The organism is Bradyrhizobium sp. I71, assembly GCF_022354745.1.
Lineage (GTDB): Bacteria > Pseudomonadota > Alphaproteobacteria > Rhizobiales > Xanthobacteraceae > Bradyrhizobium > Bradyrhizobium liaoningense.
Genome location: NZ_CP059398.1, coordinates 113978 through 169052, shown reverse-complemented (window position 1 = coordinate 169052; position 55075 = coordinate 113978). Strand labels below are relative to the sequence as shown.

Below are 55075 nucleotides of genomic sequence, written 5' to 3'. Positions count from 1 at the left end.
GCAGCCGTTGGGTGGGCAAAGGCGCATGAGCGCCGTGCCCATCATCATTCCGCGATTGCTAGCCGTGAGGATGGGCGCGCTTCGCTCTGCCTACGCTGCGATGCCTTAAGCTTGGCTTCGCAGCTTCTCCGCTGCCTTCGGCGCGAAATAGCTCAGCACGCCGTCCGCGCCGGCGCGCTTGAAGGCGAGCAGGCTCTCCATCATGGCACGTTCGCCGTCGAGCCAGCCGTTGTTCGCGGCGGCCGCGATCATCGCGTATTCACCGGAGACTTGGTAGGCGAAGGTCGGCATCGCGAATGTATCCTTCACGCGGCGGATCACGTCGAGATAGGGCATGCCGGGCTTCACCATCACCATGTCGGCGCCCTCGGCGATATCGAGCTCGACCTCGCGCAGCGCCTCGTCGGTGTTGGCGCTGTCCATCTGATAGGTGCGCTTGTCGCCGGTCAGCGTCTTGGCCGAGCCGATGGCGTCGCGGAACGGGCCGTAGAAGGCGGAGGCATATTTGGCCGCATAGGCCATGATCTGCACGTCGAGCAGGTCGTTGCGGTCCAGCCCCTCGCGGATCGCGGCGACGCGGCCGTCCATCATGTCGGAGGGCGCAATGATGTCGCAGCCGGCCTCGGCCTGCACCAGCGCCTGGCGCACCAGCACCGCCACCGTCTCGTCGTTCAGGATCTTGCCGTCGGAAATCAGGCCGTCATGGCCGTGGCTGGTGAATGGATCGAGCGCGACGTCGCAGAGGATGCCGATCTCCGGAAACTCCTTCTTGATCGCGCGCACCGCCTGGCAGACCAGGTTGTCGGGGTTGGTGGCTTCCGAACCTTCCTCGTCGCGCAGGGAGGGGTCGGTGTAGGGAAACAGCGCGATGCAGGGGATGGTCAGCTTCATCGCGCGCTCGGCCTCGCGCACGGCCTGGTCGACGCTGAGGCGGTCGACACCCGGCATCGAGGCGACCTGCTCGCGCTTGTTGTGGCCGTCGATCAGGAACAGCGGCCAGATCAGATCGTCGGTGGTGAGGATGTTCTCGCGCACCATGCGCCGGGCCCACTCGGCCTTGCGGTTACGGCGCGGACGGACGGTCAGATCGAGGGCATGGGGCACTGCCGTGCTATCCCGGCGCGAAACCTCGCGCAATTCGATCGGACGCCCGTATTTGATCGCCATCACTCTTCCTCCGGCTGGAATTATTCTTATACCAGCTCGCACGGTTCCCGTCACCGCGGCTTGACCTGCCGCAAGGGATGGCAGCCGATTGATTTTGCGGGGCGAAGCAGCCAGAAGGGGCCATGTCCGAGATCTCCACCCGCGATGCGGCCCGCGACGGCGCCCAGGCCAGGGACGCCGCCCGAGACAATGCCAGAGAGAGCGCGTTGTCGGTGGCGGCGATCTCGTCGGAGCGCACCCAGTCCGATGACAATGTCTGGACGCGCAGGCTGGTGCTGTTCCTGCGGGTGATGGCGCTGCTCTCGATCCTGAAGGGTCTCTATCACTGGGCCCAAGTGACGGGGTTCGTCGGCGGCGAGGACGAGGCATTCGAGAACCAGTCGATGGCCTGGCAGGCCGCGACCGTCTACTTCGCCGTGATCGAGCTCGTGGCCGCGGTCGGCCTCTGGCTCGCCACGCCCTGGGGCGCGGTGGTGTGGCTCACGACCGTGGTGTCGATGGCCGTGATCGAGCTGATGTTCCCCGGAATCTACGGCGGCAGCCTCGTCGTGGTCGGCGTCGAGGTCTTCATGCTCGCCGCCTATCTCGCGCTCGCCTGGATGGCCGCGCGCGAACGGCCGCCGTAGCAGCGTTTCTCGACGCGCGAACACTCGTGCCTCGGACGCAGCGCAGCACGTGGTGACGCGCTGCCGAGCCGGGGCCCATTTCTCCGTGATCTCGCCTGCGACATCCGGATCCCGGTTCTGCGCTCCGCTTCGCGGCGCTTGTCCGGGACATGAGAGTGTTGCTCTTGGTTGACCGTTGGTTGCGTAAAATTCGACGTAAGTTTTCGCTAACCAGCCGCTTTCGCCACAGCTCTTACGCGCGCGTTTCGAAACGGGGCGGGGCTGTTCTGGAATGCGACAACAGGGGCGGACGGAGGGTGAACAGGACCTTGCGAAGGTCAACAGAGGGTTGCGAAAAGTGCTTGTGGCACAGGCTTAATCCGCAATTCACTGTCTTAAATTCATGATCTCTTTATTCTCTTATTTAAGCCGATCTTCAAACGCGCCCCTTAAGTTGCACCTATCAGGCGGGACACAAGTTTCGTCGAATAAGTGTCGATAAAAACGACAACAGGGGAAGTGTCATGATGAAAGCCGTCGCAACTGCGGCAGATACCGCAGAGCGCGTCTCCGGCCAGCAGGGTTCGGTGCAGTCGCTCTATCTGGAAGCTTTGACTCTGGTGGAGCGGCTGCATCGCCGGCTCCTCGACGTGATCAAGGATGAATTCGATCGCCGCGGCCGTGCGGACATCAACTCGGTCCAGGCGCTCCTGCTCTACAACATCGGCGACAAGGAGCTGACCGCGGGCGAGCTGCGCACGCGCGGTTACTATCTCGGCTCCAACGTCTCCTACAATCTGAAGAAGCTCGTCGAGCTCGGCTTCCTCGATCATCAGCGCTCGCGCGTTGACCGCCGCTCGGTGCGCATCCGCCTGACCCCGCAGGGCCAGGAAGTCCGCCGCATCGTCGATGCGCTCTACCAGAAGCACGTCAAGACGGTGGAGCAGGTCGGCGGCATCTCCGGCGACGAGTTTGCGACCCTCAACAAGTCGCTGCACCGCCTCGAGCGGTTCTGGACCGACCAGATCCTCTATCGCCTCTGAGCTTTCTGAAGGGATCAAGGCCAAGCCGGCCCGCAACAAGACCGGCAGCCTTCCCGAACGTGCCTGACCTCCCCAAGCGCGCCGGCCCGGATCGTCCGGACCGGTGCGTTTTGTGTTCTCGCACCTGCGAAAAAATGTGCCGGCCGTGAGGAACCAGTTCCGGGCTGGGCGCTTATCTCCTTCGGATCGGAGAGATGTCGATGCTGGTCGAGCGCGGGCTTCGGGCGATGAACGTGGAACTCGTCAGCGAGGCCTATGGCATCGCCGCGAATTACCTTCGCCGTTCCGGCGCCATCCCCGACACGCTCGTCACTGACGAACGCCTGCTCGGCCTCATCGTCAAGCTGCTCCAGCAAGGCGAATTCAACAAGATCAGGCTGGCCAACAAGGCGATTGCCCGGTTCCAGGCGCAGATCGAGGCCAAGGCGGTTGCCTGATCGAAACTCCCAAAATCGCGACCAACCAGAGGATGCCATGGAAGTTGCCATCGACCGCATCATGCAGACTTATGACCTGCTCGCCAACCGCACCGCCGCGGCGAGCGCGGAGGCCCGGGCCAAGGTCACGAACTATCTCAATACGTTGATGGAAGCCGGCGAGAAGGACCCTCACAGGTTGACGGTTTGCGGCCTGACCTATCTGCGCCAACTCGACGGCAGCGTGGATCCGGTGAAGGCGGGGTATACCGGGCTGTGAAACGCCGCCGGCTCGAGCCGGTGGCTGTTGGCGGAGATGAGGCCCGCAGCGGCCCGTCGAGACAGTGCAGAGGAGTGGTTCCATAGAACCGCTCCCGCGCTCAAAACATCCAATCCGCCACCACATCTTGCATAAATATCAGGCTCGACCCGCAAATGCTTGGCCTGTTGCGGGCGATGTGGTAGATCGCGCTCGCCGCTTCCGATCGCCACACCAGACCCGTCCGTAGCCCGCCACAAGGCTGCGGCGGTGGAGATATTCGCAAGATGACCGCACCCAAAACCGCTTCCGCGCCCGATTCGTTTTTCACCGCCTCGCTCGAGCAGGCCGATCCGGAAATCGCCGCCGCCATCAAGGGCGAGCTCGGCCGGCAGCGCCATGAGGTCGAGCTGATCGCCTCCGAGAACATCGTCAGCCGGGCCGTGCTGGAAGCGCAGGGTTCGGTGATGACCAACAAGTACGCGGAAGGCTATCCGGGGGCGCGCTATTACGGCGGTTGTGAGTGGGTCGACGTCGCCGAGAACCTTGCGATCGATCGCGCCAAGAAGCTGTTCGGCGCCAATTTCGCCAATGTGCAGCCGAACTCCGGCAGCCAGATGAACCAGGCGGTGTTCCTCGCGCTGCTCCAGCCCGGCGACACCTTCATGGGGCTCGATCTCGCGGCCGGCGGCCATCTCACCCACGGCTCGCCCGTCAACATGAGCGGCAAGTGGTTCAAGGCCGCGCACTACACCGTGCGCCGCGAGGACCAGATCATCGACATGGACGCGGTGGCCAAGCAGGCCGAGCAGGTCAAGCCGAAGCTGATCATCGCCGGCGGCTCGGCCTATTCGCGCGCCTGGGACTTCAAGCGTTTCCGCGAGATTGCGGACAGCGTCGGGGCGTACCTCCTGGTCGACATGGCGCATTTCGCCGGGCTCGTCGCCGGCGGTGTGCATGCCTCGCCGGTGCCGTATGCGCACGTCACCACGACGACGACGCACAAGTCGCTGCGCGGTCCGCGCGGCGGCCTCATGCTGTGGAATGACGAGACGCTGACCAAGAAGCTCAACTCGGCGATCTTCCCGGGCCTGCAGGGCGGTCCCCTGATGCACGTGATCGCGGCGAAGGCGGTCGCCTTCGGCGAGGCGCTGCGTCCGGACTTCAAGGTCTACGCCAAGAACGTCGTCGAGAACGCCAAGGCCCTGGCAGAGACCCTGAAGGGCCATGGTCTCGATATCGTCTCCGGCGGCACCGACAATCATCTGATGCTGGTCGATCTCCGGCCGAAGGGCCTCAAGGGCAACGTCTCTGAGAAGGCGCTGGTCCGCGCGGCCATCACCTGCAACAAGAACGGCATTCCGTTCGACCCCGAGTCGCCCTTCGTCACGTCGGGCATTCGGCTCGGCACGCCGGCGGCGACCAGCCGTGGCTTCGGCGTGGCCGAATTCCAGCAGGTCGGCGGCATGATCGCCGAGGTCCTCAATGCGATCGCGCAGTCCTCCGACGGCAAGGCGCCGCTGGTGGAAGCTGCGATCAAGGAACGGGTCAAGGCGCTCACCGACCGGTTCCCGATCTACCAGTAAGGCTAGGCCAGGCGGATGCGCTGCCCGAACTGCAACAGTCTGGATACGCAGGTAAAGGACTCGCGTCCGACCGAGGACTCGTCCGTGATCCGCAGGCGGCGCGTGTGCGTCGCCTGCAATTTCCGCTTCACCACCTTCGAGCGCGTGCAGCTGCGCGAGCTCACGGTGATCAAGCGCAACGGCCGCCGCGTGCCGTTCGATCGCGACAAGCTGATGCGATCGGTGCAGATCTCCCTGCGCAAGCGGCAGGTCGAGCCGGAGCGGGTGGAGAAGATGGTCTCCACCATCGTGCGCGAGCTCGAGACCGGGGGCGAAGCCGAGATCTCCTCCGAGGTGATCGGCGAGACCGTGATGGAGCATCTGCGCACGCTCGACGACGTCGCCTATGTGCGCTTCGCTTCGGTCTACCGCAATTTCCGCGAGGCCAAGGATTTCGCCGACGTGCTCGGCGAACTCTCCGGCGAGGAGGAAGCGCGGCTCGCCGCGATCCGCAAATGATCTTCCGCATCCTGGAGGATCAGTTCGCGCAGAAGGCCCGCGAGGCCAAGGACGCTGATCGCCGATTCATGGAGCTGGCGCTCTCGCTGGGCAAGCGCGGGCAGGGGCGGACCTGGCCCAATCCGGCCGTGGGCGCCGTCATCGTCAAGGACGGCGTCATCGTCGGCCGCGGCTGGACGCAGCCCGGAGGACGGCCGCATGGTGAGCCTGAGGCGCTGCGGCGCGCGGGCGAGGCGGCGCGCGGTGCCACGCTCTATGTCACCCTGGAGCCATGCTCGCATTTCGGCAAGTCGCCGCCCTGCGCCGATGCGGTGATCGCAGCGGGCATCAAGCGGGTCGTGGCGGCCATCGAGGATCCCAATCCCGAGGTCGCAGGCCAGGGACATGCGCGTCTGCGCGCCGCCGGCATCAATGTGGATGTGGGTCTTTGCGCGGCGGAGGCTGCCTTCGACCATGCCGGCCATTTCCGCCGCATCCGCGATCACCGCCCGCATGTGATCCTCAAGCTCGCGGTTTCGCCCGACGGCAAGATCGGCGCGGCCGGCGGAAAGCCGCTCGCGATCACGGGTGAAGCCGCGCGCGACCGCGTGCATCTTCTCCGCGCGCGCAGCGATGCGATCCTGGTCGGCATCGGGACGGTGCTGGCGGACGATCCGCTCCTCACCTGCCGCCTGCCGGGCATGGCGGCGCGCTCGCCGGTGCGCGTGGTGCTCGACCAGAGCCTGCGCATTCCCGCATCGAGCCAGCTCGTGCGATCCGCGCGCGAGACGCCGCTCTGGGTGGTGGGGTCCGAGCTCGCCGAGGCTGCCGCCGCCATGCGGCTTGGCGCGGCCGGTGCGCAGCTCATTCGCGTGTCGCCGGGGGGCGCGTCCGGGCTCGATCTTGCGGCCGTGCTGCGCGCGCTCGCCGAGAAAGGGATCACGCGGCTGATGGTCGAGGGCGGCAGCCGTGTCGCCGCGTCCTTCGTTGCGGCCGATCTCGTGGACGAGATCTGGCTGTTCCGCGGGGCGGAAACGGTGGGCAGCGGCGGCGTCGATGCGCTCGATGCATTGCCCCTGTCGAAAATCACGCAGTCGCCGGCCTACAAGGTTCATGCTAGCGAAACCTTCGGCAAGGATACTCTCACCATCTACGAGCGCGCGTAATGTTCACCGGCATTGTCACCGATATCGGCGAGATCGTCAGCTTCACGCCCACGGCGCAGGGGCAGCTGCACCGCCTGCGCATCGCCTGCCGCTACGATCAGAGCACGATTGCCGACGGCGCCTCGATCGCCTGCAACGGCGTCTGCCTGACGGTGGTTGCCTCGGGCGTGGAAGGCGGCAAGGGCTCTGCTCAAAGGACCTGGTTCGACGTCGATACCGCCGCCGAGACGCTGGCGTTGACGACCGCCAAGCACTGGAAGGTGGGGACGAGGCTCAATCTCGAGCGCGCACTGAAGATCGGCGACGAGCTTGGCGGGCACATCGTCGCCGGCCATGCCGATGGCGTCGCGACGCTTCGCAGCCGCGAGGATCTGCCCGACATGGCGCGGTTCGAGCTCTCCACCACGCGGGAGCTGGCGCGGTTCATCGCCACCAAGGGCTCGATCACGCTCGACGGCGTGTCGTTGACGGTCAATACGGTCAAGGACGTGAGCTTTTCGGTGCTGATCATCCCGCACACGCTGACGGTCACGACGATCGGCGACTGGAAGGCGGGGGACGAGGTCAACATCGAGGTCGACCTGATGGCCCGCTACGCGGCGCGGCTGACGGAAATGAAGTGACCGGCAAAGCCGGTCATTCCAGTATGGTCCGAAGGACCAGACCACAGGTGCGCAATTGCGCACCGGGGAATCTCGAGATTCCGGGTTCGCTTCGCGCCCCGGAATGACAGTGTCTTTCAACTTGGCTAACCCGCCGGCGGCGACTACATAACGCGCCGACGACTGTAGAACGGATTGAACGATGGCAGACGCGCGGCGCGCACCCCTGAAGGACCAGACCGACATTTCCGGCGCGCGCGCGCTGATTGTCGAGGCGCGGTTCTATGACGATCTCCAGGACGCGCTTCTGGATGGCGCGGTGGCCGAGTTGAAGGCGGCCGGCCTGACGCATGACGTGATCACGGTTCCCGGCGCGCTGGAAATCCCGGCCGCGGTCGCCATCGCGGTCGATGCCGCGGCGGCGAACGGCAAGCCCTATGATGCGGTGATCGCGCTCGGCTGCGTGATCCGCGGCGACACCATTCATTTCGAGATCGTGTCGCAGGAATCCTCGCGCGCGCTGATGGACCTCGCAGTGGCGCGCAAGCTGCCGCTCGGCAACGGCATCCTCACCGTCAACACGGAGGCGCAGGCCTGGGCGCGGGCGCGCGCCAGCGAGCTCGACAAGGGCGGCGATGCCGCGCGCGCCGCGTTGGCGATGCTGCGCATCAAGCGCCGCCTGGCGCAGGCCTGAAGCCATGGCCGACAACACCAGAAAGCCGCCGCTCGGAACCGAGAAGAAAGCGAACCGGCGCGGCGCGGCGCGGCTCGCAGCCGTACAGGCGCTGTATCAGATGGATATCGCCGGCGCCGGTATCAACGACATTTTCGCCGAGTTCGAGAGCCATTGGCTCGGCAACGAGGTCGAGGGCGACACTTACCTGCCGGCCGAGGCCGCGTTCTTCCGCGACGTGGTCTCGGGCGTCGTGCGCGACCAGAAGAAGCTCGATCCGCTGATCGACGAGGCGCTGTCGAAGGGCTGGCCCCTGAAGCGGATCGAAGCCATCCTGCGGGCGGTGCTGCGCGCCGGAGCCTATGAGCTCCAGCATCGCAAGGACGTGCCGGGTCGCGTCGTGGTCTCCGAATATGTCGATGTCGCAAACGCCTTCGTCGACCGCGAGGAGACCGGCATGGTGAACGCGGTGCTCGACCAGATCGGCCGGCAGTTTCGCGCCGACGAGTTCGGGCGGGGGTAATTGAGACGACGACTTCCGCCGTAGCCGTCACCCTGAGGTGCCGGAGCGAAGCGGAGGCCTCGAAGGGCGGCGGCGTGCCGCTGAGGTCGCACCTCGGCCGTCCATCCTTCGAGGCTCGCAAGGGCTCGCACCTCAGGATGACGGGTCGGCTATCGTGACACAGGACAGAACACAGCCCTCCGCCGAAGACGCCCTCATCGCGCGGTATTTCAAGCCGCTGGCGACTGACCCCGGCGCGTTCGGGCTGGTCGATGATGCCGCGGTCCTGTCCTCATCCGGCGACGACATCGTCGTTACCACCGATGCCGTCGTCGAGGGCGTGCATTATCTTGCGGACGATCCGCCCGGGACCATCGCGCGCAAGGCGCTGCGGGTGAACCTGTCCGATCTCGCCGCCAAGGGCGCGCTGCCGGCCGGCTTCGTGCTGACGCTGGCGCTACGCAGCCAGGAGGATGCCTGGCTGCGTCCCTTTGCGGATGCGCTGGGCGAGGACGCAAAGAATTTCGCTTGTCCTCTGCTTGGTGGCGACACGGTGTCGACGCCGGGCCCGCAGATGATCTCGATCACGGCCTTCGGCCGTGTGCCTCGGGGACGGATGATCGGCCGTACCGGCGCAAGGCCGGGCGACCGCATCCTGGTGACGGGCACGATCGGCGATGCCGCGCTCGGCCTCGACGTGCTCAAAGGGGGGGCCGTTGCTGGCGCGCTGATATCCGATCCTGCTGCACGGGATTTTCTGGTTGCACGCTATCGGGTGCCGCAGCCGCGCAACGTGCTGGCGCGAGCGGTGCGCGATCATGCGACCGCAGCAATGGACGTCTCCGACGGCCTCGCTGGCGATCTGGCCAAGCTCTGTGCAGCGTCCGGGGTCTCGGCTTCCGTCGATGCGGCAAGCGTGCCGCTCTCGGCCGCGGCGGCCGGCCTGCTCGCCGGCAAAGTCGTTTGCGTCGAGACGCTGCTTGCGGGGGGCGATGACTACGAGGTGCTGTGCACCGTTCCGCCGGCGCAAAGCGAGGCGCTGATGGCCGCTGGGCGGGCCGAGGGCGTTGCGGTGACCATGATCGGCACGATCGTGGAGGGGCAGGAGCGGCCGCGCTTCTTGGACGGGCAGGGCCAGGAACTGCTCTTGAGGCGGCTGTCCTACAGCCACTTCTAAGGCGCGATGCGATCAGGATGAATCGTCATCGCGCTTTAGATCACTGTTTGAGCATGATCTTTTCGGAGAACCGCTGCACGCTTTTCCGGATCATGCTGTAAGAATCGCTCCAAACCGGCATCTTAGTTCTCAGCACTTGGTCCTAAATACCTGCCGAGATCGGCGGTTTCGGCCTTATCCGGCGTTGCACCCTCAATTTGATTTTGGCAAGCTTGCGACCGACTGAGGCCGCCCCTTTTTGGGCAAGGGGGCGGCCTTGTTCGAAATCAAGGCGCCGCACCGCACGACGGACAACAAAAGGCGCCGGGGGTACATCAAGGATCTGAGGCAGAAATCAAATGACAGCATTATGGTTGATAGTGCTCTGCGGAGTGCTTTCCGTCGTCTACGCGATTTGGGCGACGTCTTCGGTGTTGAGCGCGGATGCGGGGTCGCCGCGCATGCAGGAGATCGCAGGAGCCGTGCGCGAAGGCGCACAGGCGTACCTGCGGCGCCAATACACCACGATCGGTCTCGTCGGCATCGTCATCTTCGTGCTGCTTGCCTATTTCCTCGGGCTGTATGTCGCGATCGGTTTTGCCATCGGCGCGATCCTGTCCGGCGCTGCCGGCTTCATCGGCATGAACGTCTCGGTCCGCGCCAATGTGCGCACGGCCCAGGCCGCAACGAAATCGCTTGCCGGCGGCCTCGAGCTCGCCTTCAAAGCGGGCGCCATCACCGGACTTCTGGTGGCCGGTCTCGCGCTGCTCGGTGTGACCCTCTATTTCGGCTTCCTGGTCCACTCGCTGAAGCTCGCGCCAGATAGTCGCGTCGTGGTCGATGCCCTGGTGGCGCTCGGCTTCGGCGCCTCGCTGATCTCGATCTTCGCCCGTCTCGGCGGCGGCATCTTCACCAAGGGTGCGGACGTCGGCGGCGACCTCGTCGGCAAGGTCGAGGCCGGCATTCCCGAGGACGATCCGCGCAACCCGGCGACCATCGCCGACAATGTCGGCGACAATGTCGGCGACTGCGCCGGCATGGCCGCCGACCTGTTCGAGACTTATGCGGTGACCGCGGTCGCCACCATGGTCCTGGCGGCGATCTTCTTCGCCAAGACGGCGATCCTCTCCAACATGATGACGCTGCCGCTCGCGATCGGCGGCATCTGCATCATCACCTCGATCATCGGTACCTTCTTCGTCAAGCTCGGGCCGAGCCAGTCGATCATGGGCGCGCTCTACAAGGGCCTGATCGCGACCGGCATCCTGTCCCTGATCGGCATCGCGCTGGTGATCTACTACCTGATCGGCTTCGGCAAGCTCGAGGGCGTCGACTACACCGGCATGGCGCTGTTCGAATGCGGCGTGGTCGGCCTCGTCGTCACCGCGCTGATCATCTGGATCACCGAATACTACACGGGCACCGACTACCGTCCGGTGAAGTCGATCGCCCAGGCCTCGGTGACCGGTCACGGCACCAACGTGATCCAGGGCCTTGCGATCTCGATGGAAGCGACCGCGCTGCCCGCGATCGTGATCATCGCCGGCATCCTGGTCACCCACAGCCTCGCCGGCCTGTTCGGCATCGCGATCGCGACCGCCACCATGCTGGCGCTGGCCGGCATGATCGTCGCGCTCGATGCCTTCGGCCCCGTCACCGACAACGCCGGCGGCATCGCCGAGATGGCGGGCCTGCCGAAGGAGGTACGCAAATCGACCGACGCGCTCGACGCGGTCGGCAACACCACCAAGGCGGTGACCAAGGGCTACGCGATCGGCTCCGCCGGTCTTGGCGCCCTGGTGCTGTTCGCGGCCTACAACGAGGACCTCAAGTTCTTTGTTGCCGGCTCCGCGCAGCATCCCTACTTCGCCGGCGTCAAGCCGGACTTCTCGCTCAACAACCCCTATGTGGTGGTAGGCCTCTTGTTCGGCGGCCTGTTGCCGTATCTGTTCGGCGCGATGGGCATGACCGCCGTCGGCCGCGCCGCCGGCGCTATCGTCGAGGAGGTGCGGCGTCAGTTCCGCGAGAAGCCGGGCATCATGCAGGGCACCGACAAGCCTGACTACGGCAAGGCGGTCGACCTGCTGACGAAGGCGGCGATCAAGGAGATGATCATCCCTTCGCTGCTGCCGGTGCTGTCGCCGATCGTCGTCTACTTCTTGATCTACGTGATCGCGGGCGGCGGCGCGGCCGGCAAGTCGGCGGCGTTCTCGGCCGTGGGCGCAATGCTGCTCGGCGTGATCGTGACGGGCCTGTTCGTCGCGATCTCGATGACCTCGGGCGGCGGCGCCTGGGACAACGCCAAGAAGTACATCGAGGACGGTCATTTCGGCGGCAAGGGGTCCGACGCCCACAAGTCGGCCGTCACCGGTGACACCGTTGGCGATCCCTACAAGGACACGGCGGGCCCTGCGGTGAACCCGATGATCAAGATCACCAACATCGTGGCCTTGCTGCTGCTGGCGATTTTGGCGCACTGAGCGGCGTCACGAATTTGCAAGACGAGCCCCGCGGCGTGAGCCGCGGGGTTTTTGTTTTCACGATATCGTGCCTTCGCGGCGGCTTTGTCGCAGGGGAACTGTGACGTCAATTACAAAGTGTCTTCCCTCCGGGGACTACCGTGCGGCTGCTGTCTCACCCACTGGAGGGAAGAATGACGCAAGCTGCAAACCTGAATCCAAGACACGGGAAAGCCGGACGCCAGCCGACCAGGGCCGGTTTGAAACCGCCCAGCGCCAATGCAGATCCCGGCTTGTTCGGCCGGATGTTTGACCTGCCGGCATTCACGGCGCCGGAGGCTGCGCTGCAGGCGCTTGCCACAGCAATGAAGGACGCGAGTCCGGACGATGTGACCGGTGACAACTCCAACATTCCGTCGGGCTTTACCTATCTCGGCCAATTCGTCGATCACGACATCACGCTTGATCTTACGTCGCTTGCCGAGAAGCAGGAGGATCCCAAAGCCACCACAAACTTCCGCACGCCGAGGCTCGATCTCGACAGCATTTACGGTCTGGGACCGGATGGCAGCCCCCAACTCTACGCTCGCGACACCAACAACGTCTCACAGCCCGGGCCGAAGTTCTTGCTCGGCAAGACAGAGCCCACGCCGCGCGCGGCCGGCGTCTTTCCGAATGATCTGACGCGGAATTCGGAAGGGCGGGCCCTGATCGGCGACCACCGCAATGACGAGAATCTGCTGGTCGCACAGACGCACCTTGCGTTCCTGAAATTCCACAACAAGGTCGTCGACATGCTCGCGGCCGGGCCCAACGCGCCGGCGCCCGACCAGCTCTTCTCTGAAGCACGAAAGCTGGTGACTTGGCACTATCAATGGATGGTGCTGCACGATTTCGTCGAGCGCTTGACGGAGAAGGGCATCGTCGCCAGGATTCTGCACGAGGGCCGGAAGTTCTATCGATTCCAGAAGGTGCCCTACATGCCGGTCGAGTTCTCGGCGGCAGCCTACCGGCTCGGACACAGCATGGTTCGCGAGACATACAGCCACAACCATGTGTTCACGAAGCCCGGCGGCTTTGCTGCGGCGACCCTCAACCTCGAGTTCTTCTTCTCCGGGCTCTCCGGCCGCATCCTGGGCGAAATTGCCGGTACCACTCCCAACGCGCCCAATTCCCCACCCAACGTCAGCACCTTGCCCACGGATTGGATCATCGACTGGAGCCGCTTCTACGAATTCGATCCGGCGATCGCGCCGACGCCGAACTTCCTGTTCAACCATTCGCGCCAGATCGATCCATTCCTCATTCCGAAATTGCACGATCTTCCAGGTGGCGGCGGCAGCCTGCCGCTCCGCAACTTGCAGCGCGGAGTCAATCTCGGATTGCCGTCGGGTCAAGATGTGGCTCGTGCGATGGGGATCCCAGTGCTCAAGCCAGCGGAGATCGCAACCGGTACCGACGGCGCCGTTGCGGCCGCGCATGGCTTCGATCGAAAGACGCCGCTCTGGTACTACATCCTCAAAGAGGCCCAGGTGAAGACCGGCGGTCTTCGGCTCGGTCCGGCCGGCGCGCGTATCGTGGCCGAGGTGTTCATTGGCATCGTCGCTGGCGATAACCAATCCTATCTCAGCCAGCGGAACTGGAAACCGACGCTGCCGGCGAAGACTCCGGGCACTTTCCTGATGAGCGATCTCTTGCGCTTCGTCGGAGATATCAGTCCGATCGACGGGGTCACGACCGGATAGCAGTCGCTCAAGTCCCGGATGCCGCAGGCGGCATCCGGGACACGAGAAACTACTGGACGTCCATTTGCAGCCCTTCCTTCTGGATGATGCCGGCGAACTTCTTCGTCTCGGCCTCCACGAAGGCGGCAAATTGCTGCGGGGTGCCGTAGTCGGCGCGGGCGCCCATGGCGGCGATCTGCTTCTTGATGTCCTCGCGCTCCAGCATCGCCTTGATCTGGAGATTGAGCGCGTTGAGCACCTCGGGTGAAACCCCCTTCGGCAGGAATACCGAGAACCAGGACGAGATGTCGAAACTCGCCAGCTCCGGCGCGCTCTCTCGCATCGTCGGCAGGTTCGGCGCGAGGTCGCTGCGCTCGGTCGTGGTGACGCAGAGACCGTTGAGCGTGCCGTTCTGCACCTGAGGCAGGCTCGGATAGAGATTGTCGAACAGGATCTGGATGTCGCCGGCGAGGGCCGCTTGCAGCGCGGGTCCGGCGCCGCGGAACGGGATGTGCGTCATCTTCAGGCCGGTGAGCTGGAGGAACCAGGCGCCGGTGAGGTGAGGGCTCTGGCCGACGCCCGAAGAGGCGTAGCTGAGCTTGTCCGGATTGGCCTTGAGGTAGGCGATCAGCTCGGGGATCGACTTGATGCCCGTCTTCGGATGCGCCGAGACGATGTTCGGGATCCGGATCATGTTCGAGACCGGCTGCAGCTGGTCGGGCTTGTAGGTGAGGTTCTTGAAGATGCTGTAGGCGATCGCGTTCGGACCGGGATTGCCGACCAGGATGGTGTGACCATCAGGCTTGGCGCGGACCACCTCGGCAGTCCCGATGGTGCCGCCGCCGCCCGAGCGGTTTTCCACGACCGCCGACTGGCCCCAGGCGGTTTGCAGATGCGCGGCCAAGAGTCGGCCCATCACGTCGGTCGATCCGCCGGCCGCAGCCGGTACGACGAGGCGAACGTTTTCGGTGGGCTTCCAGTCGGCGAGGCTCGATCGCGGCAGTATGGCTGCGGCTGAAAGGCCGGCAGCGCCGGTGAGCACGCGACGGCGGGACAACAAAGGCTTAGGCACGAATCCACTCCCTGCTTCTTTCTTTGCAGGGACCGTACGGAACCGCTCGTGCGACCGCAAGTCGCGTGCGAGGGCAAGTGGCGTGCGCAGAGCGGCACGACGCCGCAGCTCAGAGCGATTTACCTTCCGACGGAATTGGAAGGGCTCTGGCAGCGTGTTGGCCGCGTTTTTTCCGCGCGAGCCGTTATCGACTCCGCGCGAAAGCGCTCTGCAGACTCAGTTGAAGCTGAGCAGCTTGAACAGCGGCGTGAGGTAGCTCATCTCCTGGCCCGACGTCGGCGTCGTACGGCTGATGAAGTCGAAGATCTTGCCGTCCTGCAGACCGTAATTCGCAAGCCGGCGCACGCGCCGGTTCTTGTCGAAATAGATGGCGATCACGCGCTGGTCGACCACCTTCTGGTTCATGAAGGCGACCGGGCGCTCCGAGCGTTGCGAGATGTAGTAGAACACCTCACCGTCGAGGGTCGCGACCGTGGAGGGGGTGCCCATCACGATCAGCACCTGGTCCTGGCTTGCGCCGATCGGAATCTGCTCGAGCGCGCCGGGCGGCAGGATGTAACCCTTCTGAAACTGCTCGCCCGTACAGCCCGCAAGAGCCGCGCCGACCACGGCGGCAGCTGCGAGCATGCGCAAGCCGCGCCAGCATGCGTGGAGGCCGCGCCGCTGATCTGCGCGCAGGCTGGTCTGGTTCGTTGTCGTCATAGCGGAACTGATTCCGTCCCCTTGCGTCGCGCGAGGCGCTGAAGTACCGGGCGGAGGCTCTGAATGCAACACGCGCGCGCCCGCTTGCGGAAACCACAATGCTTTGGCCGTTCAATCACTTCAGGAAACCCCGACTAACCCCGCCGGGCACCATTGAAGCCATCTATGGCATGATCGTGACGCAGGCGCGAGAACCCATATTTTACCGTGACTTGGGCGTGCCCGATACGGTTAACGGGCGTTTCGACCTGTTGCTGCTGCATCTCTGGCTGTTGCTGCGCCGCCTGCGCACGGTCCAGAGTGCCACCGGAGGCGCCACGGAGCTGTCCCAGGCGCTATTCGATCGCTTCTGCGAAGACATGGACGACAATCTGCGCGAGATGGGAGTGGGCGACCAGACCGTGCCGAAGCGGATGCGGGCCTTCGGCGAGGCGTTCTACGGTCGCGTCCAGGCTTATGACCAGGCCATGGAAGGCGGCGGCGAGGCGCTGGCATCGGCGATCTGCAAGAATATCTTGAATGGGACCGGCTTCGGCCAGGCGCAGCAGCTCGCGGCCTATGCCCGGGCCAGTGAGGCCGATCTTGGCCGGACCGACGAGGCCGCGCTGCTGCGCGCCTCCTTCAAGTTTCCTCCAGCACTCCCCGAGGATGTCACGCCATGAGTCGACCGAATGCCGGATCCGAGCCCGATCCCTGGCGGGCGCCCGTCATCGTTGCGCAGATCCCCGAAGCAGGCCTGCATCGCGAGCTCGAGGCCTCAGCGGCCGAGCGGCAAACCATGGCGGCGCTCGCGGGCGTGCGGGAGATCCTGTCCGCGCATGCCAGCTTCGATGTCGTGCCGAAGAGCGGTGGGCGGGTCCAGGTCACGGGGCTTGTTCGCGGCCGGATCGGCCAGACCTGCGTCGTCACGCTGGATCCGATCGAGAGCGAGATCGAGGAGGAGGTCGACCTGATGTTCGCCCCCGAGGCCGAGGCGCGGCGCCTGGCCGATCTGATCGAGGAGGGGCAGGACGACGAGGGACCGTCCGAGGTCGCCGATCCTCCCGAGCCGATCGCTGGTGGCATCATTGACCTCGGCCGGCTCGCCACCGACGCCCTGTTCCTGGCCATCGATCCCTATCCGCGCAAGGAGGGGGCCGTGTTCGAGGCGGAGGTCACCGCCCCAGATCCCGACGACAATCCCTTCGCGGTGCTGAAGGCGCTTCAAGACAAGAAGAAGGGCCAATAGGGCATTTCCCCTTGTGCCCGCCTTGCGAGGAGACGCGAGGCATTTCCCCTGATGGTTTGAAAGAAGCATTTATCCTCCTGATTTCGATGTCTTTCCTGCTCAATCCGGGGTTCGTGGCCGCATCGCCCCAAATGCAAAAGGCTGGGGGCAAGAGGTTGTTTCGGGGTAACAAAACGCTATTGTCGCGCCCCGGTCCGGGTGCGGCGTGGCGCCTGGCCGATCGCCATGTCCGTGGCGAACCCATTTCGCGGCCCCGCTAGCTCAAGACCGCACCAGACCAGGTTTCCAGGACTTTCATGCCAAGCAAGGTTCGCATCGCGCTGGACGCCATGGGGGGCGATGTCGGCCCCGCCGTGGTCATTCCGGGCGCCGCCATCTCGCTGGGCAGGCATCGCGATACCGAGTTCCTGCTGGTCGGCGACCGCGCCAGGATCGAGCCGGAGCTCGACAAGCACCCGAAGCTGAAAGCCGCCTCCAGGATCGTCCATACCGACGTCGCCGTCAGCATGGAGGACAAGCCGAGCCAGGCGCTGCGGCGCGGCCGCAAGACCTCCTCGATGTGGCTGGCGATCGATGCGGTCAAGAAGGGCGAGGCGGATGTCGCGATCTCCGCCGGCAATACCGGCGCGCTGATGGCGATGGCGCGCTTCCACCTACGGACGCTGCCGGGCATCGACCGTCCGGCCATCTCCGCGATATGGCCGACCATGCGCGGCGAATCCGTCGTGCTCGACCTCGGCGCCACCCTCGGCGGCGATGCCCACCATCTGGTGTCGATGGCGGTCATGGGCGCGGCCAAGGCGAGCGTGCTGTTCAACAAGAAGCGGCCGACGGTCGGCCTGCTCAACATCGGCGCCGAAGAGATCAAGGGCCACGAGGAGATCCGCGAGGCCAGCGAGATCCTGCGGGCAAGGAACCTGCCCGAGCTCGACTATATCGGCTTCGTCGAGGGCGACGGTATCGGAAAGGGTCTGGCCGACGTCATCGTGACCGAGGGCTTCAGCGGCAACATCGCGCTCAAGGCTGCCGAGGGAACCGCGCGCCAGATGGCGGAATTGCTCCGTAACGAGATGCAGCGGAGCTGGCTCTCCAAGCTCGGCTATGTCTTCGCCCGCAGCGCCTTCCAGGCCCTGCGCGACAAGATGGACCCCAACAAGTCCAATGGCGGTGTGCTGCTGGGACTGAGGGGGGTGGTGGTCAAGAGCCACGGCGGAACCAACGCCGAAGGCTTTGCCTATGCGATCGATGTTGGCTATGAGATGGCTCACTACGATCTCCTGAACAAGATCAATCAGATGCTCAACCGCGAGGGTGGTGCACTCAGTTCCGTGCAGCCCGCGCCGGAGGATGTTTCGTGACTCAAATTCGTTCGGTCGTGCTTGGCTGCGGCTCTTATCTGCCGGAGCAGGTGGTGACCAACGCCCAATTGGCGGCCCGCATCGACACCTCCGACGAGTGGATCGTTCAGCGCACGGGCATTCGCGAGCGGCACATCGCGGCCGAGGGCGAGTTCACCTCGCACCTGGCGATCAAGGCCGCGCAGGCCGCGCTCAGCGATGCCGGCATGGACGCGCAGTCGATCGACCTCATCGTGCTGGCGACCTCGACCCCGGACAACACCTTCCCCGCGACGGCTGTCGCCGTGCAGCACGGGCTCGGCATCAATCATGGCGCGGCCTTCGACCTCCAGGCGGTGTGCTCGGGCTTCGTGTTCGCGCTTGCCACCGCCGACAATTTCCTGCGCACCGGTGCCTTCAAGCGCGCGCTGGTGATCGGCGCCGAAACCTTCTCGCGCATCCTCGACTGGAACGACCGCGGCACCTGCGTGCTGTTCGGCGACGGCGCCGGGGCGGTGGTGCTGGAGGCGCAGGAGCAGCCCGGCAATGCCGCGACCGACCGCGGTATTGTGACCACGCATCTGCGCTCCGACGGCCGCCACAAGGCAAAGCTGTTCGTCGATGGCGGTCCGTCCTCGACCCAGACCGTCGGCCATCTGCGCATGGAAGGCCGCGAGGTCTTCAAGCATGCGGTCGGCATGATCACCGACGTCATCGTCGATGCCTTCCAGGCGACCGGGCTCAATGCCGAAAGCATCGACTGGTTCGTGCCGCACCAGGCCAACAAGCGAATCATCGACGCCTCCGCACACAAGCTTCACATCGCGCCGGAAAAGGTGGTGCTGACGGTGGACCGTCACGGCAACACCTCCGCCGCCTCGATCCCGCTGGCGCTGTCGGAGGCGCGCAAGGACGGCCGCATCAAGAAGGGTGACCTGATTCTCCTGGAGGCGATGGGCGGCGGCTTCACCTGGGGCTCCGCGCTGCTGCGCTGGTAAGCCACAGTCGATAAAATTTTGCCGGAATTCGCGTCGATAATCGATGCGTCTGCATTGATGAGCGCTGTTGACCGCCGTATCGTAACCTCATAATTTCAGACAACAATTGTTCGCCGTGATGTGGGGCAGGGCGATGACCGAGACCAGCAAAACCGTAACGCGAGTTGATCTGTGCGAAGCCGTCTACCAGAAGGTGGGGCTGTCGCGCACGGAATCGTCCGCCTTTGTGGAACTCGTGCTGAAGGAGATTACCGACTGCCTCGAAAAGGGCGAGACGGTGAAATTGTCCTCGTTCGGGTCCTTCATGGTGCGCAAGAAGGGTCAGCGCATCGGCCGTAACCCGAAGACCGGTACCGAGGTGCCGATCTCGCCGCGCCGCGTCATGGTGTTCAAGCCGTCGGCGATCCTGAAGCAGCGGATCAACGGCCAGCACCGCGCCAATGGCGACGCCACCAGCAAGGCTCAGCAAGAGGCATAACCCTTTCGCAAAGGATTTGGCATTTGGACAAGGCGCCGGATGCGTTCCGAACCATCAGCGAAGTAGCGCAGGAACTCGACATTCCGCAGCACGTGCTGCGGTTCTGGGAGACCCGGTTCTCCCAGATCAAGCCGATGAAGCGCAGCGGCGGCCGCCGCTATTACCGCCCCGACGACGTCGACCTGCTCAAGGGCATCCGCCGGCTGCTCTACGGGGAGGGCTACACCATCCGCGGGGTGCAGCGGATCCTGAAGGAGCACGGCGTCAAATCGGTGCAGGGCTTGGCCGACAGCGCCGCCGCGGTCTCGTTCGGGGCCATCGAGGACGCCATCGGCGCGAGCCTGATCGAGCCCGAGGACGAGGCGCCCATCAAGGGCGTCACCGACACCGACGATGACGACTACCAGGGCGACGAAGAGGAAGGCATCGACTTCCGCTTCAGCGAGATCGACGACGAGGAGATCCTCACCACCTTCCGCAAGGGCGGCGCCACTGCTGCGCCCGCCGGCCCCAGCGCGCTGGACCGGGAGCGCCTAGGCCGGGCGCTCGCCGACCTCGTCGCCTGCCGGGAGATGCTGGATCAGGCGCTGAAGGACGGGTGAGGAGCCGCATCCGGCCGGCTTTGCGGGCAGTTCCGGGCCGGGTGTCGGCAACGGCAAAATGCTGCGGCCTCGCCTTGCACATCGCGCCGATCCTAGCTAATGGAACGACGTTCGGAGCGTGGCGCAGCCCGGTTAGCGCACTAGTCTGGGAGACTAGGGGTCGGAGGTTCAAATCCTCTCGCTCCGACCATTTTGTCCAAATCATTTGTCGGGCGGATCGACCGGGCGCAGGGCTCGCGCCGGCGGGGTCGCGTGCGCGACGGCGGCGGGCGGCTGCTTCGGTGGTCGGCAAACCAAAATGCCCGAAAACAACCCCATGCACAGTAGCGGTCGGAGCTTCGATGGAGCTTGCGGCGCGGCAGGCCGGCGCTGATTGTTTCTACCAAAGATATAGCGACCGCTTATGGTCTCACGCTACGTTGTGCCACTTGATGCAGGAATTGAATCGATGGCGAAGCTTGTGAAGGCCATGGTGCGGCGAAAAATTTGCGCGCTCGCTCTGTTATTGGCTTTTCAGTCAGGTTCAGCCGATGCGCAATCGAACATGACCGTAAAGGGACTTCCGCCGGAGTTACCCATTGAGATAGCGGGCAATCAGTGGTTCGTCTTTTTGGACGGAGACATCGATCCCGACGCACCCCAGCGGTTTGAGCGGTATGTCACGCAAAATCGTATTCCCGACCGGTCTGTTGTCTACCTGAATTCACCCGGTGGAAGTCTGGTTGCGGGAATAGAACTCGGTCGCCTCATCCGAAAGCATGGATTTTCTACCGATATCGGTCGGAAATCACCATCCTCTCCAAAGCGCTTCGATATCGATGAGGGCGGCTGTTACAGCGCGTGCGCATACGCCTATTTGGGCGGTCAATTCAGGTATTTGAAGCAGGGGTCCCGATACGGCGTTCACCAATTCAAGTCGCTGCGAGCCGATGAGCGCATTGAAGGAGCTGCTCAAGTCGTTTCCGCCCTGGCAGTAGAATACATACGCTCAATGGATGTCGATCCAGATCTATTCACGTTGGGCACCGCGGCGAGCCCTGACGGCATGCATGAAATCGACAAGGCGACTTTGGAACGGCTGAACGTCGTCAATAACGGGCGGACTCGACCTGTCTGGACAATTGAAAGTACGGACCGCCAACTTTATCTGAAAGGAGAGCGAACAACCGAGGAGTCTGGAATAAATAAGTTCATCCTGTACTGCGAAAAACGCCGAACAGTCTTGCTCGCTATCTTCGATGCTCTTCGCAGGGATACTGAACTAAAGAATATGGCCGCCCATTCTCTTTTGATCGATGGGCAGGTGTATCCATTAAGGCCCGATACCAAGCGGATTCAAAACGGATTGTTCAATGTCGTATACAGTCTATCACAAAGGGAAATAGGGGTCCTTCGAAAGGGGGAGACTGTTGGTGTGGCGATTCAGGCCTCGCATGAGGCACCTGTATTCTTCGGATTCGAGGGAATGAGCATCGGAAGCGGCAAGCCGAAGCTTATCGGTATACTCAATCAGTGCGCCCGCTAAGATCTTCCCATTTTGTGGACGTGCCTGTTCTCCCATAAGGCAGTCGACTTGGCTGCCGAGCAATCGACGCCCCCTCCCGTTCTGCTAAAGGTTGAGCCTCTGTACGAGCATGCCTGCGCGGGCGTCGCGCGCGTTAGGTCACCTTTCGATAAGTGACATGCGCGGTTGCGAACGGGATACCCGCTCGGCCGGCGCTTCCGCGAACGATGCACGCGCTTTCATCGATCGCATAAAACCAATCATCGAAGTTCAGCTTGAAAGACTTGCCATCGCCTTGCGGGGTGTCGCGGGTGTACTTCCAGTGAAACGCGCATCCGGCTTGCTCGCCCACGGCTTCGCCCTCCAGGCGATTTTCGTGACCGATGTATCGACCTGCAGCTATTTTGTGAATCGTCCAGCGTAGTGTGTCGCTGTGGCCATCATCGAAAGTGTAGGTCTCAGTCAAGAGCACCGTATCGGTGCTCGCGTCGAGTTCACCGTGAGCCGATATCGTCGCGCGCTTGAGAAGCCCGCCGACGAGGCTTTCAAGAACAGCCCAACCTTCCAGGCGCCCGACAAAGAAGATTTCGGGGAGAAACACGGGCGAAGTGCCTGCGAATGCATCGATGGCCATGGTTTGTACCTCGCCCCTTTAAGTCGTCTTCAGCGCCCAAGTTCCTATTTTCGGAGAGCCGCGCCCGGTTGGGTGCGTTCAACCATCGCGCGCTGATCCCGCCACTGGAGGGATGGCTGCGCCTGCGATGTTGCGGGATGGAAGAGATCTGTGACCGTTGGCGCGCGCCGTCTCATCTGACTGGCGCGGTGCGGCCCGTCGGAGGCGGCCTCCGGGGCGTTTCCTCGATCCGTCGTGTTCGGATCAGTAGTTTTGCGGGGCCGTCAGGCGTGGCCCTTGATCTCGTAGTGGCCCGGCACGCATTTGTAGCGCTCGAGGCGCCAGTTGGCGTGATAGATCGGATGCTCGCCCATCCATTTCGCGAGCGGGGCCTGTGCGCCGACCGCGCATTGCATCATCGAAATCTCGGGCGTCATGTTGCTGTCGGTCACGATTTCCTCGACGCAACTGCCTGAGCTGGCTGCGCCAAGCCGGCAAAGTACGGCAACGACGGTCACGAACATTCCTGTCACCTCATCGGTTGTTTCTGACCACGAGGAGGATGCAAGCGGAGTGCCAGAGCCTGTTGCACGCAAGCGACACGCTGGCCTGGCCGAAACAACCCGGTGTCCCCCCGATCCGACGATTCGGATCGTAAGAGAAATGCTCTTAACCCGAAGCCGGGCAAAATACGGGAGCCGGGGCAGTCATCCCCGGTTGCGGGACCAGCTCCGCGCGGCGGCCTTCCGTGAGGCGGGCCCGGCGTACGGAGCCGGCCGCGCTCTGGTGCAGCGGAATAGTCCGTCAGTCGAAATAAGCGATGTCGAAGCTGACTGCGCGCGGCTTTTACCTGTGGATGCGGCGCTGCTACAGTTTTGCGGGCGCCCGGTGAGCGGCGCCGTGACGAAGAAACATACCGACAAGGGGAGGGACCGAAGTCCCATGAAGGATTTTGCTGGAAAGATCGCGGTCATCACCGGCGGCGGCACGGGAATGGGGCGCGAGCTCGCGCGGCAGCTCGTGGCCGAAGGCTGCAACGTCGCGATGTGCGACGTCTCGGAGGCCGCGATGGCCGAGACCAGGCGGCTGTGCGAGACCGAGAAACTGCCGCAGGGCCTGCGCGTCACGACCCATGTCGCCGACGTCGCGATCGAGGATCACCTGAAGCGTTTTCGCGACGAGCTCGCCGAGCAGCAGAAGACGGACAAGATCCATCTGCTGTTCAACAATGCCGGCATCGGCGGGGGCGGCAGCCTGTTCACCAACACGCGCGAGCAGTGGGAGCGCACCTTCAACATCTGCTGGGGCGGGGTCTATCTCGGCGTGCGCACCTTCCTGCCGATGCTGGTCGCGGCGGACGAGGCCCACATCGTCAACACCGCGAGCGTCAACGGCTTCTGGGCCTCGATCGGCATGAACCAGGCGCACACCGCCTATAGCTCGGCCAAGTTCGCCGTGAAGGGATTTACCGAAGCGCTGATCAACGATCTCCGCCTGCACGCGCCGCACGTCAAATGCTCGGTCGTGATGCCCGGTCACATCGGCACCTCGATCGTCTCGAATTCGCGCAAGGTGCAGAGCGCGGACGGCTCGGAACGGCTTAGCGACGACGAGGTGGCGCTGACCCGCAAGCGCATGGTGGCGGCCGGCGTGCCGGATGCGGACAAGATGTCGGACGAGGACATCCAGGCGGTGTTCGCCGAGCGCGCCCGCAGCTTTCTGGAGGATGCGCCGACGACGGCGGCGCAGGCGGCGAAGATCATTCTCGACGGCGTCAAGGCGGAGCGCTGGCGAATCCTCGTCGGCGAGGACGCAAAACGTCTCGACGAGCGCGTGCGCGCCACGCCGGAGCAGGCTTACGACCGCGCCTTCTACGAAACTCTCGTGCAGGAGGTCGGCTGGCGGCTTGGTTGAGACAGTCTCCGAGCGGGCGCGAAAATATGGTATGATGATCATCATGGCAAGAGATGCGCAGGGAATCTTGCGTGCCACCTCTTCCCAATGTTCGCCCGCTCCATGACCTATTGGAATGTCACGCATGCGACATGACGATGTTCAAGCGATGGTGATCTGAAACGCCCCTCATCGGGCGCTCGGCCGCTTGGTTGGCGGACTGAAATCGTTTAATTAATGGGAGTAACGCGACGATCGAGCGTAGCTCCCGATGATGCCAGCATGCCTCTCCGACGACTGGACCCTTTGCCCGGAACGAGAGGACATTTCCGCTGAGTTCACGCGGCTGCTCACTGCGGCCCAGGAGGGCGGCGCCACGATCGCGGAATGCCTCATGATCGCGCGACAGCTGAAGCGGGGCGACGACCGGTCCTGGCATCGCGAGTGGAAGAAGCTGGCGCAAACCAATCGGCAGCGCGCCGAAGTCGCGTTCGCGGAGGGCCACATGGCGAGCGCGCAGCGCAATTGGCTGCGCGCGATGAACTACTATGGTGCCGCGGCGATGCCGCTCGATCCGGCGGATGAGCGCCGCTGGGTCGCGGTGCTGGCGATGCAGGACTGTGCCCGCCGCTATCTCGCCGCGCGCAGCCCGGCCGGCGAAGTCGTGACGATACCCTGGCTCGACGGGCATTCGCTGCAAGGCTATTTCCTTCCTGCGCCGTCAGCCGGCGGGCGGGCTCCGACCGTGATCTGCATCGGCGAGCCCGGTCACCGCAAGGAAGAGTTCCTGATCAAGCTCGTGCCGCATGCGCGCGAGCGCGGTTTCTCGATGCTGGCCATCGACCTGTTCGGCGACCAGCGCGACGATTTTCTCGACGCGCTGTTGCGGCGCCGGGATCTCGAGAGCGCGATCCCTGGCGTCATGGACTATCTGGAGACGCGCGGTGACGTCGACTTCGCGCGCGTCGGGATCATCGCCGATGGCTGGGGCTCGTCCTTCGTCTCGCGCGCGGTGTTGCAGGAGCCGCGGCTTGCCGCCGCCGTCTGCGACGGTGGCCTGTGGGACCTGCACGAACGAGCGTTCTTCGCCAGCCGGTTCGCGATGAGCGACGTCAGCATCGTCCCGGTGCCGCATGCGCCGCTCATGGCCTCGAGCGCCGAGTGCCCGGTGCTGATCACGCTCGGCGAGGACGGTTGGCTCAAGGCCGATCGGGCGCGTCAGATCGTCCGGAACTCCAGGCTCGGCGGTTCGGACGTCATGCTGAAGGTGTTCACTGCGGCCGAGACCGGCGCGGCACAGGGCCATGCGGACAATCCCAGCCTTGCCAACGAATACATCTTCGACTGGCTCGAATCGCGGCTCGGTGCCGCCGGGCGCATCTAGCGGCGGTTGCCCGGATCGGGCCGGGCGTCAGAAGTCCAGGCTCAGACGGACGCAGGCCTTTTCGAGACGGCCCTTCAGCGTCGCGAGCTTGGTGGTGAATTCGGTGAGCTCGGCCTCGTCGAATTCCTGGAAGACGAATTCCCTGATGGTCTTGTACTGCTCAGTGAGGCTCGCCAGGTGCTTCTGCGTCTTATCGGTCAGGGACAGCCGGACCACCCTGGCGTCGGTCGGCGAGGGGCGGCGGCGCAACAGGCCCTTTTTTTCGAGCAGCTTGGACTGGGTGGTGACGAAGGACGGATCGACGTGGAGGAGCTTGGACACGACGTTGACCGGGATGCCGTCGTCCTTGTCGAGGTCGGAGATGGCCATCAGGATCAGCCATTGCGGCCCGCTGATGCCGAGCGTCCTCGCCCAGAACTGACGCAGCTCCTCGAGATACAGGTTGATCGACGATATCTCCCAGGTGAAGCGCCTGATGATATCCAGGTTGCCGATGGTGCGCAGGCGCGCTCCCTCTTTCCTCGTCGCGGACACAGCGTCACTCCGTGAACCGGTTGTTCAGGTCGGTGTTCGTAGAACGTCATAGTCCACGCAAGCCTGCTCTGACGCAAGTGCAGAGCAGGCTAATTTTGTCACCAGAACCACAAAGATGACTGGCTCAGCAGATTCGCCCGGCCCCGGTGTTGCCCCCGGGGCACAGGTTTAGCGAAACCAGTAACCTGAGCTAATAAACTATTTTAATTAGCGGAACAGCGCAGGCATATTGACAGCGACGGTGGGGGGTACTCGATCGTCCCGTTGCAGGTGGTTCGCTCACGTCCCTCGCCTCGAAAGCGGGTGGTCCGAAAGCGCAAAGCGGCCGAGCGGATTTGAGAGACGGGGATCTGGGGGGCCTCACGGTCCGGTCTCCGCAAAATGAGCAACTTGGAGGTTTTAAATGAAAGTGGTGAAGAGCCTTTTGCTCGGCACTGCGGCGGGTCTGATCGCCGTCGGTGGAGCCCAGGCGGCCGATCTTCCGGTCAAGGCCAAGGCGGTCGAGTACGTCAAGATCTGCTCGCTGTACGGCGCGGGCTTCTACTACATCCCGGGCAGCGACACCTGCATCAAGCTGGGCGGCTACCTGCGTGCCGAAGTGGCGCTGAACGCCGGCGGCAACTACAGTGCCCAGTACAACGGCGTGTTCGCGGCCAACAACCGCCTGACCAACTACTACTCGATGCGCGCTCGTCAGGATCTCAACATCGATACGCGCACCGCGACCGAGTACGGCGTCGTCCGCACCTATTTCGACGCGGTCTTCACCTGGACGACCGGCAGCTATGTCGGCACCGGCTCTGGCACGGGCGCGACCGCCTACAGTGCCACGACGGCCGGCACGTCCAACCTCAACCCGACTGACGGCGGCATCTCGGGCGGTTCGCTCGGCGTCTACTACGCCTTCATCCAGTTCGCCGGCTTCACCCTGGGCAAGTCGGTGTCGCAGTTCGACGCTCCCTGGATCAACTATCCCGGCAACAATTTCGACCAGCTCGTCGGCGGCAGCGGCACCACCAACGGCGTCCCCCAGGTCAGCTACACGGCCGATTTCGGCCAGGGCGTGACGGCAACGGTCTCCGTGCAGGATCAGACGCAGATCTTCCAGACCAACATCTGGAATACCGCGGGCATGACGACCTCGGGCGTTCTCGGCGGCGCCTACGGCTCGAGCGATTTCGGTGGCACCCGGTCTCCCGACATCGTCGGCGCGGTCCGCGTCGACCAGGCCTGGGGCCTGTTCCAGGCGTCGGTCGCTGCGCACGACAACCATACCGGCTATTACGGTGCGACCGAAGTCACCGGTCATCCCGAAGACAAGTGGGGCTGGGCGGTTCAGCTCGCTCTCTCGATCAAGAACATTCCGACCGGCGCCGGCGACGTGATCAACGTCTCGGGCGTCTACACCGAAGGCGCGAGCCGCTACAACTTCCAGGAACTGGCCGCGACCAGCTACTCGATGTTCGGCAGCTCGAACGCCGCCTACCAGAGCATCGGCTTCGCTGGCGTCTCTGACGCGGTGTTCGGCCCGGGCGGCCAGCTCGAGCTGACCAAGACCTACGGCTTCCGTGGTGCCTACACCCACAACTGGAGCCCGTATTGGAATACGGCGCTCTACGGCGCGTGGGCTGCAGTCAACTACAACAGCACGGCGAAGGGCCTGATCTGCGGCAGCGCCGCGTTCGCGACCCTGACCGGCACATGCAATCCGGACTTCAACATCGGCCAGGTGGGCGTCATCACCCGCTGGACGCCGGTGAAGAACCTGACCTTCTCGGCCGACTTCGTCTACAGCCATCTCGACCAGAAGTATTCGGGCGTGATCACGACGCCAGCGCTGACGAGCGTCGCCAAGCCGGGTGCGACCTACGAGCTGAAGGACCAGGACACCTACAGCCTCCTGCTGCGCGCCCAGCGCAACTGGTAAGCTCGAAGGTTTTGAACTTGATGAAGCCCCGGCGGGAAACCGCCGGGGCTTTTTCGCAAGGAAGGGCATTCGGAAAATCGGATGGCCTTTGCAGAGGACGAAGACGAGCCATGCGATTCGATCGTCTCAAACTTATTTACTTACCTGAGTTACTAAGCTATATACCGACCAGCCAAATACGAAAGTTGCGGCTCTTAGCTTCACGCTAAGCCTCCAGAAACCTCCGGTGATGCCCCGCCGGAGGTTTTTTGTTTTCTGGAGCACGGCGCGGCATCAGCCGCGCATCACGCGAGCGCGCGTGTTCGGCCGGTAGGCGAGGCGGCTGTGACCGGCGCAATAGGGCTGGCCGTCGGGAGCCGTGTTGCCGCAGAAGCAGAAATCGTCTTCGCCCGGCGTCGAGATCGGCCATCGGCAGCGGTTCTCGGACAACTCCAGCAGAGAGCAGCGATTGGCCTCGTCGATGGGGCACGCGGCCGCGGGGCCATCGCTCTCGCCATAGATCGTGGCGAGCATCTCATATTGCAGCCGCGGCACGGCCCTCCGCGTGCGCGCCGGCGCAAAGCCCCTGTCCTGGTCCTTGCGGTCGTCGACCGCCCGGCCGCGCGTCAGATTCAGCCGGGACAGCTTGCCGATCACGGCATTGCGGCTGACGCCGATGTCGGCGGCGATCTCGCGGCAGGAGAGGCCGGCCTCGAAGTGTCGCTTCAGCAGTTCAATGCGTTCGTCGGTCCAGGTTGGTGAGAGAGCAGGCATGTGTAACGATCCCAGGTTGCAGATGTCGGCCATCCGCCCTCTCGAGATCCGTCCGCCTCACGTCGGGCGCGCACTCACGTCCTGCCATTGTCGCGGATCGACAAGAGCCCGTCCTTGATGGCGAGACGGATGCCTTCCTCGATCAATGTCCGTGCGACGCCGGGAACGCTGGTGCCGTGGGTGCCCTGTCTCACCAGCTTCTCCAGATAGGCGATGGTCGAGAGCGCCAAGGTAACGGGAATGCGGTCAGTCTCGGCTTTTTCGGTGGCCATGGCCCGAACGCTAGCCTCTTACTCGGGTACATAAAAGTAACGATTAAGACTCTATTTAGGTTCGGGGGTGGAAGTCAAATCAGCGCCGGGGCAGCCGCTCACCTTGTTGGAATCGCTTGGGAATCGAACACGCCGCGGCGCGCCGCGGAGAAGACCGGGCGGCCGCTTGATGTCGGCAAGTCGGGGAAGGGCCCGGCGGGCTCAGCCGTGCACGATCGCCTTTTCGATCATGCAATGGATGCCCTTGGCGCCGTTGACGGTCTGGGTCACCCGCAAATCGGCCGCCAGGCTGCACAGCGTGTAGGCGTCCTCGCGCGACAGATTTCGTGTCTCGCCGAGCAGCGCAATCATGTCGCGCAGCGCGCGCACCACGCATTGGTCGAGGTCGGGGTCCATCGCCATGGTCATGTAGTGCGTCGCCGTCTCGGCGCGGGGGTAGTCGAGCCTGAGATCCTTGCGCAGCGTCAGGCGGAAGCGGCCCTGCAGCGCGGTCTCGATCGCGGTGACGCAGACTTCGCCGTCGCCCTGCACGCCATGGCCGTCACCGCAGGAGAACATCGCGCCCGGAACGAACACCGGCAGATACAGCGTCGCGCCGGCGCCGAGCTCCTTGTTGTCGAGATTGCCGCCCATCGCGCGCGGGATCAGAGAGGAGATGCGACCCCAGGCCGGCGGCGGCGAAACGCCCATCACGCCGAAGAACGGCTTGAGAGGCAGGTCGAGGCCCCACGGCATGCGGCCAACCATCCGCGACCGGTCGAGCGGGATGTTGAGGATGCGAGTCTCGTGGAAATCGTCGGGCAGGGTCCCGGACAGCGGCTTGATCATGTTCCAGCCCCAATCCTGCCGGAGCTGGACGTCGAGGACCTCGACCGCGAGCACGTCGCCGGGCTCGGCCCCCTCGACCGCGATCGGACCAGTTAGGATGTGGCCGGGCAGCATGCGCTCGTTCTTCGCATGAACCTCGTGCATCTCGGGCGGAATGTGAAATTTGTCGCGGTCGGGCAGCATGTCGGGGCCGCCGCTGATGGTGTCGACCGTCACCTCGTCGCCGCTGGCGATGGTGAGGACGGGCCGAAGCGCGGCTTCGAAGAAGCCCCAATGGCAGGTTTCGGGGCTGGAATGCAGGTGATGATGGGTCATTTGCCGCGTCCGCTTGGTTTCATCGGCCGCGGGCTTGACCCAACGATCGATCCTCTTTCAAGAAGATTTCTGAAGATGGCGGGGCCGGTCAAGCCCTGCACAGACAGGCACGATGATTTCAGCGAGGCTCCCCTGTTCTTTGTTCTTTCCAAGACCCTCGGCGTCGCGCTGCTCCCGATCAATCTCCTGGTCGAGCTCGGGATCCTGTCCGTCGTGCTGATGGCGACGCGCTTTGCCGCGCTCGGCCGCAGGCTTGCTGTGATCACGCTGGTGGTGCTGGGGCTCGCTGCGTTCTCGCCGCTCGGCAATCTCCTGATCTATCCGCTGGAGTCGCGCTTTCCGGCGTGGGTTCCGTCGCGCGGCGCGCCCGACGGCATCATCGTGCTCGGCGGCTCCGTCGACACCGATCTGTCGGCGGCGCACCGCACGCCCGTCGTCGCGCATGCGGCCGATCGTCTGTTCGCGCCGGCCGAGCTCGCGCGGCGCTATCCGAACGCGCGCATCGTCTTCACCGGAGGCTCAGCGAACCTGGTTTCGACCGAGGCGAAGGAGGCCGACTACTCCGCGCCGATCCTGGAGAATCTCGGCATACCGAAGCAACGCCTGATCCTCGAACGCGACTCCCGCAACACCTGGGAGAATGCGATCTTCACCAGGAAATTGGTATCGCCAAAGCCGGGCGAGCGCTGGCTCCTGGTCACCTCGGCCTTCCACATGCCGCGCTCGATGGGGATCTTCCGCAAGGCCGGATTTAACGTCGAGGCCTATCCCGTGGACTGGCGGATGGGGGGACGAGACGATCTGTTGTCCTTCACCAATGTCGGAGCGGACGGGCTGGGCCGAACCGAAGTAGCCGTCCGCGAGTGGATCGGCCTCGTGGCCTACCGTCTGATGGGCCGGACCGGCGAGTTGCTTCCGGGGCCGGGCAAGGACTAGAACGAGGGTCGCAAAACAACAACACACGGCGCGCGATCGCCGGCCGGGAGGGACCGCCATGCAGGAGCAGAGCGCAGAGAGGATCGATCTTGCCGGCCTCGTCGCCGACCTCAACAGCCTGCTGCGGCTGAAGACGACGGTGATCGGCATGAAGCTGTTCGCAACGGCCGCGGAGATGGAGGCGATCCCGAAGGTCCGGCGTCCGAACGCAATTCACACCACCGATCAGATCGTCAGCATGGCCGCGCGCCTCGGATGGACCGTCGGCATCACCGCCGACGACCTCGTCGGCGCGCAATGCCGCGCGGTAATCGGCCTTGCGCCGCAGGACGAGAAATGGCTCGCCGGCGAAAACTATGTCGGGGTCTGGCACGGCACGGCGGAGGATGCGCGTAAGCGCCAGGAGGCGCTGGATGTGGTTCCGTTCGGGCAGTATCAGGCGCTCGCCGTCAGTCCGCTGGCGAGCGGCCGGTTCGATCCGCCCGACATCTGCCTGGTCTATGCGACGCCGGGGCAGATGATCATCCTGATCAACGGGCTGCAATATACCGGCTACCGGAAGTTCGAATGGGGCGTGGTCGGCGAGACCGCGTGTGCGGATTCCTGGGGGCGGGCACTCAAGACCGGGGAGCCCAGCCTGTCCTTGCCATGCTATGCCGAACGGCGCTATGGCGGCGTGCCGGACGAGGAGATGCTGATGGCCTTGAAGCCGTCGCATCTCGCCAAGGCAGTCGAAGGCATGAAGGCGCTGGCCAGGAACGGCCTGCGCTATCCGATCCCGCCCTATGGCATTCAAAGCGACGTCCGTGCCGGGATGGGCGTGAGTTACGCGAAGAAATAAAGGCCGACCATGAGCTCTGCGAAATTCGACATCGTCGTCTACGGCGCGACCGGTTTCACCGGCCAGCTCGTCGCCGAATATCTGGCGGCGCACTACAAGGACGACAAGTCCCTGACATGGGCGATGGCGGGCCGCAGCCTCGACAAGCTGAAATCGGTGCGCGATGCGATCGGTGCGCCCGCCGACACGCCGCTGATCGTGGCGGATGCGTCGGATGCGGCGTCGCTGAAGGCGATGGTCGCTCAGACGAGGTCGGTGATCACGACGGTGGGGCCGTACCAGTTCTATGGCGAGGACCTGCTCGCGGCCTGCGTCGCTGCGGGTGCGGATTATTTCGATCTCTGCGGCGAGCCGGTCTGGATGCGGCAGATGATCGACAAGTACGAGGCGGCGGCCAAGGCGAGCGGCGCGCGCATCGTGTTCTCCTGCGGTTACGACTCCGTGCCGTTCGAGCTCGGCACGTTCTTCGTGCAGGAGGAAGCCAGGCGCATGTTCGGCGCGCCGGCCGCGCGCGTGAAGGGCCGCGTGCGCGACATGCGCGGCACGCTGTCAGGCGGCACCGCGGCGAGTGCAAAGGCGACTTTCGATGCGGTCGCCAAGGACCTCAGCCTCGTTGCCATTCTCAACGACCATTTTGCGCTGACGCCTGATTTCACCGGCCCGAAGCAGCCCAAAGGCAACCGGGCGGCTTACGAGGAGGATCTGCAATCCTGGGCCGCGCCGTTCATGATGGCGCTGATCAACACCCGCAACGTCCATCGTTCCAACATGCTGATGGGCTTTCCCTACGGCAAGGACTTCGTCTACGACGAGATGGTCCTGACCGGTCCCGGAGAGAAGGGCGAAGCCAACGCCAAGCGCGTGATGGCGGTCAACGCCGAGAAGACCGGCCCGAATGCGCCGAAGCCGGGCGAAGGGCCGTCGAAGGAGGAACGCGAGAACGGCTTGTTCGATCTGCTCTACGTCGCGATCGCACCGGACGGACGCCAGGTTCGCGCCGGCGTCACCGGCGACCGCGATCCCGGCTACGGCTCGACTTCCAAGATGATCTCCGAATGCGCGATCTGTCTGCTGCGTGATGCGACGGATGTTCCGGGAGGCTTCTGGACGCCGGGCGCAGCGATGCAGCACAAGCTGATCAAGCGGCTGCAGGACAATGCGGGGCTGACGTTCAGGGTGGAGAGCTAGGTCGGCTCTCGTAGCAACCATTAAATAGCGGCCGTGTTTTGCGCCGTCCGGATCGCCTGCGTCTGCCATGATGACGCCGTGCTCGCGTCCGTCAAGGCGTGGCCTGGCGGCAGATCGGGTGATGTTGGGGCGAGCGACGGCCATCCTTGACGGACGCTACGCGCGACGTCATGAGGAGCCGTAGGTCGGGACGAAGAAGCGCGTCTCGGTCGAACTAAGAAGCAGGGAATGATCCTACCGGAGGTTCGCCGCACCACGGCGTGCCGCGAGCCACCACTGTGTTGGCGAAGATGAGCATCTTTCTGGCACAGGCAACGAGCGCCTGCTTGTGTTCCTTTCCAGCCGCAGTCAGCCGTTGATAGAGCTTGATGAGCTGCGGGTTCCATCGAAACGATGCGGCCAGTGAAGCCGTATAAAGGGCGCGGCGCAGCCGCTTTCGTCCGCCCTCGATATGCCGAACGCCTGACCGGTCGCCGCTGTCGTCGTCATAGGGCGCAAGGCCGGCGAGAGCGACAGCTTGCTCCCGCGTGATCTGGCCGATCTCAGGCAGACGCACCAGGATGGCCACGGCGGTCGGCAGCCCGATGCCGTCAACGCTGTTGATCAGGGCAAGTCTCTTGGCAAGGTCGGGATGCTTGCGGATCGAGGCGACCAGAGCCTTGAGTGCGACCCTCACGCGCTGCTCCAGGCGAGCGATATCCTCTTGCCAGAGCTTGTTGATCGCCGCATTGCGGCAGCTTTCGATCCTGTTTTTGAGGCGTGCAATATCCTCACCGATCTGATCGATCATGGTCAGCTGCTCGGCGAACGGCAGCAACCGGGGATCGGGAGCGGTATGGATCTTCCGCACCGCGGCGGTGCAGGTTGCGATAAGAGCGGCATCGATCTTATCGTTCTTGGCCCGTTGCAAGTGGAATGCGGCATAGGCTCGGACCTGAGCCGGCTGAAACACCACAACCACAAACCCCTTGCGTCGCAGTTCGGCGACGACAGCCTGTTCGTAACCGCCGCTCGCCTCGATGCCGACGCGTTTGATGCGATGCTGTCGCAGCCACGTCAGCAAAGCCTCATGGCCTTCCGCCGTGTTCGTCACCTGCAACTGCTCGCGGCTGCCCTCGATCGCCACATCGAGCTTCCGTTTGCCGGTATCGATCCCGGCACAGATCGTGGTATGCTTGGCCATCTTCGTCGATCCCTCCCTTGTTATGCGAACCTAAAGTTCGTTCAACCATTCGGGTCCCGATGAAGTGCCGATCGCGATCTTGCTACGTCTGACAGCCCTCAAGGCTTCGGTGGGTACCGATCCGATCGAACGGCGACCCAGCTCGGGCGGCCACCCGGGCTGGGCCATTCCTCACGGAACGGCTCAATATAACCAATCGGGCTAATACAAGGGTGGGCAAAGGCGCAATGCGCCGTGCCCACCATCTCTCAGTGGTGGGCATGTTGCGCTTTGCCCACCCTATGGCACCGTCTCTGTCACACCGCCCGCGCGTCATACGCGTACATGAACTCCATGCCTTTCGCCCCGAGCGGCAGCAGCCATTTCATCATCTGATTGCGTATCCACGCGCCGGTGGCGCTGAACTCGCGCTTGCTGTTGCCGTTGCGACGCGCCATCGCGACGATCTTCTCGGTGCGCGGACGGCGCTCGGCCTCGAAGGCCTGGAAGGTGGCGCCGAGCTCCTGGCCCTCCTGCATCAGCCGCGCAAGGCGCATCGCATCTTCGAGAGCCAGCGCGGCGCCCTGGCCGGCATGGGGGCTGGTCGCATGCGCGGCGTCCCCGATCAGCAGCGAACGCTTGCGCGACCAGGTCGGTAGGGTTGCGACGTCGAGCGTGTCGGTGACGACGATGTTCTCGGCGGCCTCGATGATATCGGGAATCGGATCGTGCCAGCCGCGGTGGAAGCCGCGCAGACGCTGCTTCAGCGCGGCGTGATCGAGCGCGCGGAACATCGCAGCGTCCATGCCGTGCGCGGGCTGGGTGCTCCACCACATCACCCCGTCGGTCGGATCGGGGCTGCAATAGCCGTAGCCGAAGAAGCCGCTCTGGCCGAACGTGGTCTCGACGTGCCGGCCGATCGGCCTGCGGGCGAGGACGGCGTGCGGCACGAAGCCGCCGAAGCCGATCAGTCCGGTGTTGAACGGCTGTGGCCCGTCCGGAATTACCTGGCGGCGCACGACCGAGTGCACGCCGTCGGCGCCGATCAGGAAGTCGCCTTCCGCGGTGGTGCCGTCGGCGAAGTAGGCGATGATCGGCTGGTCGCCGCGATCCTCGATCTTGATCAGGCGCTTCTCGAAATAAAGCGAGACGCAGGCGCACCAGGCCTTGTCGATCAGGATCTCGTTCAGCGTGGCGCGGGAGATGTTGACGGCCGGCTGGCCGAAGCGCCGGGCCATGTCGCGGTTGATCGAGCCGAGTTTCTCGCCGTCCTGCGAATAGAAGTCGAAGGCTTCCGCGACCGAGCCGCGGCTGATCAATTCGTTCGCAAGCCCGATCTCCTCCAGGACATGCATGCCGTTCGGCGCGATCTGAAGGCCGCCGCCGATGCCTTTCGAATAAGGCCAGGCCTCGTAGATCGCGGACTCGATGCCGGCGCGGCGCAGCAGGATCGCGACGACGGGCCCGGCGATGCCGGCGCCGATGATCAGGGCCCTGCGGGGACGGTGGGTCATGGCTTGCTCCCGACTTTTCCATGGTGCTAGGGAGAAATTACGGTTACTAAATCTCTTAGTAACTAAGATATAAACCGAGTAAGAGAAGAGGCCGATCTTGTCAAGGACGAAGGGGCGCGCGGCATTGCTGCAGGAGCTGGAGGAAGCGATGCGCAGGTCGTCCGCGCAGGGCGTGCTCTACGGCCAGACCGTTGCCAACGTTGCCGGAATTGCCAATTCCGACCTTGAATGCATGGACATCCTGTATCTCGAAGGCCGTGTCACCGCGGGCCGGCTCGCCGAAGTCACCGGCCTGACGACTGGTGCCATCACCGGCGTGGTCGATCGGCTCGAAAAGGCCGGCCTGGTGCGTCGTGAGCGGGACGAGAAAGACCGCCGCAAGGTGTTCATTTCCGTCGTACCGGAGAAGGCCATGAAGATCGGTGAGCTCTATGTGCCGATGCAGCAGGCGATGGAGAAGGTTTTCGGCGCCTATTCAGACGAGGAACTGCGCTTGCTGCTGCGCTTCGCCAATGAGGGCTACAAGGGCGTGCTGACGGCAACCGAGGCGCTCAAGAGTTTGCTCGATACGCCGCCGGAGAAGCGGCCGGCACTCAAGCTGAAGAAGCTTCGTCGCTAGCGGTTTTGATCTTGTAGGCCTGCGCGGCCGCGATCATGCCCCACATCGCGCCCAGCATCATCCAGAAGTGCCGCCAGTGATCGGTGTCGATCACGAAGCTTTCGCCGACGGTGCCGAGGAACGCGGAGAAGACCGCGAGATAGGCGCGCTGCCATGGCACGCGGACGAAGATGTGCCGGAAGCCCATGATGACGGTGGTGAAGACCAGCGCGGGATAGCACACGCCGGAAAGCCAGCCGCCGGACATGAAGGCGTTCAGGTAGGAGTTGTGGGTGTCCTCGGGGAAGTAGCGGTGGAATTGCAGGGGGCCGATGCCGAACGGCAGGTCGAGCGCCATCTCCGCGCCTAGGATGTGCCGGCCGAACCGGCCGAAGCGGCCTTCGTCATAGCTCTGATCGAAGCTCGCGCGCTGCTTGAACATCTCGGCGGTGGAATCGAACGACAGCAGCACCGCGATCAGCGCGAGGCCCAGCACCGCGGCGACGATCGCCATGACGATGATGCGCGAGCGCTGCGCATTGGTGCGGCTGGTCAGCACCATCAGCGCCAGCATGAAGGCGGAGGTCAGCACCAATCCGCCCCAGGCGGCGCGGGAGAAGGCGAGCAGGATCGCCAGCGACATGAGGCCGAAGGCGACGACGTTGCGCAACGCCTTGGCCAGCCTGTCCGAGACCACGCTCTGGAGCGCGAACAGCGCCGGCAGGATCAGGAAGGCGCCGAGCACGTTGGGGTCCTTGAACGTGCCGCGCGCGCGTCCGTAGAGCGTCAGGAGGTCGTTGCCGCCGGGAACGAGGTGGAAGTAGCCGGCGACCGCCAACAGCGAGGCAACCATCGCGCCGACCACGAGCCCGCGGCGGAGCATGTCGAGCCGGGCCGCCGTGTCTTCCGAGGTGACCATCGCGAAGAACACCACCGTCACCGCCATGTACCAGGAAGTCGCGATCCAGGTCACCACCGCGGACTGCTCGAACAGCGGGATCGCGCTGATGGTGTAGCCGACATTGAGCAGGACCAGCATCAGTACGAGCGGAATCAGCACGAGCCGCAGGCGCAGGCCGGTGGCGAAGAATGTGACGGTGGCGAACAGCGTCGCGATCTCGTACGGGCTCGGCTCGATGAAGACGATCGCGCCGGAGGCGCCGACCAGCCACACCAGCGCGCGCTGCAGCGCCAGCACGCCGGGCGCAGCCAGTTTCACTCCATCGGCTGTCGCCGCATACGCCATCACATGCTCATACGTTTACGCAACTCGTACACCACAACTTCCGCTGTCATGCTCCGCGAAAGCGGGGCATCCAGTACTCCGAGCCATTCGTGGCAGTTCTCGCTGCCAGTGGGTACTGGATCGCCCGGTCCTAGTGCGCAACTGCGCACTGGCCGGGCGATGACAGCGTGTCTTCGGTGGTCGCAAACTCAATACGCGTTCTCGTTCTTGGTCAGCAGCGAGATCGGCGTCTTCAGGAGGATGTAGAGGTCGAACAGCACCGACCAGTTCTCGATGTAATACAGGTCAAACTCGACGCGCTTCTGGATCTTCTCTTCATTGTCGATCTCGCCGCGCCAGCCGTTGATCTGGGCCCAGCCGGTAATGCCCGGCTTGACGCGGTGGCGGGCGAAATAGCCGTCGACGGCTTCGTCGAACAGACGGCTCTGGAGCTTGCCCTGCACCGCATGCGGACGCGGGCCGACCAGCGAGAGATTGCCGGCGAACACCACGTTGAAGAGCTGCGGCAGTTCGTCGAGGCTCGTCTTGCGGATGAAGCGGCCGACGCGGGTGACGCGCGGATCGTTCTTGGTCACGACCTTCGATGCGGTCGGGTCGGCCTGATGGTGGTACATCGAGCGGAATTTGTAGACGTCGATGCGTTCGTTGTTGAAGCCGAAACGCTTCTGGCGGAACAGCACCGGGCCGGGGCTGTCGAGCTTCACCGCCAGCGCCACCAGTCCCATCACCGGCAGCGCTGCGAGCAGCGCGAGGCTGCCGACGAGGCGGTCGAACAGCCACTTCATCACCAGATCCCAGTCGGTGATCGGTGCCTCGAACACGTCCAGCGTCGGCACCTCGCCGAGATAGGAATAGGAGCGGGGACGGAAGCGCAGCTTGTTGGTGTGCGCGGACAGGCGAATGTCGACCGGCAGCACCCAGAGCTTCTTCAGCATCTCCAGGATGCGCGTTTCCGCCGAGATCGGTAGCGCGAACAGCACGAGGTCGACGCGGGTGCGGCGGGCGAACTCGACGATGTCGTCGACCTTGCCGAGCTTGCGTGCGCCGGCGCAGGTGTCGAGCGCTCGGCTGTCGTTGCGGTCGTCGAACACGCCGAGCACGTGGATGTCGGAGTCTTCCTGCGCCTTCAACGCCTCGACCAGCTGCTCGCCGTTGCTGTCGGAGCCGACGATGATGGTCCGGCGGTCGAGCCGGCCCTGGCGCGCCCAGCCACGCACCAGCGCGCGCAGCAACAGACGCTCGGCAATCAGCGTGGCGAGTCCGAGGAAGTAGAAGGCGGCAAGCCAGAGCCGCGAGATTTCGCTGCCGTACTTGGCGAAGAAGGAGATGCCGATGAACAGCAGGAAGACGAACGACCAGGACGAGATCATCCGGGTCATCTGCCGGAGCTGACCACGGAACAGCTGGACCTGGTAGATGTCGGCGGCCTGGAAGCAGACCACGGCGGCGACCGCGACGGCGACGACCTCGGCGGGATAGATCCAGCTGAAGGCGCCGGAGAGCGGCATGACATAGCCGACATAGAGCGCAATGCCGACGAGGCTCAGCAGCATGAAATCGGCCAGACGGACGAAACCGGCGATCACGACCGGCGAATAGGCGCGGGCGACCTTCTGGTTGACCACGTCGAGCGCGGCAGCTGAGAGCCGGCGACGGCGCTCCACGAAGGGCTGGTCAGCAGGTTTTGCCGCGGCACTGGTCGCGGCATCGAGCATCGAGCGTGCGTTGAGCGGTTCCACGGGCGTCCACGTCCATTCCAAAGCCCGCGGCACGGCGTTGAGCGCCCGGGCGAGCATCCCCTGGACCTTGGACTATCGAACAAATCGGAAGATTCTCTAAAGCGGGACTTAAGAATGGTTAGTGTTCGGTAAATGCGTCGCGATAGCCGGCGAGCACGCCATCGACCATCGCGGCTTGCGAGAAATGTGCGGAGATGCGTTCCCGCAAGGTGGCCGCGCGCTGCGCGGTCGTTTGCGGATCGTCCAGCGCCGCGGCGATCGCCTCCGCCATGGCCTCGGGATTGCTCGGTGCAAACAAAGCGGGGCTGTCGGCGCCGAAGATCTCGGGAATGCCGCCGATGCGGGACGCGATCATCGGAATACCGGCGGCACCCGCCTCGATCACAACGTAAGGCATGGAATCGCCGCGCGAGGGGACGACCAGCAGCCGCCCCTTGGAGAAGCCGTAGCGCGGCTTGACGTGGCCGATGAAGCGGATGGCGCCGGAGAGGCCGAGCCTCTCGACCTGCGCTTTCAGCGTCGCCGTTTCCTCGCCGTCGCCGCCGAGCGTCAGCGTGACCTTCCTGCCGCCCGCATGCAGCTGCGCCACGGCATCGACCAGCAGATCCGCGCCCTTGATGTGCCTGAACTCGCCGACATAAGCGAGGTCGGTGGCATCGTCGGCCGTTACGACCGGCTCGAACTCCTCGGGGGTGACACCATTGAAGACGCAGCGCACCACGCCCTTGGGCGTGCCGACGATGCGTTGATAGGTGTCGCGGGCAAATGCGCTCTCGAACAGGAACAGGTCGGTCGAATCCATCAGCGCGCGCTCGAGCCGTGCGTAGAACTCGCCCTTGAGGGTGTTGAGGGGATAATGCAGCGAACCGCCATGCGGGGTGTAGATGCGGATGGTGTCGTCGGAGCGCCGCCGCATGCGGATGAAGGCGCCGGCCTTGGCGCCATGGCCGTGCATCACGTCGGGCTTGAGCGTGGCGATCAGGCGCCTCATGCGAAGCCATACCAGGACATCGTCGGGCGACGGCTCGCGGCGGATCGCGAGCCGGTGCACGCCGAGCTTCAGCCGAGGCGCGAGCTCGGCAAGCGCCTTGTCGGCGCGCTCCCCGCCGGTGAGGCTGTCGGCGAGAATGCCGACATGATGGCCGCGGTCGACCTGGCCGTTGGCGACGTCGAGGATGTGGCGGAAGATGCCCCCGACCGGAGCACGCACGGCGTGCAGGATGCGAAGTGGCCGGTCGGGAGAAGGGGACATGATAGAAACCAGCTCGCCGGCGACTGCCGAACAATTCTCACGAAATAATCGTGAGAGATTAAGGGTCCTCGTGGTTAACAAACGGTGACGAGCGCGCGTGGCCGGCCGCCGTCCGTCGCGATTAACCCAGCGGCAACCTTAATGGAGTGTAATCGCCCCGGTTGAGGTAGAGTCGCAGCGTTGCCCTGCGGGAGTGTTCGATGCGTTTAGCGTTCTGGCGTGACAGCAAGGCCAAGGCGGTGATCGAGCGGGCAGTCTCGAAATCCAGACCCAAGCCTGCGCCCAAGGTCGAGGCCAAGATCGAGCCCAAGATCGAAGCCGAGGTTGAAGCGGGCCCTGCGCCTGTCGTCGCGAAGCAGGCACAAGTCGAATCCGGCGACATCGACCTGCGCGCGCTTGGAGCGGCATTGGCGCGCAAGCGCAGCTGGATCATCGTGCCGACGGTGCTGGCGCTCGTTGCGTCCCTTGCTGTCGTCAATCTCGTCACGCCGCGCTACAAGTCTGAAGCCCGCATCCTGATCGACGGCCGCGAGAACGTGTTCCTGCGCCCGAACAGCGACCGCACCGAGGAGCGACAGGCGCTCGACGCCGAGGCCGTCACCAGCCAGGTGCAGCTGGTGTTGTCGCGCGATCTCGCGCGGGAGATCATCAGGAAGAACAAGCTTGCGGAACGCCCCGAATTCGATCCGGTGCTGCAAGGCGTCTCGCCTCTGAAGTCGCTTGCCGCGCTCATCGGTATCGCCCGCGATCCGTTCTCGATGACGCCGGAAGAGCGCGTGCTCGATGCCTATTACGAACGCCTCCAGGCCTACGCGGTCGACAAGTCGCGCGTGATCGTGATCGAATTCCAGTCCGCCGATTCCGAGCTTGCCGCCCGCGTCGCCAATTCGATCGCCGACGGCTATCTCGTGCTCCAGCAGAGCGTGCGCCAGGAGCAGGCCAAGAACGCCAGCCAGTGGCTGGCCGGCGAGATCGAGAGCCTGCGCAAGAAGGTCTCGGACGCCGAGGCGAGGGTCGAGGACTTCCGTTCCAAGTCGAGCCTGTTCGTCGGGACCAACAACACCACGCTGTCGAACCAGCAGATGGGCGAGGTGAACACCCAGCTCAACAATGCGCGCTCGATGAAGGCGGATGCGGAATCCAAGGCCCGGCTGATCAAGGAGATGCTCCAGACCGGCAAGCCGATCGAGGCATCCGAGGTCGTGAACTCCGAATTGATGCGCCGGCTGTCGGAGCAGAGGGTGACCCTGCGCGCGCAGCTCGCCGAACAGTCATCCACGCTGCTCGGCAATCACCCGCGGATCAAGGAGCTGAAGGCGCAGCTTGGCGACCTCGACAATCAGATCCGCGACGAAGCGGCCAAGATCTCGCGCTCGCTCGAAAACGACGCCCGGATCGCCAGCGGCCGGGTCGATGGCCTGACCGTGAGCCTCGAGCAGCTCAAGAAGCAGGCGGCCTCGACCAACGGCCAGGATGTCCAGCTCCGCGCCCTGGAGCGCGAAGCAAAGGCGCAGCGCGATCTGCTCGAGACCTATCTGGCCAAGTACCGCGAAGCCAATACCCGCGAAACCATCGATACCGCGCCGACGGACGGCCGCATCATCTCGCGCGCCATCGTCTCGAACACGCCGGCCTATCCGAAGAAGCTGCCGATCGTGCTGATCGCGACCATCGCGACGCTGCTGCTTTCGTCCGGTGTCGTCGTCACCGGTGAGCTGTTGCGTCAGACTGCGCCACGCGCGGCAGCCGTGTTCACCCCGGCGGCGGTTCGGCGGGAGCCGGCGGTGGCTCGGCAAGACTTGGTGGTGGAGCCGGTCGTCGAACCCGTCACGGAAGAGCCGGCACCGCTTCAGCCGGAGATCACGGTCGATGCCGCTGTGACCGAGTTCACCGAGATCGAGCACCTCGCCGACCGCCTGCGTGCCGCGGGCGCGGCGGCGAAGAAGGTCACGGTGCTCGGCACTGCGCCCGGCGAAGCCATCACGCTGTCGACGTTGACGCTCGCCCGGCACCTGGCGCGCGATGCCCGCGTCGTCGTCGTCGATCTCGCCGCGTCCTCGCCGATCATTGCCGCGGTGTCCGTCGATGCTTCGGCGCCGGGCCTCGCCGAGCTGATGCAGGGCGAGGCCTCGTTCGCCCAGATCATCACCCGCGACAAGCTCTCGCGGCTGCATCTGGTCATGGCCGGCCGTCCCGGCTTCGACCGCAGCCTGCTGCAATCGCCGCGCGTGGCGCTCGCGATCGACGCGCTGCTGCGCGCCTACGACCACGTGCTGATCGATGCCGGCAGCGCCTCCGATCTTCCGGCCGAACTGCTGACGGCGCATGCCCGCGCCGTCGTGGTGCCGGATGCGTCGATGGCAGCTGATGCCCGCACGCTGATGTGCGAGCAGCTGAGGGAGGTCGGCTTCAGCGAGGTGACGATGCTGAGCAAGCCGGTGCAGCCGTCGGATGCGATGGAAGCGCCGCGCGTCGTGGCGGCGTAGGCCCTCTATACTGGCGCGAAACGGGTGAGGGGGCTCTCTCCACGAGCTCGGAATCGTAGGGTGGGCAAAGGCGCACTTGCGCCGTGCCCACCACCTATCAACGCTTGCGGCGGACATGGTGGGCACGCTTCGCTTTGCCCACCCTACGATACTGCGCAGTTCGGCGCTTACCCGAACGCCTGCCGCAGCCGTCGGGCCATATCGAACAGCATCTGGTTTTGCTTCACCAGCCGCTTGCCGTGGCTGAGCGAGGACATCGCCATCGCCGCGAGCTTGCCGCGGGAGGTCAGGGGCACGAAGCTGTCGAAAATGTCCTCGTCGTCCTTGCAGAACATTCGCTTGTAGTCGTCCGAGCCGATGCCGAGGTCGAGCGAGCGGTAGCCGTGTTCGGCACAGCGATCGATGATGTAGCGCATCAGGATCAGGCCCGGGCTGTAGCGGGCGTGCTCGGACATCGTGTAGGTGTTGAACATCATCGAGAAGCGCTTGCCGTCGGCGACACCGGCGAAGATCGCGATCACCTCCTCGTCGCATTCCAGCGCATGGATGTCGATGACGCGGCCTTCATCGCGCGGCGCAAGGCAGGCGCTGCGGACGAACTGTTCGACGCCGGGCTCGGCGAAGACGTTCGGGAGCTTCTGTTCCGCCATCCGCACCGGCTTGACGCGGAAGAACCAGTCGAGCAGGCGGGTGATGTCTGCGTCCGACGTGGCCAGGTGATAACGATAGCCGGCGAGCGACTGAAGCTTCTTTTCCTTGCTCTTGAGGCGGCGCCGGAGCGAATTGCTGATCCGCGATGCCGGCGGGCCGCCAGGCTCCATCACCAGCCGCGGACAGCCGTTGATCGCGCTCTGTCGCGGCAGCAGCGCAAACGGGTTCTGCTGGTCGTGCCAGCGCCGCGGCTGCTGCGTCAGCACGAGCACGTCGACATGCTCACGCAGCGGCGCAAGCAGTGCGTCGAGATCGGCGAGGGCGGCCTGTGCCGCGAACTCGGCGTTCCACAGTCCCATGTTGAAGGTCGTATGCTTGCCGCCCATGAAGCAGGCCGTGCGCACGCCGTGGCTTTGGCGTTGCGAGAGCGGCAGCAGCAGCAGCGGGTGGCGCTCGGTGTCGCGGGCGATCACGATGAACGGCCGGGCGCCTTCATGGGCGCCCACCAGGCGTTGCCACGGGTCGAGCAGGTCGAAGCGCTGGTAGGGCGTGAAGAGATGGCCGTTCGCCTCGAAAGCACGCCAGATCGCCTCGGCCTCGGCGAGATCGGTGACGATATCGACCTGCGCGATACGGCTCGCTTTCGACCGCGCTGGCGCTTCTGCCGTCCGGCTTTGCATCGCCGCAGCCATGGTCATTCGCGAAACCTGTCGAGAAATCTAAAATACGTATTTCGGCCTGTGGCCGACCTTTGCAAACAAAGGTCAACAAAGGGTAATGACGATGGGAGAGGGGAACGGGCGCCGGCGAGCGCGAAGGGTGGGAATTTGGCATCCGACGACAGATGGCTGGAACGGCTGCGCCTCGAACTGGCCTGGTTCACTGGCCGGGCCATGCTGCACAGTCGCGGTGCCGGCGTCATCCTGCGCTTTGCGCATGTGCGGCCGCGGCGGCGCGGATTTCAGCCGCTGCGCGCGAACGAGATCACGCCGCAATTTCTTGACCGCGCGATTCGCGCGCTGAAGCGGTGGAGGTACGATTTCCTCGGCATGGACGAGGTCTGCCGGCGCGCCGTGACGCTGCCGGAGAAGCGTCGCTTCGTGGCGCTGACCTTCGATGGTGCGCCCAAGGACCTCATCAACTTCGCCTATCCGCTGCTAACGCGCCATGCCGTACCTTTCACGATCTATGTGCCCACCGCCTTTCCCGACGGCGTCGGCGAAGCCTGGTGGCTCGGTCTCGAACAGGTGATCGCGCGCGAGAGCCGGATCAGTCTGATGATGGGCGACAGGGAGCAGCGTTTCACGGTCACCGACAATGCCGAGAAGCAGGCGCTGTTTTCGTATCTGGAGAGCTGGCTGCGCTCGTTGCCGCCCGCGGACCTGTCGGCCGCGATTGCCGATCTCTGCACGCGCTACAGGATCGACCTTGCCACGCTCTCGCGCGAGGCGTCGATGGATTGGGAGGACCTGGCGCAACTGGCCGCCGATCCGCTCGTGACGATCGGCAGCGCGACCGTCAACTATCCCGTTCTCGCCAACATGAAGGATGCCGCCGCGCTGCGCGAGATGACGATGGGCAAGGCCGTCGCGGAAGCGGCCTTCCGCCGCGAGATCAGGCATTTCGCTTTCCCGTTCGGCGATCGCTCTTCGTTTCGGCGCAGCCACGTCGTGATGGCGGAGGAGGCCGGATTTGCCAGCGCGGTGTCGACGATCCCGGGCATCGTGGACGCGGAGGGGCGCACCAATCTGCGCGCGCTGCCGCGGATTTCCTGGGACGGACGGGTGCGTTCGCTGCGGATGATGCGCGTGCTGGCGTCGGGCGTCGCCTTTGCGCCGGTGAAACCGACGGGCAGCGTGATGGGCCAGACTTAACGCGTGGACTTGACGCGGTCGGGCCGCTGCATCCAGCTCACGATCGGCATCGCGGGCAGCACCCAGCCCATGCCGACCACGACATAGTAGATCGCCTGCCGCCAGCCGGACTCGGCGATCCACGGCATCTGCGCGGCCGCCATGCCGAGCAGGGCCCATACGGTGGCCAGCACCAGGAGCAGGATGGCGCCGAGGAACTTGCGGGTGCGGATCGTCATGGCGGGAGCTTGCTGCTTTCGCGTAACTTGCACTGAGGGAGCGGGGGACTATAAGGGGCACGCAGTCCGGTTCAAGCTTGGTTTTTGTCCCGAATGACGACGATTTCCACCCCGTCCGAGCCGCATCGCGCCGTGCGCTGGTGGCTGATCGCCGTGGCCGCGCTGATCGCACTGATGGTGCTGGTTGGTGGTGCGACGCGGCTGACGGAATCCGGCCTCTCGATCGTCGAATGGAAGCCGGTCACGGGCAGTGTTCCCCCGCTCTCGGAGGCGCAATGGACCGAAGCATTCGAGGCCTACAAGAAGATCCCGCAATATCGCGAGCTCAACGCCGGCATGAGCCTGTCCGAGTTCAAGGAGATCTTCTGGTGGGAGTGGAGCCACCGGCTGCTCGGGCGGTTCATCGGTATCGCTTATCTCTTGCCGTTCCTGTTCTTCCTCTGGCGCGGCGGCCTGTCGGGCGAGTTGAAGCGGCGGCTGTGGCTGCTGTTCGCGCTCGGCGGTCTGCAGGGTGCGGTCGGCTGGTGGATGGTCGCCTCGGGCCTGACCGGGCGGGTCGAGGTCTCGCAATATCGGCTGGCGACACATCTGGTTCTCGCGCTTCTGATCTTCGCCGGGATCGTCTGGACGGTGCGGCGGCTCAAAGAGCGGCCGCAGATCTCGGCGCCGGCACGGCTGCGGCTCACGAGCGCGCTGCTTCTCGTCGTGACCTTCGTGCAGATCTATTTCGGCGCGCTGGTCGCGGGCCTGCGCGCCGGGCGCGTCTACAACACCTGGCCGCAGATCGACGGCGCGTTCATCCCGTCGGCGGAGCGGTTGTGGTTCGAGACGCCGTGGTGGCGCAACATGTTCGACAACGTGCTGACCGTGCAGTTCGAGCACCGCATGACCGCCTATCTGCTGGTCGCGCTGGCGGCGCTGCACGCAGTCGACGCGGTGCGCTCGCGCGCAGGGTCGGCGGCGAGCGGCGCGCTGTGGCTGTTTGCGGCCGTGAGCCTGCAGGCTGTGCTCGGCATCCTCACGCTGCTCAACCAGGTGCCGATCGATCTCGCGCTCGCCCACCAGGCGGTCGCGATCGTGGTGTTGACGCTTGCGGTGATGCAGGTCGAACGGCTGGCGCCGCGACAATCAGCGCAGGCACAGCCGCGCGCGGTTCCGGTCAGTCAGCCCGGCTGATCGCCGTGAGCCCGGCTGATCAGGGATCAGCAATAGCCGTAAACGCCGCACGCGTAGGGCAGGCGCCAGAAATAATCGACCTGCTTCCCGCCGTAATACGCGCCCTGATAATCGTAGCTCCAGGGGCGGCCGTAATAGCCCGGCAGCGCGTGTGAGCCCGGCAGCAGCGGCGTGCCCGGCAGGTTGCGGATGTAGCTGCCGATGCCATAGGCTGGCGAGATCAGCGCATCCGGATCGGTTTCGACATAGACCTGCGGCGGATCCTGCGGCGGCACGGCGGCGCGCCGCTTCAGTGTCGCCGGCAGGTCGGCGGCCAGCGCGCCTGAAACCGTCAGCATCGCCGCAAGGGCAGGCACCATCCAGCGCAGCATCGTCGGCTCCGAATCAAAGGGGCGATCCAAGGACGATGTATGCGGCCGATATGGTTAATGACTGTTAACTGGCGGTCGTCAAAGCGACCGTCATTCAGGGGCGGCGCGAAGCACCGAGCTATGGTGCGCAATTGCGCACCTGAGAATCTCGAGCTTGTGATGCTACGTCGAGGTTCCCCGGTGCGCAATTGCGCACCTGAGGTTCACGCTTCGCGCGCCCCGGAACGACAGCGACTACGCCCCCAGCGCCTGTTCCAGATCCGCGATCAGGTCTTCCTTGTCCTCGATGCCGACCGAGAGCCGCACCACGTCGGGGCCGGCGCCGGACTTGATCTTGGCGGCGTCGTCGAGCTGGCTGTGCGTGGTCGAGGCCGGATGGATCACGAGCGAGCGGGTGTCGCCGACATTGGCCAGGTGCGAGAACAGCTGCAGTTTCGACACCAGGCTGACACCGGCGTCATAGCCGCCCTTCAAGCTGAAGGTGAACACCGCGCCAGCGCCCTTCGGCGCATATTTGCGGGCGAGCTGGTTGTACTTGTCGCTCGGAAGGCCGGCATAGCTGACCGAGGCCACCGCCGGATGGCCGGCGAGGAATTCGGCAACCGCCTTGGCGTTGTCGCAGTGCTTCTGCATGCGCAGCGGCAGCGTCTCGATTCCCGTGAGGATCATGAATGCATTGAAGGGCGACAGCGCCGGTCCGAGGTCGCGCAGGCCGAGCACGCGGCAGGCGATCGCGAAGGCGAAATTGCCAAAGGTCTCCTGGAGGCGGATGCCGTGATATTCCGGGCGCGGCTCCGAGAGCATGGGGTATTTGCCGCCCGCGGACCAGTCGAAGGTGCCGGCGTCGACGATGATGCCGCCGAGCGAGTTGCCGTGGCCGCCCAGGAATTTCGTCAGCGAGTGCACGACGATGTCGGCGCCGTGGTCGATCGGGCGGATCAAATAGGGCGAAGCCAGCGTGTTGTCGACGATCAGCGGCACACCCGCTTTGCGCGCGACCGTCGAGATCGCCTCGATGTCGGTGATGCTGCCGGCGGGGTTGGCGATGGACTCGATGAAGATGGCTTTCGTGCGCGGCGTCACCGCGCGCTCGAAGCTCGCGATGTCGTCGGGATCGGCCCATACCACATTCCAGCCGAAACTCTTGAAGGCGTGCGTGAACTGGTTGATCGAGCCGCCATAGAGCTTTCGCGCGGCGATGAACTCGTCGCCGGGCTGCATCAATTGCTGCAACACCACGACCTGCGCAGCATGGCCCGAGGCCACTGCAAGCGCGGCCGTGCCGCCCTCAAGCGCGGCGACGCGCTCTTCGAGCACGGCATTGGTCGGGTTGCCGATGCGGGTATAGATGTTGCCGAACGCCTGCAGGCCGAACAGCGAGGCGGCATGGTCGGCGTCGTTGAAGACGAAGGACGTCGTCTGATAGATCGGCGTTGCGCGCGCACCGGTGGTGGGGTCGGGCTGTGCACCGGCATGCACGGCAAGAGTCGCAAATCCCGGAAGGCGATCGCTCATTTGGGCGTCCTGTTTCTCGTGGTCTGAAATCGCGCGGCATGCTGATCGGCGACGCGCTCGCCGTCAAGGCGCGGCTTCACATCGGAATGATCGTGCTGCGCATTGTCGCGTTCGCGAAAGAAATCCTTCGCAAGTGCGTCAGCTCTGTTCGCTCTTGTTTTTCGCGGCGCGATCCGATGCAGCGGTTTCGCCGCCGCCGACACTCATCCGATTGAGGGATAGCCGCATGCCCTGCGTCGGTGCCGGCGCCCGCTTCGAACTGAGCGTGCGCGAATTCACCCCCATCCAGGAGATTTCGGACGACAGCCGGCCATACTCGATCTTCGGGCAGCGGTTCATGACCACCTTGATGCCGACCGACTCCGCTTTTGCCGCCGCGGCATCGTCGCGTGCGCCGAGTTGCATCCAGATCACCTTCGGCAACGGATCGAGCGTGAGCGCCTCTTCGACGACGGGCATGATGTGGCTGGAATTGCGAAAGATGTCGATCATGTCGACGGGACGGCCGAGGTCGGAGAGCGAGGCGACGAACGGCTTTCCGAGCAGCTCCTTGCCGACATGGCCGGGGTTGATCGGGATCATGTCGTAACCGCGCTGCGCCAGATATTTGAACGCGAAATAGCTCGGCCGCACGTTGACCGGCGAGGCGCCGACCATCGCGATCGACTTCACGCTGTTGAGGATGCCGCGGATGTAATTGTCGGGATAGGCGTCGTGGTTCATGGCTCGTCTTTTTCCCTGTCATTGCGAGGAGCGAAGCGACGAAGCAATCCAGTCTGTCGCAGAGGAGGGATTTCCTGATTGCTTCGCTTCGCTCGCAATGACGATTTCACTCATCCCGCCATGTCGGCGTGCGCTTCTCGATGAAGGCGCCGATGCCTTCCTCGGCGTCGCGCGCCATCATGTTCTCGGTCATCACCTCTGCCGCATAGCGATAGGCGTCTGCAAGGCTCATCTCGGCCTGGCGGTAGAACGCTTCCTTGCCGAGCTTGATCGTGTAGGCGGATTTCAACGCGACCTTCTGCGCCAGCGCAATCGCGGCCTCGCGCTCGGTGCCGGCGGGGACGACGCGATTGACGAGCCCGATCTCGCGGGCACGCGCGGCCGGAATAGGCTCGCCCGTCAGCAGCATCTCCATCGCCTGCTTGCGCGGCACGTTGCGCGACAGCGCCACCATCGGCGTCGAGCAGAACAGGCCGATGTCGACGCCGGGCGTCGCAAAGCTCGCTGCCTCGGAGGCGATCGCGAGATCGCAGCTCGCCACGAGCTGGCAGCCGGCCGCGGTCGCGATGCCCTGGACGGCGGCGACCACCGGCTTTGGCAGCTGCACGATCGCCTGCATCATCGCACTACAGGCGTTCATCATCTCGGCGAAGAAGGCGCGGCCGCGATCCGGATCGGTGCGGCGTGCGGTGAGCTCCTTCATGTCGTGGCCGGCGGAGAATGCGGGGCCGTGGGCCGCGATCACCACGCCGCGGACGGCCTTGTCGTCGCGGATCTCATGGAGCTCGGCATGCAGGCTCGCGATCATCGCCTCCGACAGGCTGTTGCGCGCGGCCGGGCGGTTGAGCGTCAGGACCGCGATGGCGCCGATCGTCTCGCGCAGCAGGATCTGTGGTTGCGGGGAGGGGGTGCGGGCGGCCTGGACGGACATTGACGCGATTTCCGCTAAATGATTGCAATTGGATGACGCAGATAACTTAATGTAACAGAGCAAGCGAAGCGAGGGTGGGGAACGGTATGGCGGTAGCGAGGATGAGCGTGGCGGAGCTTGAGCTGTTCCTCCGTGATGAATTTCCCCAGGCCTTCAGCGGTGACGACATCACGATCGAGAGCGCGGACGGCCAGACCTGCCTCCTGCGCCAGCGCTACAGCGAACGGATGCTGCGGCCGGGTGGAACCGTGTCGGGCCCGACGCTGATGGCGCTCGCCGATTTCGCGATGTACGTGGTGCTTTTGTCGGCGATCGGGCCGATCGGGCTCGCGGTCACCACCAACCTCAACATCAATTTCCTGCGCAAGGGCCAGCCCGGGCAGGACGTGCTGGCGGAGGCGCGGCTGCTCAAGCTCGGCAAGCGCCTCGCGGTCGGGGAAGTGAACCTGCTGTCGGGAACCTCACCCGACCCGATTGCCCATGTCACCTCCACCTATTCCATTCCAAATGTTTGATGTTTTTGCAGGTAATATAGTACCATATTTGTAAGTATCTGATTTTACGAATGTAATTTCCGTCGCTGGGCATTGACCGTGGCGCGTCTCTTCTCTAGAACCCGCGCAGTCCGGTGCGGTGTTCGCGCCGATGCTCCCCGTCCACGGAAACTCTGACATGAAAACCTTTTCGGCAAAGCCGGCTGAGGTGACGAAGAAGTGGGTGCTGATCGACGCCAAGGGTCTGGTCGTCGGCCGTCTCGCCACCATCGTCGCCATGCGCCTGCGCGGCAAGCACCTCCCGACCTACACCCCGCACGTCGATTGCGGCGACAACGTCATCATCATCAACGCGCAGCATGCGGTCCTCACCGGTCGCAAGCGCGAGCAGAAGACCTATTACAAGCACACCGGCTATGTCGGCCACGTCAAGGAGCGCACCGCGCGCCAGATCCTCGAGGGCAAGCATCCGGAGCGCGTGCTCGAGAAGGCCGTCGAGCGCATGATTCCGCGTGGCCCGCTCGGCCGCGTGCAGATGGGCAACCTGCGTGTCTACGGCGGGGCCGATCATCCGCACGAGGCGCAGCAGCCCGAGAAGATCGACATCGCCAAGTTGAACCGCAAGAACACGAGGGCCGCATAACATGGCCGAATCCATCCAGTCGCTCGACCAGCTCTCGCAGCTCAAGACGGCGGCAGCGCCCGAGGCGCCCAAGCACGAGAAGAAGGTCGACAAGTTCAACCGCGCCTATGCCACCGGCAAGCGTAAGGACGCGGTCGCCCGCGTCTGGATCAAGCCGGGCGCCGGCAAGGTCACCGTCAACTCGCGCGAGGTCGAAGTCTATTTCGCCCGTCCCGTGCTGCGCATGATGATCGAGCAGCCGTTCTCGGTGGCGCAGCGTTCGGGCCAGTACGACGTGATCTGCACCGTCGCCGGCGGCGGCCTGTCCGGCCAGGCCGGCGCGGTCCGTCACGGCATCTCGAAGGCGCTCACCTATTTCGAGCCGGAGCTGCGCGGCGTGCTCAAGAAGGGCGGCTTCCTCACCCGCGACTCGCGCGTGGTCGAGCGCAAGAAGTACGGCAAGGCCAAGGCCCGCCGGTCCTTCCAGTTCTCGAAGCGTTAATCGCTTTTGTCGCATTCGCCGCGAAAGCGGCTTCAATGAGATGCAAAAGGGCGCTGATTTCAGCGCCCTTTTTGCTGTTCGTTTGTATGCAAATTGACGGCGTGTTTCCCGAAAACTTGGGCACCGGCGAAAACCTGAATGGAACCCGCCAGACATAGCGTCGCATTCGGAAGGGCGCGCAAATCGGATGTGCCGATCGCGTAACTGCTATGTTCTAGAGGGGGCCGACATGATGTCGCTCGATAGCATCACGCTCTATTTGGTCGCCACCATGGTCGCCGCACTGCTCGGCGCCATGATGGTGTTTTTCGGCAAGCAGGAGAACAGCCCAGCGCTGAAATGGTGGGGCACCGCCTATCTGCTCGGTGCCGCCTCGGTCGCGCTGTGGACCGCGGCGGGCGACAGGCTGGGCCCCCATATTTACCTTGCGCTGAACGCTGTCGGTTTCGTCGCCTGCGGCATGGTGTGGAATGCGGCGCGCGTCTTCCACGGCCGCAAGCCGAACTGGCCCGGTCTCGTGCTTGGTGCGCTCGCCTGGATCACTGCTGCGACGCTGCTCGATCCTGCCGCGTCCATGCTGCGCATGCTCCTCGGTGCCGGTATCGTCTCGATCTATGCGGCGCTGACCGCGAGCGAGCTCTGGGTCGAGCGGCGCAAGAGCCTGCAACGGCGCTGGCCCGCCTTCGTGGTGCCGGTGATGCACGGCTGCGTGTTGATGCTGCCGATCCTGATCGGCAGCTTCCTGCGTCCGCACGATGCTGGCTTTTCATCGAGCATCTGGGTGACCGTGTTCGCGGTCGAGCTCGTGCTCTACGCCGTCGGCACCGTGTTCGTGATCTTCATGCTGGTGTCGGAGCGCACCGTCACCGCGCACCGGACCGCGGCGTCCACCGATCCTTTGACCGGCATGCTCAATCGCCGCGGCTTCTCGGAAGCCTGCGCACGCGTGATCGAGCGCGAGGCCAAGGCCGGGCGGCCCGTGACCGTGATGATCTTCGACATCGACCACTTCAAGTCGATCAACGACCGCTTCGGCCATCCCGCCGGCGACGAGATGCTGAAGCTGTTCTCCACCGTCGTCGTCAGCAATTTGCGCATCTCCGATCTCTCGGGACGCATCGGCGGCGAGGAGTTCGCCGCGCTCCTGCCGTGTTCGCTGGAGGAGGGCGTGCTGGTCGCCGAGCGCGTGCGCGAAGCGTTCGAGACCTCCGGCGTCGTGGTCGACGAGGGCCCGGTCGACACCACGGTCAGCATCGGCGTCGCCGGCGGTCCGGCCGGCACCGAGCTCGAAGTGCTGCTGGCCTCGGCCGACACCGCGCTCTACCAGGCCAAGCGCGGCGGCCGCAACCGCGTCGAGGCGGCCGAGGAGCTGCCACTGTCGCTGGAGAACTGGCGCCGCCAGAGCGCGGCACGGATCGGCGCGCCGCAGGCGCGTCCAGCCACGGCCTGACTCGCAGGGGCGTTGCGGTAATCCTCTGTTTACCGTTCGATTCCTACCATTGCGGTCATGGAATCGATCCGTCGACAGAATCCGCAAATCACCCTGATGTCGCTCGAAGCAGCCGCGGCGTCCGCACGCGGCGGCTTCGCCTGTCTCTTCTCGACCGCCGACGAATACGAGACGGCGCTGATCGCCGAGCGTCGCGCGCAGGGGCGCTATGGCCAGCACCGCAGCTATTGGCCGTTCGCGATGTTCGTCGGTTGCGTGTTCATCGTTGCGGGCACCGTTCTGCTGCTCGCCTGACAGGCCTGCATTCAAGAGACCTGCATATTCCAGGGACCGAGGCGCCGTTTTCGGCGCCTTTTTCTTTGTCGCCGTCTGCGGTAGACACGCCGATCGAACGAAAGGGTGGAAACCGATGATCACCGAGATCGCGCAAATCGACGTCAAGCCGGGTAGCGAGAAGGATTTCGAGGCGGCCGTCGCCAAGGCCAAGGCCGCCTTCGGCGGCTCCAAGGGGTTTCACGGCTTCGAGTTGCACAAATCCATCGAGAAGCCGCAGCGCTATCGGCTGATGGTGAAGTGGGCGACGCTGGAGAACCACACCGTCGACTTCCGCGGCTCGGAGAATTTCACCGAATGGCGCGGCCTTGTCGGCCAGTATTTTGCCTCGCCCCCCGAGGTCGAGCACACCGAGACCGTGCTGACGACCTGAGCGGCTCTATTTCTGGAGCATGATCTCCGCGCAAACGCGTTCCGCGTTTGTCGCGAAGGAAAACCGCTGCGCACTTTTCCGGATCATGCTCTACGCCGCCTCGGCGAGCGGCGGCGCCTCATACGTCTTGAAATGGTCGATCATGACCTTGGCGATGGCGACCAGCGGCAGCGCCAGCGCGAGGCCCCAGATGCCGAACACGACGCCGAGCAGGATCTGGAACGCGAACAGCGTGGCCGGCGGGATGTCGAGCGCCTGCCGCTGCAGGATCGGCGTCAGCACGTAGCTCTCCATGGCGTGCACGCCCATGAAGAGAAGAAAGGCCGACAGTGCGGGAATCCAGCCCGAGGCGAGGCTCGCCAGCACCACGATGACGCCGGCGATGATGGCTCCGACGGTGGGGATGAACGCGAGCAGGCCCGCCTGGATCCCTAAGATGAACGCGCCGGGGATGCCGATGATCGCAAGCCCGATCCAGGTCACGACACCGACCGCGATCATGACGACGATCTGGGCGATCAGCCAGCGCTCCAGCGTTTCGCTGATACGGTCGATGACGAGGGCCACACGCGTGCGGTGCCTTGCCGGTGCCAGGAACAGCAGGC

At 64.5% G+C, this 55075-nt stretch carries 57 protein-coding genes and 1 tRNA gene (1 of these 58 only partly in view); 37 read left to right on the top strand and 21 right to left on the bottom strand.

The features are described 5' to 3' along the window. Positions 1–105: 105 nt before the first annotated feature. Positions 106–1167, bottom strand: a complete 1062-nt coding sequence (gene hemB / locus FJV43_RS00810; RefSeq protein WP_239623917.1) for a porphobilinogen synthase — start codon at positions 1165–1167, stop codon at positions 106–108. Between the two features lie 122 nt (positions 1168–1289). On the opposite strand from hemB, the gene FJV43_RS00805 reads away from it, so the two are divergent. The 13 genes from FJV43_RS00805 to FJV43_RS00745 all read left to right on the top strand — a co-directional run bounded on the left by FJV43_RS00805 (position 1290) and on the right by FJV43_RS00745 (position 13856). Beyond that, on the top strand, positions 1290–1793 hold the full coding sequence (locus tag FJV43_RS00805) for a DUF6163 family protein (protein ID WP_035674874.1): 504 nt from the start codon (positions 1290–1292) through the stop codon (positions 1791–1793). 503 nt (positions 1794–2296) lie between these two features. After that, the gene (locus tag FJV43_RS00800) at positions 2297–2815 is read left to right on the top strand and encodes a MarR family winged helix-turn-helix transcriptional regulator (protein WP_025036696.1); all 519 of its coding nucleotides are present in this window, start codon (positions 2297–2299) and stop codon (positions 2813–2815) included. A 200-nt stretch (positions 2816–3015) separates the two neighbouring features. Beyond that, positions 3016–3252: a hypothetical protein gene (locus FJV43_RS00795; protein ID WP_239629799.1), complete on the top strand. Its 237-nt coding sequence runs from the start codon at positions 3016–3018 to the stop codon at positions 3250–3252. Between the two features lie 37 nt (positions 3253–3289). Then, positions 3290–3511, top strand: a complete 222-nt coding sequence (locus tag FJV43_RS00790; RefSeq protein WP_239623916.1) for a hypothetical protein — start codon at positions 3290–3292, stop codon at positions 3509–3511. A 266-nt stretch (positions 3512–3777) separates the two neighbouring features. Next, positions 3778–5076, top strand: a complete 1299-nt coding sequence (glyA, locus tag FJV43_RS00785; protein ID WP_028179041.1) for a serine hydroxymethyltransferase — start codon at positions 3778–3780, stop codon at positions 5074–5076. Between the two features lie 15 nt (positions 5077–5091). Continuing rightward, positions 5092–5574, top strand: a complete 483-nt coding sequence (nrdR, locus tag FJV43_RS00780) for a transcriptional regulator NrdR (protein ID WP_011087793.1) — start codon at positions 5092–5094, stop codon at positions 5572–5574. Further along, the gene (ribD, locus tag FJV43_RS00775) at positions 5571–6719 is read left to right on the top strand and encodes a bifunctional diaminohydroxyphosphoribosylaminopyrimidine deaminase/5-amino-6-(5-phosphoribosylamino)uracil reductase RibD (RefSeq protein ID WP_239623915.1); all 1149 of its coding nucleotides are present in this window, start codon (positions 5571–5573) and stop codon (positions 6717–6719) included. The genes nrdR and ribD overlap by 4 nt, the downstream gene beginning before the upstream one ends. Next, a complete protein-coding gene (locus tag FJV43_RS00770) occupies positions 6719–7342 on the top strand; it encodes a riboflavin synthase (RefSeq protein ID WP_239623914.1) in 624 nt (207 codons plus the stop codon). The genes ribD and FJV43_RS00770 overlap by 1 nt, the downstream gene beginning before the upstream one ends. Positions 7343–7523: 181 nt before the next feature. Further along, complete coding sequence (gene ribH, locus FJV43_RS00765) at positions 7524–8015, top strand: 6,7-dimethyl-8-ribityllumazine synthase (RefSeq protein ID WP_061021904.1); 492 nt, start codon at positions 7524–7526, stop codon at positions 8013–8015. Between the two features lie 4 nt (positions 8016–8019). Further along, complete coding sequence (gene nusB / locus FJV43_RS00760; protein ID WP_028179037.1) at positions 8020–8517, top strand: transcription antitermination factor NusB; 498 nt, start codon at positions 8020–8022, stop codon at positions 8515–8517. A 154-nt stretch (positions 8518–8671) separates the two neighbouring features. Continuing rightward, positions 8672–9673 (top strand): thiamine-phosphate kinase, encoded by a 1002-nt coding sequence (gene thiL, locus FJV43_RS00755; protein WP_239623913.1) that lies wholly within the window; start codon positions 8672–8674, stop codon positions 9671–9673. A gap of 338 nt (positions 9674–10011) precedes the next feature. Next, positions 10012–12132 carry a sodium-translocating pyrophosphatase gene (locus tag FJV43_RS00750; RefSeq protein WP_239623912.1) on the top strand — a complete coding sequence of 707 codons (2121 nt, stop codon included), beginning with the start codon at positions 10012–10014 and terminating at the stop codon, positions 12130–12132. Between the two features lie 173 nt (positions 12133–12305). Further along, positions 12306–13856 (top strand): heme peroxidase family protein, encoded by a 1551-nt coding sequence (locus tag FJV43_RS00745; RefSeq protein WP_239623911.1) that lies wholly within the window; start codon positions 12306–12308, stop codon positions 13854–13856. A 49-nt stretch (positions 13857–13905) separates the two neighbouring features. Here the strand turns inward: FJV43_RS00745 and FJV43_RS00740 are convergent, their stop codons facing one another. After that, the gene (locus FJV43_RS00740) at positions 13906–14907 is read right to left on the bottom strand and encodes a tripartite tricarboxylate transporter substrate binding protein (RefSeq protein ID WP_239623910.1); all 1002 of its coding nucleotides are present in this window, start codon (positions 14905–14907) and stop codon (positions 13906–13908) included. 216 nt (positions 14908–15123) lie between these two features. Next, entirely contained in the window at positions 15124–15609 is a 486-nt protein-coding gene (locus tag FJV43_RS00735; RefSeq protein ID WP_239623909.1) for an outer membrane protein assembly factor BamE, read from the bottom strand. Positions 15610–15707: 98 nt separating this feature from the next. Between FJV43_RS00735 and FJV43_RS00730 the strand changes: the two genes are divergently transcribed. The 8 genes from FJV43_RS00730 (at position 15708) to FJV43_RS00695 (ending at position 21777) form a co-directional block, all read left to right on the top strand. Further along, positions 15708–16271 carry a ubiquinol-cytochrome C chaperone family protein gene (locus tag FJV43_RS00730; RefSeq protein WP_239623908.1) on the top strand — a complete coding sequence of 188 codons (564 nt, stop codon included), beginning with the start codon at positions 15708–15710 and terminating at the stop codon, positions 16269–16271. Next, positions 16268–16837, top strand: a complete 570-nt coding sequence (locus FJV43_RS00725) for a DUF177 domain-containing protein (RefSeq protein WP_239623907.1) — start codon at positions 16268–16270, stop codon at positions 16835–16837. Before FJV43_RS00730 ends, FJV43_RS00725 begins: the two co-directional genes overlap by 4 nt. Before the next feature lie 296 nt (positions 16838–17133). Further along, positions 17134–18195, top strand: coding sequence for a phosphate acyltransferase PlsX (gene plsX, locus FJV43_RS00720; RefSeq protein WP_239623906.1), 1062 nt, complete (start codon positions 17134–17136; stop codon positions 18193–18195). Further along, entirely contained in the window at positions 18192–19172 is a 981-nt protein-coding gene (locus FJV43_RS00715) for a beta-ketoacyl-ACP synthase III (RefSeq protein WP_239623905.1), read from the top strand. Before plsX ends, FJV43_RS00715 begins: the two co-directional genes overlap by 4 nt. A gap of 133 nt (positions 19173–19305) precedes the next feature. Then, positions 19306–19650, top strand: coding sequence for an integration host factor subunit alpha (locus FJV43_RS00710; RefSeq protein ID WP_239623904.1), 345 nt, complete (start codon positions 19306–19308; stop codon positions 19648–19650). A gap of 23 nt (positions 19651–19673) precedes the next feature. Beyond that, positions 19674–20252, top strand: a complete 579-nt coding sequence (locus FJV43_RS00705) for a MerR family transcriptional regulator (RefSeq protein ID WP_239623903.1) — start codon at positions 19674–19676, stop codon at positions 20250–20252. Positions 20253–20364: 112 nt separating this feature from the next. Further along, positions 20365–20442 (top strand) — tRNA-Pro (locus tag FJV43_RS00700). Positions 20443–20700: 258 nt separating this feature from the next. Next, positions 20701–21777 carry a hypothetical protein gene (locus tag FJV43_RS00695; RefSeq protein WP_239623902.1) on the top strand — a complete coding sequence of 359 codons (1077 nt, stop codon included), beginning with the start codon at positions 20701–20703 and terminating at the stop codon, positions 21775–21777. A gap of 133 nt (positions 21778–21910) precedes the next feature. Here FJV43_RS00695 and FJV43_RS00690 read toward each other — a convergent pair whose 3' ends face one another. Together FJV43_RS00690 and FJV43_RS00685 are read right to left on the bottom strand one after the other, a co-directional pair. Beyond that, positions 21911–22390, bottom strand: a complete 480-nt coding sequence (locus tag FJV43_RS00690) for a DUF3833 family protein (RefSeq protein WP_239623901.1) — start codon at positions 22388–22390, stop codon at positions 21911–21913. Between the two features lie 263 nt (positions 22391–22653). Beyond that, complete coding sequence (locus FJV43_RS00685; RefSeq protein ID WP_028178804.1) at positions 22654–22893, bottom strand: hypothetical protein; 240 nt, start codon at positions 22891–22893, stop codon at positions 22654–22656. A 418-nt stretch (positions 22894–23311) separates the two neighbouring features. Between FJV43_RS00685 and FJV43_RS00680 the strand changes: the two genes are divergently transcribed. Further along, on the top strand, positions 23312–24283 hold the full coding sequence (locus FJV43_RS00680; RefSeq protein WP_239623900.1) for an SDR family NAD(P)-dependent oxidoreductase: 972 nt from the start codon (positions 23312–23314) through the stop codon (positions 24281–24283). A 250-nt stretch (positions 24284–24533) separates the two neighbouring features. Continuing rightward, positions 24534–25646 carry an alpha/beta hydrolase gene (locus tag FJV43_RS00675; RefSeq protein ID WP_239623899.1) on the top strand — a complete coding sequence of 371 codons (1113 nt, stop codon included), beginning with the start codon at positions 24534–24536 and terminating at the stop codon, positions 25644–25646. 27 nt (positions 25647–25673) lie between these two features. On the opposite strand, the gene FJV43_RS00670 is transcribed toward FJV43_RS00675, so the two are convergent. Continuing rightward, positions 25674–26180, bottom strand: a complete 507-nt coding sequence (locus FJV43_RS00670; protein ID WP_239623898.1) for a MarR family transcriptional regulator — start codon at positions 26178–26180, stop codon at positions 25674–25676. Between the two features lie 403 nt (positions 26181–26583). Between FJV43_RS00670 and FJV43_RS00665 the strand changes: the two genes are divergently transcribed. Further along, the gene (locus tag FJV43_RS00665; RefSeq protein WP_239623897.1) at positions 26584–28107 is read left to right on the top strand and encodes a porin; all 1524 of its coding nucleotides are present in this window, start codon (positions 26584–26586) and stop codon (positions 28105–28107) included. 273 nt (positions 28108–28380) lie between these two features. Here FJV43_RS00665 and FJV43_RS00660 read toward each other — a convergent pair whose 3' ends face one another. The 3 genes from FJV43_RS00660 to FJV43_RS00650 form a co-directional block, all read right to left on the bottom strand. After that, positions 28381–28860, bottom strand: a complete 480-nt coding sequence (locus FJV43_RS00660; RefSeq protein ID WP_239623896.1) for a GcrA family cell cycle regulator — start codon at positions 28858–28860, stop codon at positions 28381–28383. A gap of 74 nt (positions 28861–28934) precedes the next feature. Continuing rightward, on the bottom strand, positions 28935–29132 hold the full coding sequence (locus tag FJV43_RS00655) for a hypothetical protein (RefSeq protein WP_024341172.1): 198 nt from the start codon (positions 29130–29132) through the stop codon (positions 28935–28937). Positions 29133–29333: 201 nt separating this feature from the next. After that, positions 29334–30275, bottom strand: a complete 942-nt coding sequence (locus tag FJV43_RS00650) for an acetamidase/formamidase family protein (protein ID WP_239623895.1) — start codon at positions 30273–30275, stop codon at positions 29334–29336. Between the two features lie 168 nt (positions 30276–30443). On the opposite strand from FJV43_RS00650, the gene FJV43_RS00645 reads away from it, so the two are divergent. Genes FJV43_RS00645 through FJV43_RS00635 form a run of 3 tightly spaced genes read left to right on the top strand, consistent with a single transcriptional unit; the run spans position 30444 to position 33240 of the window. After that, complete coding sequence (locus FJV43_RS00645; protein WP_239629797.1) at positions 30444–31211, top strand: YdcF family protein; 768 nt, start codon at positions 30444–30446, stop codon at positions 31209–31211. A gap of 58 nt (positions 31212–31269) precedes the next feature. After that, positions 31270–32052, top strand: a complete 783-nt coding sequence (locus FJV43_RS00640; RefSeq protein ID WP_239623894.1) for a DUF169 domain-containing protein — start codon at positions 31270–31272, stop codon at positions 32050–32052. A 9-nt stretch (positions 32053–32061) separates the two neighbouring features. Next, entirely contained in the window at positions 32062–33240 is a 1179-nt protein-coding gene (locus FJV43_RS00635) for a saccharopine dehydrogenase NADP-binding domain-containing protein (RefSeq protein WP_239623893.1), read from the top strand. 214 nt (positions 33241–33454) lie between these two features. On the opposite strand, the gene FJV43_RS00630 is transcribed toward FJV43_RS00635, so the two are convergent. Next, complete coding sequence (locus FJV43_RS00630) at positions 33455–34423, bottom strand: IS110 family transposase (protein ID WP_239621302.1); 969 nt, start codon at positions 34421–34423, stop codon at positions 33455–33457. A gap of 296 nt (positions 34424–34719) precedes the next feature. Further along, on the bottom strand, positions 34720–35916 hold the full coding sequence (locus FJV43_RS00625) for an FAD-dependent monooxygenase (protein WP_239623892.1): 1197 nt from the start codon (positions 35914–35916) through the stop codon (positions 34720–34722). Positions 35917–36064: 148 nt separating this feature from the next. Between FJV43_RS00625 and FJV43_RS00620 the strand changes: the two genes are divergently transcribed. Next, positions 36065–36535, top strand: coding sequence for a MarR family transcriptional regulator (locus tag FJV43_RS00620; protein ID WP_239629796.1), 471 nt, complete (start codon positions 36065–36067; stop codon positions 36533–36535). On the opposite strand, the gene FJV43_RS00615 is transcribed toward FJV43_RS00620, so the two are convergent. The 3 genes from FJV43_RS00615 to FJV43_RS00605 all read right to left on the bottom strand — a co-directional run bounded on the left by FJV43_RS00615 (position 36510) and on the right by FJV43_RS00605 (position 40751). Continuing rightward, entirely contained in the window at positions 36510–37760 is a 1251-nt protein-coding gene (locus tag FJV43_RS00615; RefSeq protein WP_239623891.1) for an O-antigen ligase family protein, read from the bottom strand. The genes FJV43_RS00620 and FJV43_RS00615 overlap by 26 nt on opposite strands. 188 nt (positions 37761–37948) lie before the next feature. Continuing rightward, complete coding sequence (locus FJV43_RS00610) at positions 37949–39499, bottom strand: undecaprenyl-phosphate glucose phosphotransferase (RefSeq protein ID WP_239623890.1); 1551 nt, start codon at positions 39497–39499, stop codon at positions 37949–37951. Positions 39500–39617: 118 nt separating this feature from the next. Next, entirely contained in the window at positions 39618–40751 is a 1134-nt protein-coding gene (locus FJV43_RS00605; RefSeq protein WP_239623889.1) for a glycosyltransferase family 4 protein, read from the bottom strand. Between the two features lie 200 nt (positions 40752–40951). On the opposite strand from FJV43_RS00605, the gene FJV43_RS00600 reads away from it, so the two are divergent. Beyond that, the gene (locus FJV43_RS00600; protein WP_239623888.1) at positions 40952–43237 is read left to right on the top strand and encodes an exopolysaccharide transport family protein; all 2286 of its coding nucleotides are present in this window, start codon (positions 40952–40954) and stop codon (positions 43235–43237) included. 167 nt (positions 43238–43404) lie between these two features. Here the strand turns inward: FJV43_RS00600 and FJV43_RS00595 are convergent, their stop codons facing one another. Then, positions 43405–44586, bottom strand: coding sequence for a GNAT family N-acetyltransferase (locus FJV43_RS00595; RefSeq protein WP_239623887.1), 1182 nt, complete (start codon positions 44584–44586; stop codon positions 43405–43407). Between the two features lie 129 nt (positions 44587–44715). On the opposite strand from FJV43_RS00595, the gene FJV43_RS00590 reads away from it, so the two are divergent. Continuing rightward, the gene (locus tag FJV43_RS00590; protein ID WP_239623886.1) at positions 44716–45762 is read left to right on the top strand and encodes a polysaccharide deacetylase family protein; all 1047 of its coding nucleotides are present in this window, start codon (positions 44716–44718) and stop codon (positions 45760–45762) included. Here FJV43_RS00590 and FJV43_RS00585 read toward each other — a convergent pair. Next, complete coding sequence (locus FJV43_RS00585; RefSeq protein ID WP_028178822.1) at positions 45759–45980, bottom strand: DUF2842 domain-containing protein; 222 nt, start codon at positions 45978–45980, stop codon at positions 45759–45761. The genes FJV43_RS00590 and FJV43_RS00585 overlap by 4 nt on opposite strands. 93 nt (positions 45981–46073) lie before the next feature. Between FJV43_RS00585 and FJV43_RS00580 the strand changes: the two genes are divergently transcribed. Then, positions 46074–47156: a COX15/CtaA family protein gene (locus FJV43_RS00580; protein ID WP_239623885.1), complete on the top strand. Its 1083-nt coding sequence runs from the start codon at positions 46074–46076 to the stop codon at positions 47154–47156. A gap of 26 nt (positions 47157–47182) precedes the next feature. Here the strand turns inward: FJV43_RS00580 and FJV43_RS00575 are convergent, their stop codons facing one another. The 4 genes from FJV43_RS00575 to FJV43_RS00560 all read right to left on the bottom strand — a co-directional run bounded on the left by FJV43_RS00575 (position 47183) and on the right by FJV43_RS00560 (position 50696). Further along, complete coding sequence (locus tag FJV43_RS00575; RefSeq protein WP_239623884.1) at positions 47183–47527, bottom strand: hypothetical protein; 345 nt, start codon at positions 47525–47527, stop codon at positions 47183–47185. 234 nt (positions 47528–47761) lie between these two features. Beyond that, on the bottom strand, positions 47762–49042 hold the full coding sequence (locus FJV43_RS00570) for an O-acetylhomoserine aminocarboxypropyltransferase (RefSeq protein ID WP_239623883.1): 1281 nt from the start codon (positions 49040–49042) through the stop codon (positions 47762–47764). A gap of 138 nt (positions 49043–49180) precedes the next feature. Further along, on the bottom strand, positions 49181–49765 hold the full coding sequence (locus tag FJV43_RS00565) for a CoA-binding protein (protein ID WP_239623882.1): 585 nt from the start codon (positions 49763–49765) through the stop codon (positions 49181–49183). Positions 49766–49871: 106 nt separating this feature from the next. Continuing rightward, a complete protein-coding gene (locus FJV43_RS00560; RefSeq protein WP_239623881.1) occupies positions 49872–50696 on the bottom strand; it encodes an enoyl-CoA hydratase in 825 nt (274 codons plus the stop codon). A gap of 86 nt (positions 50697–50782) precedes the next feature. Between FJV43_RS00560 and FJV43_RS00555 the strand changes: the two genes are divergently transcribed. From FJV43_RS00555 to FJV43_RS00530, 6 genes are all read left to right on the top strand, one after another. Further along, positions 50783–51211, top strand: a complete 429-nt coding sequence (locus FJV43_RS00555) for a PaaI family thioesterase (protein ID WP_061877809.1) — start codon at positions 50783–50785, stop codon at positions 51209–51211. Positions 51212–51368: 157 nt separating this feature from the next. After that, complete coding sequence (gene rplM / locus FJV43_RS00550; protein WP_011087726.1) at positions 51369–51833, top strand: 50S ribosomal protein L13; 465 nt, start codon at positions 51369–51371, stop codon at positions 51831–51833. Between the two features lies 1 nt (position 51834). Next, entirely contained in the window at positions 51835–52314 is a 480-nt protein-coding gene (gene rpsI / locus FJV43_RS00545) for a 30S ribosomal protein S9 (protein ID WP_028178828.1), read from the top strand. 229 nt (positions 52315–52543) lie between these two features. Next, positions 52544–53764 (top strand): GGDEF domain-containing protein, encoded by a 1221-nt coding sequence (locus FJV43_RS00540; protein ID WP_239623880.1) that lies wholly within the window; start codon positions 52544–52546, stop codon positions 53762–53764. A 57-nt stretch (positions 53765–53821) separates the two neighbouring features. Further along, positions 53822–54058 carry a hypothetical protein gene (locus tag FJV43_RS00535; RefSeq protein ID WP_131868128.1) on the top strand — a complete coding sequence of 79 codons (237 nt, stop codon included), beginning with the start codon at positions 53822–53824 and terminating at the stop codon, positions 54056–54058. Between the two features lie 115 nt (positions 54059–54173). After that, positions 54174–54470, top strand: a complete 297-nt coding sequence (locus FJV43_RS00530) for an antibiotic biosynthesis monooxygenase family protein (protein ID WP_028155908.1) — start codon at positions 54174–54176, stop codon at positions 54468–54470. Between the two features lie 90 nt (positions 54471–54560). Here the strand turns inward: FJV43_RS00530 and FJV43_RS00525 are convergent, their stop codons facing one another. After that, on the bottom strand, positions 54561–55075 hold the 3' portion of the coding sequence (locus FJV43_RS00525) for an AI-2E family transporter (RefSeq protein WP_239623879.1). 631 nt of this gene lie beyond the right edge of the window; only the last 515 of its 1146 coding nucleotides appear in the window; its start codon lies beyond the right edge, outside the window; it ends in the stop codon at positions 54561–54563.

Excerpts from the sequence above, each read along its gene's own strand:
- hemB (WP_239623917.1), bottom strand. The coding sequence starts at position 1,167 with ATGGCGATCAAATACGGGCGTCCGATCGAATTGCGCGAGGTTTCGCGC.
- FJV43_RS00805 (WP_035674874.1), top strand. The coding sequence starts at position 1,290 with ATGTCCGAGATCTCCACCCGCGATGCGGCCCGCGACGGCGCCCAGGCC.
- FJV43_RS00800 (WP_025036696.1), top strand. The coding sequence starts at position 2,297 with ATGATGAAAGCCGTCGCAACTGCGGCAGATACCGCAGAGCGCGTCTCC.
- FJV43_RS00795 (WP_239629799.1), top strand. The coding sequence starts at position 3,016 with ATGCTGGTCGAGCGCGGGCTTCGGGCGATGAACGTGGAACTCGTCAGC.
- FJV43_RS00790 (WP_239623916.1), top strand. The coding sequence starts at position 3,290 with ATGGAAGTTGCCATCGACCGCATCATGCAGACTTATGACCTGCTCGCC.
- glyA (WP_028179041.1), top strand. The coding sequence starts at position 3,778 with ATGACCGCACCCAAAACCGCTTCCGCGCCCGATTCGTTTTTCACCGCC.
- nrdR (WP_011087793.1), top strand. The coding sequence starts at position 5,092 with ATGCGCTGCCCGAACTGCAACAGTCTGGATACGCAGGTAAAGGACTCG.
- ribD (WP_239623915.1), top strand. The coding sequence starts at position 5,571 with ATGATCTTCCGCATCCTGGAGGATCAGTTCGCGCAGAAGGCCCGCGAG.
- FJV43_RS00770 (WP_239623914.1), top strand. The coding sequence starts at position 6,719 with ATGTTCACCGGCATTGTCACCGATATCGGCGAGATCGTCAGCTTCACG.
- ribH (WP_061021904.1), top strand. The coding sequence starts at position 7,524 with ATGGCAGACGCGCGGCGCGCACCCCTGAAGGACCAGACCGACATTTCC.
- nusB (WP_028179037.1), top strand. The coding sequence starts at position 8,020 with ATGGCCGACAACACCAGAAAGCCGCCGCTCGGAACCGAGAAGAAAGCG.
- FJV43_RS00750 (WP_239623912.1), top strand. The coding sequence starts at position 10,012 with ATGACAGCATTATGGTTGATAGTGCTCTGCGGAGTGCTTTCCGTCGTC.
- FJV43_RS00745 (WP_239623911.1), top strand. The coding sequence starts at position 12,306 with ATGACGCAAGCTGCAAACCTGAATCCAAGACACGGGAAAGCCGGACGC.
- FJV43_RS00735 (WP_239623909.1), bottom strand. The coding sequence starts at position 15,609 with ATGACGACAACGAACCAGACCAGCCTGCGCGCAGATCAGCGGCGCGGC.
- FJV43_RS00730 (WP_239623908.1), top strand. The coding sequence starts at position 15,708 with ATGCTTTGGCCGTTCAATCACTTCAGGAAACCCCGACTAACCCCGCCG.
- FJV43_RS00725 (WP_239623907.1), top strand. The coding sequence starts at position 16,268 with ATGAGTCGACCGAATGCCGGATCCGAGCCCGATCCCTGGCGGGCGCCC.
- plsX (WP_239623906.1), top strand. The coding sequence starts at position 17,134 with ATGCCAAGCAAGGTTCGCATCGCGCTGGACGCCATGGGGGGCGATGTC.
- FJV43_RS00710 (WP_239623904.1), top strand. The coding sequence starts at position 19,306 with ATGACCGAGACCAGCAAAACCGTAACGCGAGTTGATCTGTGCGAAGCC.
- FJV43_RS00695 (WP_239623902.1), top strand. The coding sequence starts at position 20,701 with ATGGCGAAGCTTGTGAAGGCCATGGTGCGGCGAAAAATTTGCGCGCTC.
- FJV43_RS00690 (WP_239623901.1), bottom strand. The coding sequence starts at position 22,390 with ATGGCCATCGATGCATTCGCAGGCACTTCGCCCGTGTTTCTCCCCGAA.
- FJV43_RS00685 (WP_028178804.1), bottom strand. The coding sequence starts at position 22,893 with ATGTTCGTGACCGTCGTTGCCGTACTTTGCCGGCTTGGCGCAGCCAGC.
- FJV43_RS00680 (WP_239623900.1), top strand. The coding sequence starts at position 23,312 with ATGAAGGATTTTGCTGGAAAGATCGCGGTCATCACCGGCGGCGGCACG.
- FJV43_RS00675 (WP_239623899.1), top strand. The coding sequence starts at position 24,534 with ATGATGCCAGCATGCCTCTCCGACGACTGGACCCTTTGCCCGGAACGA.
- FJV43_RS00665 (WP_239623897.1), top strand. The coding sequence starts at position 26,584 with ATGAAAGTGGTGAAGAGCCTTTTGCTCGGCACTGCGGCGGGTCTGATC.
- FJV43_RS00660 (WP_239623896.1), bottom strand. The coding sequence starts at position 28,860 with ATGCCTGCTCTCTCACCAACCTGGACCGACGAACGCATTGAACTGCTG.
- FJV43_RS00655 (WP_024341172.1), bottom strand. The coding sequence starts at position 29,132 with ATGGCCACCGAAAAAGCCGAGACTGACCGCATTCCCGTTACCTTGGCG.
- FJV43_RS00650 (WP_239623895.1), bottom strand. The coding sequence starts at position 30,275 with ATGACCCATCATCACCTGCATTCCAGCCCCGAAACCTGCCATTGGGGC.
- FJV43_RS00640 (WP_239623894.1), top strand. The coding sequence starts at position 31,270 with ATGCAGGAGCAGAGCGCAGAGAGGATCGATCTTGCCGGCCTCGTCGCC.
- FJV43_RS00635 (WP_239623893.1), top strand. The coding sequence starts at position 32,062 with ATGAGCTCTGCGAAATTCGACATCGTCGTCTACGGCGCGACCGGTTTC.
- FJV43_RS00630 (WP_239621302.1), bottom strand. The coding sequence starts at position 34,423 with ATGGCCAAGCATACCACGATCTGTGCCGGGATCGATACCGGCAAACGG.
- FJV43_RS00625 (WP_239623892.1), bottom strand. The coding sequence starts at position 35,916 with ATGACCCACCGTCCCCGCAGGGCCCTGATCATCGGCGCCGGCATCGCC.
- FJV43_RS00620 (WP_239629796.1), top strand. The coding sequence starts at position 36,065 with ATGCGCAGGTCGTCCGCGCAGGGCGTGCTCTACGGCCAGACCGTTGCC.
- FJV43_RS00615 (WP_239623891.1), bottom strand. The coding sequence starts at position 37,760 with ATGGCGTATGCGGCGACAGCCGATGGAGTGAAACTGGCTGCGCCCGGC.
- FJV43_RS00605 (WP_239623889.1), bottom strand. The coding sequence starts at position 40,751 with ATGTCCCCTTCTCCCGACCGGCCACTTCGCATCCTGCACGCCGTGCGT.
- FJV43_RS00600 (WP_239623888.1), top strand. The coding sequence starts at position 40,952 with ATGCGTTTAGCGTTCTGGCGTGACAGCAAGGCCAAGGCGGTGATCGAG.
- FJV43_RS00595 (WP_239623887.1), bottom strand. The coding sequence starts at position 44,586 with ATGACCATGGCTGCGGCGATGCAAAGCCGGACGGCAGAAGCGCCAGCG.
- FJV43_RS00585 (WP_028178822.1), bottom strand. The coding sequence starts at position 45,980 with ATGACGATCCGCACCCGCAAGTTCCTCGGCGCCATCCTGCTCCTGGTG.
- FJV43_RS00580 (WP_239623885.1), top strand. The coding sequence starts at position 46,074 with ATGACGACGATTTCCACCCCGTCCGAGCCGCATCGCGCCGTGCGCTGG.
- FJV43_RS00575 (WP_239623884.1), bottom strand. The coding sequence starts at position 47,527 with ATGCTGCGCTGGATGGTGCCTGCCCTTGCGGCGATGCTGACGGTTTCA.
- FJV43_RS00570 (WP_239623883.1), bottom strand. The coding sequence starts at position 49,042 with ATGAGCGATCGCCTTCCGGGATTTGCGACTCTTGCCGTGCATGCCGGT.
- FJV43_RS00565 (WP_239623882.1), bottom strand. The coding sequence starts at position 49,765 with ATGAACCACGACGCCTATCCCGACAATTACATCCGCGGCATCCTCAAC.
- FJV43_RS00560 (WP_239623881.1), bottom strand. The coding sequence starts at position 50,696 with ATGTCCGTCCAGGCCGCCCGCACCCCCTCCCCGCAACCACAGATCCTG.
- FJV43_RS00555 (WP_061877809.1), top strand. The coding sequence starts at position 50,783 with ATGGCGGTAGCGAGGATGAGCGTGGCGGAGCTTGAGCTGTTCCTCCGT.
- rplM (WP_011087726.1), top strand. The coding sequence starts at position 51,369 with ATGAAAACCTTTTCGGCAAAGCCGGCTGAGGTGACGAAGAAGTGGGTG.
- rpsI (WP_028178828.1), top strand. The coding sequence starts at position 51,835 with ATGGCCGAATCCATCCAGTCGCTCGACCAGCTCTCGCAGCTCAAGACG.
- FJV43_RS00540 (WP_239623880.1), top strand. The coding sequence starts at position 52,544 with ATGATGTCGCTCGATAGCATCACGCTCTATTTGGTCGCCACCATGGTC.
- FJV43_RS00535 (WP_131868128.1), top strand. The coding sequence starts at position 53,822 with ATGGAATCGATCCGTCGACAGAATCCGCAAATCACCCTGATGTCGCTC.
- FJV43_RS00530 (WP_028155908.1), top strand. The coding sequence starts at position 54,174 with ATGATCACCGAGATCGCGCAAATCGACGTCAAGCCGGGTAGCGAGAAG.